The sequence below is a fragment of the Pseudoxanthomonas japonensis genome (genome assembly GCF_043632995.1).
Classification (GTDB): Bacteria; Pseudomonadota; Gammaproteobacteria; order Xanthomonadales; family Xanthomonadaceae; genus Pseudoxanthomonas_A; species Pseudoxanthomonas_A japonensis.
The window spans coordinates 3,310,869-3,366,376 of sequence record NZ_CP171632.1 but is presented as its reverse complement, the minus strand read 5'-3'; the positions used below and the strand labels follow the sequence as shown (position 1 = coordinate 3,366,376).

Genomic DNA, 55,508 nt, shown 5'->3' with positions numbered 1-55,508 from the left:
CGTGGACGGTGCACGCCCGTGCGCGACGAGCCGGTCGCGCAGGCCCTCCAGTCCGGCCACGCCCATGTAGACGGCCAGCGTCTGCCGCTCCTGCGCGAGCGACTGCCAGTCGAGCGTATCGAACGAATCCTTGCAGTGCGCCGTCACCAGCTTGACCGACTGCGCATGATCGCGGTGGGTCAGCGGGATGCCGGCGTAGGCGGCGCATGCGATGGCGGCGGTGATGCCGGGCACGACCTCATAGGGAATCCCGTGCGAGCGCAGGAACTCGAGTTCCTCGCCGCCGCGCCCGAACACGAACGGATCGCCGCCCTTCAGCCGCACGACACGCTTGCCGGTGCGCGCGTGTTCCAGCATCAGCGCGTGGATGTCGTCCTGGCGCGTGCTGTGGCCGGTGGCGGACTTGCCGACTTCGATGTACGTCGCATCGCGGCGGCCGAGTCGCAGCACGTCCTCGCTGACCAGGCGATCGTGCAGGATCACATCGGCCTCGTTCATCGCGCGCAACGCGTTGAGCGTCAGCAGCCCGGCGTCGCCGGGGCCGGCTCCGACCACCGCGACCGAGCCGCGTGCCGTGGCGGCATGCTCGTCCAGCATCGCGAGGAAGTGCTGTTCGGCCTGCGCGTGCAGCCGCTGCCGGTACAGGCGCGGCAGCGGTCCGGCCAGCAGCTTTTCGAAGAAGCGGCGCCGCTCGGCGGTCTGCGGGAAGCGTTGGCGGATGCGCCGGCGCTGGCGGGTGAACAGCTCGGCCAGCGAGGCCCAGGAATCGTCGAGCAGGGTTTCGAGCTGGCGGCGCAGGTGCCGCGCCAGCATCGGCGCGCCGCCGCCGCTGGAGATGGCGACCTGCAACGGACCGCGCTCGACGATGGCGGGGACCTGGAACGTGGAGAGCTCGCGGTCGTCGACGACGTTGGCGAAGACATGGCGCGCGTCGGCAGCGGCGGCGACCGCGCGGTTGACGTCGGCGTCGTCGGTGGCGGCGACCACCAGCCACACGCCCGAGAGCCAGTGCGGATCGAAGCGCCCGTCGATCCACTCGATGCGGCCTGCCTCGTACCACGCCAGCAGGCGCGGCGTCAGATCGGGGGCGCCGACACTTGGCAGCGCGCCGGCATGCAGCAGGGCCTCGGTCTTGCGCTCCGCCACCGGCCCGCCGCCGACGACCAAGACCCGGCGGCCTTGCAGGTCGGCGAACAGGGGAAACAGCGGAGCGCTCACGGGCGTTGGGAGATGGCGGTTGGGCTGGTGACCGTACCGGCCGCTCATGGCGGTCGGAAATGACATACGACCAACACCATATAGCTTGCGGTTATAAGCGGTGCCGGCTACGGTCCCGGCAAATCCTCTACAGTCCAAGGCCCCTCCCGGTGGGCCGCTGCGCCCTTCCCGCCGATGACGCTGACCCAACTCCGCTATCTGGTGGCCATCGCCGATGCCGACCTGAACATCACGCTGGCGGCGGCGCGCGTGCACGCCACCCAGCCGGGCCTGTCCAAGCAGCTCAAGCAGCTGGAAGACGAGCTCGGCTTCCTGCTGTTCGTGCGCAAGGGCCGCAGCCTGGAGAGCGTGACCCCGGCCGGGCAGGAAGTGATCGACCGCGCGCGGCTCGTGCTGGCCGAGGCGAACAACATCCGCACCTACGCGGCCAACCAGCGCCGCGAGAGCCAGGGCCAGCTGGTTCTGGTCACCACCCACACGCAGGCGCGCTTCGTGCTGCCGCCGGCCATCGCGCAGATCAAGCGGGATTTCCCGCAGGTCAGCGTCCATCTGCAGCAGGCGCCGGAAAGCCAGGCGCTGGACCTGCTGACGCAGGGCGATGCCGACATGGCGGTGGTCAGCACCGCCGGCGACCAGCCGCAGGCCGGCATCGCCGTGCCGCTGTACCGCTGGCGCCGTCTGGTGCTGGTGCCGCGCGGCCATGCGCTGGAACAGCTCGGCCGCGTGCCGGGCATGGCCGACCTGGCCGACCAGCCGCTGATCAGCTACGAGTCTTCGACGCGACCGGGCTCGTCGCTGCAGCGCGCCTTCGCCAAGGTGGGGCTGGAACCGAACATCGCGCTGACCGCGCTCGATGCCGACCTGATCAAGACCTATGTCCGCGCCGGCCTCGGTGTGGGCCTGCTCGCCGAGATGGCCGTGAATGCCTCCGACACCGACCTGCGGGCCTGGCCGGCGCCGCCGGAAGTGAAGGAATGCATCGCCTGGGCGGTACTGCCGCGCGAACGCGTCCTGCGCGACTACGCGCTGGACCTGGTACGCGCGCTGGCGCCGCAGATCGACCGCCGCGACCTGCGCCGGGTGATCGACGGCAACCAGGATCCGGACTGGCCCGAACCGCCGACCTGGCAGTCGCTGACCCAGACGATCACCAGCTGAAGGCTCCCTCGGTCGCGTGATTGACGCAACAGGCTTGGGCGCGCGAGTCTGCACGCATCGTCCTCATCCCCGTTTCCCATGAACCGCATCTCCCGGATGGTCGCCCGCATGTACGCCCCGGCCGTGGTGATCGCGGTCGGTGGCTTCGCCACAGCGGAGGCGGTGACACGCACCGAACGCGCGTTCGGCGAGATCACACCGCAACGCCTGGCATCGCTGTCGTTCCTGCTGGCGATCCTGCTGGGCACGGCGTGGGCCCTGCATTCCAGCTGGCGGCTCTACCGCTGGGCACGAGGACGCGAACTGCGGTGCGCCTGTGGCGGCATGATGTCGCGCATCCGCTACAACCGGCAGCGGCAGAAGTACCGCAAGTGCCTGGCCTGCGGCAGCAAGAGCCTCGAGGGTGCGCATTGCGGCAGCGCGTGAGGTGGCGGTTCGACCCTGCCGCGGCGGGGTGGGCGCTCGGTCTGTTCGTGTTGCTCGTCCTGCTGGCGACCATCGGCGCGGGACTGGGCTGGATACGCAGTTTCGTCGGCGACGTGCTTGCCGTGGTCTGGGTGCATTGCCTGCTGGCCAGCGTCGTGTGGCTGCGCCCACCGGCGCGTCCGCTGATCGCGCTCTCCGTCGGGTTGGCCGTCGAAGCGGCGCAGTACATCAGCCAGCAGATCGGCTGGCAGGTCGCATCGCCCGTATTGCGCATCGTGCTGGGCAGCACGCCGGACTGGCTGGACGTGGTCGCCTACCTGATCGGCTTCGGGCTGGCCTGCGTGGTCGAACGTCGTTCCATGGCCAACCCTGCACAGTGATGGGGGCGGATGCGGCGGCGCTACCGCTCGTCACATGCGCCCCAAAGACATCGAGTCCGCATCAGGTATCACTGCTTGCAGAATCCGCGAGTGATACTGTAGTGTCACTTCATGCGCACCGAGCTCGTCACCACCCTCAAGCGTCAGGCCACTGACCTGTTGGCCGATATCGAACGCGATCGGCAGCCCATCCTCATCACCCAGCATGGGTTGCCCAGCGCGTATCTCGTCGATGTGGAAACCTATGAGACGCTGCTGTCGCGCATGGCGATGCTGGAAGGCATTGCGCGTGGCGAGCAGGCCGTTGCCGAAGGCCGCACGGTCACCCACGATCAAGCCAAGGATCGGCTTGCCAGATGGTTGAGATAGTCTGGTCCGAACCGGCGCTGGCGGATCTGGACGCTGTTGCCGACTACATTGCGCTGGACAATCCGAACGCGGCCGCCGAACTGGTGCGCCGTGTATTCGCGCATGTCGAGCATCTCGCCGCGCATCCGGACAGCGGCAGCCGTCCTGTCGAACTGAAGCGCGGGCGTTACCGCCAGATCGTCGAGCCGCCATGCCGAGTGATCTATCGTCACGAGCCGGGGCGCGTGCTGATCCTCCACGTCATCCGCAGCGAGCGCCTGCTGCGCCCTGGCATGCTGAAGCCGCGCACCTCTGGTAAAGCCCGCTGATGCCTCGCTTGAGCGCTGGGCACGAATGGCGTGGCCGGTCGCACCAGGCACGATCGCAGCGACAGCCGCACGATCACGGTTCTTCCCGCCGTGGCGGGGAGGCGAGGGTACGCAGTGCATAGGTCGAATCGCGCCGCTCGCTACGGTCGCGGCCGTGGAGCACGACGTGTCCGGGCCGTGCCGGTCACGCCGATCTCCTGGAGCGATCCGCTTAGGGAGGACATCCGGACCCATGAAACATCTGCTGTTCATCCGCCACGGTGAGAGCGTCGCAAATGCCGGCGGCGTCACCCTCCCGCATGCGGATATCCCGCTGTCGGAGCGTGGACGACGCGAAGCATCCATCGTTGCCGGTCTTCTGCCTGCTTCGCCCTCCCGGATCTATTGCTCGCCGTTCCTGCGCGCGATGAGCACGGCAGAGCCGTACAGCCAGCGCACCGGCGTGCCGCTGACCGTGCTGGACGGGCTCCAGGAATTCTCGGCCATCGACCCTGCGCTGCTGGAAGGCATGAGCGGGGCACAACGGAGACCCATTGCGGATGCGTACTGGGCGGACGCCGATCCCGGGCGACGGATGGGAGCGAATGCCGAGACCTTCGCCGAGTTCCACGCCAAGGTCCGCCTTGGCATCGACACGCTGCGCATGATCGAGGACGGAAGTGTCGTGTTCGGTCATGGCATCTGGCTTGGACTCGCCTACTGGATGACGGAGAGGAACATGGCCTCCACGCCGGACGACATGCGTGCCTTCCGCGTCTATCAGTCGGGCATTCCGCTACCGAACTGCGGCTGCCACAGGGTGAGCCTGGACGAAGGGGGCGCCGTCCGTATCCGTTTCGATGCCGACACTCACCGCAGGACGCTCGAGGCCCTGTAGTTCCGGATGGCCTGTCAGGGCAGCGGCAGCGAGGCGCCGCCGGGGGAACGTGCGTTGTACCGCTCAAGTGCAGTCGTTGACGCCTTGCTGGCTCACGCATTCGCGGTAACCGTCCGGCAGCCCGCGGATCTCATGCGTCTTGCCGGGCGCCAGCACGAAGTCCTCCAGCGTGGTGCGCGCGCAAGCGGCCGGGTTCTCGCCGGGTGCCGGCGTGGGGCAGCGCTCGGTGTAGACGCGGTAGTGGCACTGGCCGGTTTCGCTGGCGAAGCACTCGAACCTGGCCACGCCTTCCTTCAGCGTGCTCTTGCTGAAGAGCGTGTCCACGCCGTTCGCGCTGCTGTGGTGGATGGTCGTGACGCTGGGCTTGTCGTCGCATCCTGCCAGGGCGAGCAGGCAGGAGATCAGGGAGGTGACGATGCGCATGGCGGTTTCCTCGGGTGTTCCGTTGGGCAAAGGCATGCCCTCCACGACGCGCGTGCGTCGTGCCGGCGATGCCACGTTGGATGCCGCGCGGGGCGGTCGGGTTTAGAGCGGCGCTACATGGTGCGGAACAGCGTCATGAAGGGCTGGCTGACCGTCAGCACCTCAGGTCGGCTCTTCAGCTTCAACCGTCCCCGGCCGGCGTCGTCGCGGCTGACCGAGGCGACCTGCTTCATGTTGACGATGGTGGAGCGGTGGATCTGCTTGAACGTGTTCGTGTCCAGCGCATCGAGCAGTTCGCGCAGGGGCGTGCGCAGCAGCGATTCGCCATCCGCCGTCATCACGGTGGTGTACTTGTTGTCGGCCTGGAAGTAGGCGACGTCGTCCACCATGATCAGCTTCGTATCCTTGCCGGCGCTGGCGGTGATCCATGCCAGCGGCGGCTTGTCAGGCGCGCCCTGGCGCGCCGACAGGTGGCGCAGCAGCGCATCGAGCGTCGCGCCGTCCGGGTGTCCGGCGGCGACGCGCGCCTGGATGCGCTGCACGGTGGCCAGCAACCGTTCGCGTGTGATCGGCTTCAGCAGGTAGTCGATGGCGCCCTGCTCGAACGCGTCGATGGCGTACTGGTCGTAGGCGGTGACGAACACCACCTGCGTGCGCGGGCTGGCCTCGGCCATGGCGCGGGCGACTTCGATGCCGGTCAGGCCCGGCATGCGGATGTCGAGGAAGGCCACGTCCGGCTGCAGTTCGGCGATGGAGTCCAGCGCGCTGGCACCGTCCTCGCACTCGGCCACGATCTCCATCTGCGGCCAGGTCTCTTTCAGCAACGAAGAAAGCGCGGTACGCAGCAGTTCCTCGTCTTCGGCGATCACGCCACGGAAGTTCATGCCCGGGTCTCCTCGTGCGTGAGCGGCAGGGTCAGCGTGGCGGCCACGCCACTGGGGAAGTTCGAGACGATGGCGAACGAGGCCGCGCTGCCGAAGGTCAGGCGCAGGCGTTCGCGCAGGTTCTTCAGGCCGATGCCGGTGCCGCTGCTCTGGCCGCCGAAACCCTGGCCGTCGTCGGCGACGGTCAGCGTCGCGTGGTCGTCGTGCCGGCGCGCCAGGATCCAGATGGTCCCGCCGCCCGTCTTGGGTTCCAGGCCGTGCTTGATCGCGTTCTCGACCAGCGTCTGCAGCATCATCGATGGCATCGGCACCGACTTCAGCGCTTCGGGCACCTCGATCTGCAGCGACAGGCGGCTGCCCATGCGGATCTTCAGGATCTCGAGATAGGCCAGCGTGCGTTCCAGTTCCTCGCCCAGCGTGGACAGCGTGTCGTCGGTGCGCGGCAGCGAGCCGCGCAGATACTGGATGAGGTGGCCGAGCATCACGTCGGCGCGCGGCGGATCGGTGCGCGTCAGCACCTGCGCGCTCGCCAGCGTGTTGTAGAGGAAGTGTGGCTCCACCTGCGCATTGAGCAGGTTCAGGCGTGCGACGGTCAGTTCCTTCTCGCTGACGGTCTTCACCACTTCGGCCTGCTCCTGCCGGCGCTGGTCGGAGACGCGGCGGGTGATGGCGCGGGTGACGGCTTCGGCGTTCTCGACGTTGACGCCGTCGTCGAGCACGAACAGGTCCAGCCATGCGCTCGCATCCGGACCGACCATCAGGGTGATGCTGCTGGTGCCGTTGCCCGGCGTGACCGTTGCCTGCACCAGGTCGCGCTTCACCGCGAAGCGCGCCATGATGTTGAAGCGCGAGGGCTGGCTGGGCCCGTCGAAACTGTCCACCCGGCGCACCTTGACCCGCACCTGCAGGCTGTCGGGTGCGCTTTCCGCGTCCTCGGCGCGTGGCAGTTCGCGCAGCGCGCCTTCGATCAGCTCGAACGCCGCCGCGGTGTCCAGCGGCACTTCGATCTGGCGCCGCTGGCGGCTCGACAGGGCGGCGCTGTCCAGTCGGCCGGTGATCAGCCAGATCCGACGCAGGTGGCTGATCAGGCCGATCAGTACCGAGATCATCACCAGCGTCGCGGCCAGGTTGAACAGCCAGCTCGCGCCGCCGGACAGGAACGTCCGCTCGAAGAGACCGTTCCAGACCAGGCCGGCCATCAGGATCGCGAGGAACCAGGCGATGAGGATGCGGATGATCAGGAGCAGGCTGGGGAACACGTCGGACACCACGGCTTCGGGAGTGCCGTGGAGCATAGCCCGCTCGTCCTCGGAGGGAAGAGGGAGCGCGACGGATCCTGCGATGCGGCGACGAAACCGGGGTGCCTGGGTGCGAACGGAATCAGTCCGGTGGCCGCCCCGCGTGGCTCAGACGTCGATGTGGATGCCGCACTCGCGCTTGAGGCCGTTGAAGCGGGTGTCTTCCTCGCGCATGCCGGGCTCCCAGCGGCGCGTGGTGTGGAAGTCGCCGATCGACACGTAGCCCTGTTCCCACAGCGGGTGATAGGGCAGGTCGTGCTGCTTCATGTACTGCCACACGTCGCGGTCGGTCCAGTCGACGATCGGGTTGATCTTCCAGCGGTCCTCGCGCTGCTGCAAGACCGGCGCATTGGCGCGGCTGGTGGCCTGCACGCGGCGCAGGCCGGTGAACCACGTGCCCACGCCCAGCTCCTTGAGCGCGCGCTTCATCGGCTCGACCTTGCGCAGGCTGTTGTACTGCTCGATGCCGACCAGGCCCTGTTCCCACAGGCGGCCATGGCGCGCCTCCATCCAGGCGCGACTGACCAGTGGGCGGAACACCTGCAGGTTGAGCTGCAGGCGCTCGGTGAGCTCATCGGCGAAGCGATAGGTCTCGGGAAACAGGTAGCCGGTGTCGATCAGCACCACGGGGACGTCCGGCTTTTGCTGCGTGACCATATGCAGCAGCACGGCCGCCTGCGCGCCGAAACTGGACGACATCGCCGCTTCCGCCGGCCCATGCTTGAGCGCCCACGCGACGCGCTGCTCGGCGGTCTGGGTTTCCAGCCACGCGTTATGCTCCGCGATCCGGTCGGTGTCCAGGCAGTGGGCGAGAGCGCTCATGCGTACAGTTCCAGTGCGATCTGTCGATGGGTGGGGTAGGGCGGCAGGGCGACGACGCCGCTGCGATGCAGGAAGTCGCCGAAGCCTTCGTCGTCGCTGCGTTCGGCGGCGTAACGGGCGAACAGGCCGTCGAGCGTGTCGAGGATGGCGGCCTCGTCGATGTTCTCGCGGTACAACGTGTTGAGCCGCTGGCCGCGCGCGTCGCCGCCGAGCATCAGGTTGTAGCGGCCGGGGGCCTTGCCGACCAGGGCGATCTCCGCCAGGTACGGCCGCGAGCAGCCGTTCGGGCAGCCGGAGATGCGCAGCACGATGGGAGCATCGCGCAGGCCGTGCTTTTCGAGCAGCGGCTGCAGCCTGACGGTGAAGTCGGGCAGGTAGCGCTCGGCCTCGGCCATCGCCAGGCCGCAGGTGGGGAGTGACACGCAAGCCACCGCCGCGCGTTGCAGGGCCGTACCCAGCCGCTGGCCGGCATCCAGACCATGCGTCTTCGCCAGCGCGTCGATGCGCTCGCGCTCGCCCGCGGGCACGCCGGCGATCACCAGGTTCTGGTTCGCCGTCATGCGGAACTCGCCGCGATGGATGTTGGCGATCTCGCGCAGGCCGGTCAGATGCGTTGCGTGCGCGGTGTCGGCGATGCGGCCGGCGTAGAGATGCAGGGTCAGGTGCCAGCGGCCATCCTCGCCTTCCACCCAGCCGTAGCGGTCGCCGTTGTGCTCGAAACCGAACGGGCGCACCGGCTGCAACGTCACGCCGCTGCGACGCTCGATCTCGCCGACCACCTTCTCCAGCCCGTGGTCATCGATGGTGTACTTGAACCGCGCACGCTTGCGCAGCAGGCGGTTGCCGAGGTCGCGCTGGGTGGTTACCACCGCCGTTCCGACGTCCAGCACCTGGTCCGGCGTGAGGAAGCCGACCACGTTGCCGACGCGCGGATAGGTTTCGGCATCGCCGTGGGTGGCGCCCATGCCGCCGCCGATGACAAGGTTGAAGCCGGCCAGCGCACCGTCCTCCAGCACGGCGATGAAGCCGAGGTCGTTGGCGAACACGTCCACGTCGTTGACCGGCGGCACCGCGAAGCCGACCTTGAACTTGCGCGGCAGGTAGGTGGCGCCGTAGATCGGCTCCTCTTCTTCGCCACTGCCGGCGACGCGCTCCTCGTCCAGCCAGATCTCGTAGTAGGCGCGGGTGTTGGGCAGCAGGTGCTCGGACAGTTTCGCCGCCCACGCCTGCACGTCCGCATGCGCGCGCGACTCCAGCGGATTGGCCGCGACCAGCACGTTGCGGTTGACGTCGCCGCAGGCGGCCAGCGTGTCGATCAGCGCGGCGTTGATGGCCTGCATGGTCGCCTTCAGTTCGCGCTTGATCACGCCGTGGAACTGGAAGGCCTGCCGCGTGGTGATACGCAGCGAGTGGTTGGCGTACTGCGTGGCGATGGCGTCGAGCTTCAGCCACTGGCCCGGCGTGACCACGCCGCCGGGCGTACGCGTGCGGATCATGAACTGGTAGGCGGGCTCCAGCTTCTGCCGGCGGCGCTCGTCGCGCAGGTCGCGGTCGTCCTGCTGGTAGCTGCCATGATACTTGATCAAGGTCTGGTCCGATTCGCGCAGCGCGCCGGTGACCGGGTCGGCCAGGCTGTCGAGCAGGCTGCCGCGCAGGCGGTTGCTCTCGGATTTGACGTCTTCGACGGAGTGGTTGGACATGGGTGTTCCTGGCTGTGGGAGCGACGTGAGTCGCGATGGCGCTGTCCGGAATCCTGGGTTCGCGACTCAGGTCGCTCCCACATCGGATCTAGCGTCAGTACACGTCGCGCCCGTAGCGCCCCTCCGTCTGCAGCTGCACCAGATACTCGCGGGCCGCCTCCTCATCCAAGCCGCCGTGTTCGACCACGATGGCCTGCAGCGCCGCATGCACGTCCTTGCCCATCGCGATGGCGCCGCAGACGTAGAGGTGCGCGCCGTTCTGCAGCCAGTCGTAGACGTCGCGGCCGCGCTCGCGCAGGCGGTCCTGCACATAGATTTTGCGGGCCTGGTCGCGCGAGAACGCCAGGTCCAGCCGGTGCAGTTCGCCGCTGCGCAGCGCGTCCTGCCATTCGCTCTGGTAGAAGAAGCCGTGGTTGAAGTGCTGGGCGCCGAAGAACAGCCAGTTGCGTCCGCGCGCACCGGTTTCCGCGCGCTCCTGCACGAAGCCGCGGAACGGCGCCACGCCGGTACCGGGACCGATCATCAGAATGTCGCGACTGCTGTCGGCCGGCACGCGGAAGCGCTCGTTGGCTTCGATGTAGACCGGGACCTGGTCGCCTTCCTCGCGCGCGGCGAGGAAACCGCTGGCGGCGCCGCCGTGCGCATGGCCGAAGGCGTCGTAGCCGAGGACGTCGACGGCGAGGTGCGCTTCCTCACCCACGCGCTTGCGGCTGGAGGCGATGGAGTAGAGGCGCGGCGCCAGCGGACGCAGCGCGGCGACCAGTTCCTGCGCGGACCAGCCCGCCGGCCAGCGACGCAGCACGTCGACCAGCTGGTGGGTGTTGAACAGCTGCGCCAGGGTGGCGTTCTGCGCGGGCGCCAGCAGCGCGTTGAGGTCGTCGGCCTGCGCATGCGCGGCATGCGTGGCGAGGAACGGACGCGAGAGGCGGGTCAGTTCGCGGCGTGCGGCCAGCCATTCGCGCAGCGGCAGCGTATCGCAGCCGTCGCTGACGGCGGTGTCGCCCTCGAGCTTCAGCGCCTCCAGCACGCCGTCGACCAGCGCGGCGGGATTGCGGTGGCGCAGTCCCAGCGCGTCGCCGGGTTCGTAGTGCAGACCGCTGCCGTCCAGCGACAGTTCGATGTGCCGCACGTCCTTGTCGGCCACGCCGTGCTGGCCGAAGCGGGGGCCCTTGAAGTCGCGTCCGCTGATGCGCTGGTTGAGCAGCAGTTCGGCGGGGAAGGGATGTTCGTGCGACCACACGGCGGCCTGGCCGGGACGCAGCGGCGTGACCGTCGCCAGCGGCGCGGCGCCGACTGCGGGCGCCTTCAGCAGCTCGCGGGCCTGCGCCAGTGCCTGTTCGCGCCACGGGGCGGCGACGGTATCGATGTCGAGGTCCGCCGCACCGGCCGGTAGCAGGCGGGTCGCCCCCAGATCGGCCAGGCGGGCATCCAGGCGCTGGGAGATGCCGCAGAAGTCCGCATAGCTGGAGTCGCCCAGGCCGAGCACGGCGTACTTCAGTTCGGGCAGCTTGGGCGCGCGCTTGCCGGCGATGAACTCGACCAGGCCGATGCTGTCGTCGGGCGGATCGCCTTCGCCCTGGGTGCTGATGACGATATAGAGGAGGCGTTCGCTGGCCAGTTCGCGCTGCGGGTAGGCATCGGCGCGCAGCAGGCGGACCGACAGGCCGGCGGCTTCGGCCTGCTGCGCCAGCGCCTCGGCGGCGCGGCGGGCGTTGCCGGTCTGGCTGCCGTAGACGATGGTCAGGCGCTGCGCGGTCTGGGTGCCGGGGGCGGGTGCAATCGCCTTGGGCGACGCGGTCGTCGATGCGGTCTGCGGCGCGAGCTGGGCCTGGGCCAGCCCGGCGGCGTAGCCGGAGACCCACCACAGGCTGGCCCCATCCAGTCCGGCCACGGCCTGGGCCAGCAGTGCCCGCCGTTCCTCCGCGAGGGGGATGGGGGCGAGGACAGGCTGGGTGGCGGACATCGGCATGGCCCGTGGGCGCGACTGGGACGGCCGATGTTAGGGAGACGCCAATGCGGCCTGAAAGGACGCATGGTTATGGGCTTATGTCGCCCGCTTATTTCGCCGGCATGAGCCGCCGGCCGAATACTGGCCTGCCTCCCGGACCCCGTGGCGACGCCTGCTAGGCTAGCGCGTCCGGATCCACCGTCCCTGCTGCCCGCCTCGATGACCGCCGTACCCCCCCTGTCCCACCTCGACCGCCTGGAAGCGGAAAGCATCCACATCCTGCGGGAGGTCGCCGCCGAGTTCCGCAATCCCGTGCTGCTGTATTCGGTGGGCAAGGACAGCTCGGTGCTGCTGCACCTGCTGCTGAAGGCATTCGCCCCGGCGCGTCCGCCGATCCCGCTGCTGCACGTGGACACGCGCTGGAAGTTCCGCGAGATGATCGCCTTCCGCGACCGGCGTGCCGCCGAGACCGGCGTGGACCTGCGCGTGCACATTAACCCGGACGGCATCGCCCGCGACATCGGCCCGATCAGCCACGGCGCCACCGTCCACACCGACGTGATGAAGACCCAGGGCCTGAAGCAGGCGCTGGACCACTACAGGTTCGATGCGGCCATCGGCGGTGCCCGCCGCGACGAGGAGAAGTCGCGCGCCAAGGAACGCGTGTTCTCCTTCCGCAACGACAGGCATCGGTGGGATCCGAAGAACCAGCGCCCCGAACTGTGGAACCTGTACAACGCCCGCATCAATGCCGGCGAGAGCGTGCGGGTGTTCCCGCTGTCGAACTGGACCGAGCTGGATATCTGGCTCTACATCTATCGGGAAAACATCCCGGTGGTGCCGCTGTACTTCGCCGCCGAACGACCCGTGGTCGAGCGCGACGGCGCCCTGCTGATGGTCGACGACGACCGCCTGCCGCTGCGCGACGGCGAAGTGCCGCAGCAGCGCCGCGTGCGCTTCCGCACCTTGGGCTGCTACCCGCTGACCGGTGCCATCGACTCCGACGCCGACTCGCTGGAGAAGATCATCGCCGAGATGCTGGTGACCACCAGTTCCGAACGCCAGGGCCGCGTGATCGACCACGACCCCGGCGCGTCGATGGAGAAGAAGAAGCTGGAGGGGTATTTCTGATGGGTACGCCTTCGCCGTCGTCCCAGCGAACGCTGGGACCCATGTTGATGTTCGCGCGATCCAAGTCTCTCGCGGAAGAGCAAGGCAACATCAAGATGGATCCCGGCGTTCGCCGGGATGACGATACGGGTTTGGGATTGACGCGCATGAAGACGATGCCGGTGGCCGCTGCATGAATACTGCCAGCGACATCTCGACGTACCTCAAGCAGCACGAATCCAAGCCCCTGCTGCGCTTCATCACCTGCGGCAGCGTGGACGACGGCAAGAGCACGCTGATCGGCCGCCTGCTGCACGACAGCAAGCGCCTGTTCGACGACCAACTGGCGGCGCTGGAGAAGGACAGCCGCAAGCACGGCACCCAGGGCGAGCGCATCGATTACGCGCTGCTGCTGGACGGCCTGGCCGCCGAGCGCGAGCAGGGCATCACCATCGACGTGGCCTACCGCTATTTCGATACTGACCAGCGCAAGTTCATCGTCGCCGACTGTCCGGGCCACGAGCAGTACACGCGCAACATGGCCACCGGCGCGTCGACGGCGGACCTCGCCGTCGTGCTGGTCGACGCGCGCAAGGGCCTGCTGACGCAGACCCACCGGCACAGCTACATCGTCTCGCTGCTCGGCATCCGCCATGTGGTGCTGGCGGTCAACAAGATGGATCTGATCGATTTCGACGCGGCCGTCTTCGAGCGCATCGCCGCCGACTACCGCGCGCTGGCGCAGCGGCTGGGCATCGCCGAGGTCACGTGCATCCCGCTGTCGGCGCTGGAAGGCGACAACCTGTCGTCGCGTTCGGTGCGCACGCCGTGGTACGCCGGTCCCGCGCTGCTGGAACACCTGGAGCAGGTGCAGGTCGAAACGCAGGATGGCGGCAGTAGCCTGCGCCTGCCGGTGCAGTGGGTGAACCGTCCGCACCAGAATTTCCGCGGTTATGCCGGCACCATCGCGGCGGGCGAGGTGAAGCCGGGCGACGACATCATCGTGCTGCCGTCGGCGCGCCGCTCGCGCGTGGCGCAGGTGCTCGGCGCCGATGGCGAAGTGGCCTCCGCTTCTGCGGGGCAGGCAGTGACGCTGACGCTGACCGACGAGATCGACATCAGCCGCGGCGACGTGATCGCCGCCGGCGGCGATCCGCCGGAAGTGGCGGACCAGTTCGCCGCGCACGTGCTGTGGATGTCCGATGCGCCGCTGCTGCCGGGCCGGCCCTACTGGCTGAAGATCGGCGCGCGTACCGTCGCCGCCACGGTCACCGAGATCAAGCACCGCATCGACGTGAACACGCAGGAGCACCTGGCCGCCAAGCGGCTGGAGCTCAACGAGGTCGGCTACTGCAATCTCAGCCTCGACGAGCCCATCGCGTTCGAAGCCTATGCGCGCAACCGTGCGCTGGGCGGCTTCATCCTCATCGACCGTTACGACAACGCCACGGCGGGCGCGGGCACGCTCGACTTCGCCCTGCGCCGCGCCGGCAACGTGCACTGGCAGCACGTCGATGTCGACCGCGCCGCGCGTGCGCGCCAGAAGGGCCAGGCGCCGAAGGTGCTGTGGTTCACCGGCCTGTCCGGCGCGGGCAAGTCGACGATCGCTAACCTGGTGGACAAGCGCCTGCATGCGCTGGGATACCACAGCTTCCTGCTCGATGGCGACAACGTGCGTCACGGCCTCAACCGCGACCTCGGCTTCACCGACGAGGACCGCGTGGAGAACATCCGCCGTGTCGCCGAAGTGGCGAAGCTGATGACCGATGCCGGCCTGATCGTGCTGGTCAGCTTCATCTCGCCGTTCCGCGCCGAGCGGCAGATGGCACGCGAGCGCTTCGGCGACGGCGAATTCATCGAGGTCTTCGTCGACGTGCCGCTGGCGCTGGCCGAAGCGCGCGACGTGAAGGGCCTCTACCGGAAGGCGCGTGCCGGCCTGATCCCGAACTTCACCGGCATCGACTCGCCCTACGAAGTGCCCGAGCATCCCGACGTGCACCTGCATGCGGGCGAGCACGATCCCGAAGCGCTGGCCCTGCAGGTGCTTGCGAAACTGGGACTCGAGTAGTCGCCCGGCCGGCCCGCCGCGGCTGGCAAGGGTCATTGGTCATGGTCGGGCGTGTGCACCACATGCCCTTTGGCGCGTTTCCCGCACGAACCGCCGCATCCGCTGCAGCGTGTTTCACGTACGGCCGGTAGACTGCCTGAATAACGAAGATTACGGGACGCTCCATGCTCAACCGATTCGCCCTCCGCGCGTTGCTGGTCGCGCTGCCCCTGCTGCTGCTCGCCGCCTGCGGCGACGACAAGGGCGCACAGGCGAAGCCCAACGGCAACGCGGCCGAGCGGCCGATCCCGGTGACCACCCAGGTTGTCCAGGCCAGCGCCTGGAACGACACCCTGCAGGCGTTGGGCACGGCGAAGGCCCGCGAGTCGGTGACCCTGACCGCCAAGGTCAGCGAGATCGTGCAGGACGTGCATTTCGAAAGCGGCCAGCAGGTCGCCGCCGGCCAGAAACTCATCACCCTGAAAGGCGACGCGGCGCAGGCATCGCTGGTGCAGGCCGAAGCCACCTATGCGGAAGCCGAGCGCCTCTACCGCCGGCAGAAGGAACTGGCCGACCAGCAGCTGATCGCGCGCTCGCAGCTCGACACCCAGCTGGCCCTGCGCGATGCCGCCGCCGCCCGCGTGCGCCAGGCGCGCGCCGACATCGGCGATCGCAGCGTGCGTGCGCCGTTCGCCGGCGTGCTCGGCATCCGTCAGGTCAGCCCCGGTTCGCTGATCACGGCCAACAGCAGCATCGCCACGCTGGACGACATCTCGCGCATGTACGTGGACTTCCAGGTGCCGGAGGCGGCGCTGGCCTCGGTCGCCACCGGGCATGCGGTCACCGCGGCCACGACCGCGTACCCGGGCGAGACCTTCCAGGGCACGGTCGAAACCGTCGATGCGCGCATCGATCCGACCACGCGCGCGGTGACGGTGCGCGCGGTGTTCCCGAACCCCGACCGCAAGCTGCGCCCCGGCATGCTGCTGGACGTGCGCCTGTTCCGACCCGAGCGGCAGGCGCTGGTGATCCCCGAGATCGCGGTGGTGCAGGTGGGGCGTGATTCCTTCGTCTACCGCGTGAAGGCGGACGGCAGCGTCGAGCAGGCGCCGATCACCGCCGGCGTGCGTCGCGACGGCCGGGTCGAAATCGTCGAGGGCCTCGCGGCGGGTGAGCGCATCGTCATCGACGGCACCGGCAAACTGCGGCCCGGCGTGAAGGTGGCCGACGCGGCGCCGGCGGCTCCGGCGAAGCAGGACGCGCCCGCCGCCGACAGCCAGGGCTGAGCGCCATGAAGCTTTCCGACCTGTCGATCAAGCGCCCCGTCTTCGCGGTGGTGGTCAGCCTGCTGCTGGTCGTGCTGGGCGTGATGTCGTTCCTGCGCCTGACCCTGCGCGAACTGCCCAACATCGATCCGCCCATCGTGTCGGTGGAAGTGAACTATCCCGGCGCCTCGGCGGCAGTGGTCGAGACCCGCATCACCCAGATCCTCGAGGACGGCCTGTCCGGCATCGAAGGCATCAAGACCATCCAGTCGAGCAGCCGCAACGGCCGCGCCGACGTCACCATCGAGTTCAACCTGAGCCGCGACATCGAGGCTGCTGCCAACGACGTGCGCGACCGCGTCAGTCGCGTCATGAACCGCCTGCCGGACGAGGCCGATCCGCCGCAGATCTCCAAGGTCGAGGCCGACGCCGACGTCATCATCTGGTTGAACATGCGTTCCACCGTGATGGACACGATGGAACTGACCGACTACGCCGACCGCTACGTGCTGGACCGCCTGTCCGCGCTGGACGGCGTCGCCCGCGTGCAGCTGGGCGGCGGCCAGCGCTACGCCATGCGCATCTGGCTGGACCGCGAGGCGATGGCGGCGCGTGGCGTGACCACGGGCGATGTCGAGACCGCGCTGCGCGCGCAGAACATCGAGCTGCCGGCCGGCCGTATCGAGTCGCAGACGCGCGACTTCACCCTGCGCGTCGAGCGCGGCTACCAGCGGCCCGAGCAGTTCGCGCAGCTGCCCCTGCGCAAGGGCGCGGACGGCTACGTGGTGCGCCTGGGCGACGTGGCGAAAGTCGAGCTGGGTGCGGAAGAACGCCGTTCCTACCTGCGCAGCAACGCGGTGCCCAATGTCGGCCTGGGCATCGTGCGCACCTCGACCGCCAACGCGCTGGACGTCGCGCGCGCCGCCCGTGCCGAAGCCGAGGTGATCCAGCAGACGCTGCCGGAAGGCACCGACATCTTCATCGCCTACGACAGCACGACCTTCATCGATGCGTCGATCCAGCGTGTCTACTGGACGCTCGGCGAGGCGATGGTGCTGGTGTTCCTGGTCATCTGGCTGTTCCTCGGCAGCCTGCGTGCCGCGCTCATCCCGGCCGTGACGGTGCCGGTGTGCCTGATCTCCGCGTTCATCGCGCTGTACGCGTTCGGCTTCTCGATCAACCTGTTGACCCTGCTCGCGCTGGTGTTGTGCATCGGCCTGGTGGTGGACGACGCCATCGTGGTGCTGGAGAACGTGCAGCGCCGCGCCGACCTGGGCGAACCGGCACTGGTGGCGGCGCGGCGAGGCACCGCGCAGGTGGCCTTCGCGGTGGTCGCGACCACCGCGGTGCTGGTGGCGGTGTTCCTGCCGGTCGGTTTCATGGAGGGCAATACCGGCCGCCTGTTCCGCGAACTGTCCGTCGCGCTGGCGGCGGCGGTCGCGATCTCGGCCTTCGTTGCGCTGACGCTGACGCCGATGATGTCATCGAAGCTGGTGCGGCCGCACACCGCGCCGCGTGGCCTGAACAAATGGACCAACCGCACGCTGACCCGCATCAGCGATGGCTATGCGCGTCACGTGGAGCGCCTGGTCGCGCTGCCCGGCAAGCGCATCCTTGGCCTGGTGCTGGTGGCGATGGCGTTGTGCGGCGTGGCGATCGTCGCGCTCGGCCTGCGCGTGCCCAGCGAACTGGCGCCGGCGGAAGACCGCGGCCGCTTCTTCGTCATGGTCGATGGTCCGGAAGGCGCCGGCTTCGACTACATGGTCGGCCAGATGCAGCAGGTCGAGAAGATCGTCATGGCGCAGGTGGGCCAGGACAAGCCCATCGACCGTGCGAACTCGCGGACGCCGCGTGGCTTCGGCGGCAGCGAGGACATGCATACGGGTCAGGTGATCGTGTTCCTGCACGACTGGCATGAGCGCGATGTGGCGACCGACCAGGTGGTCGCGCAGTTGCGCGGCGAGCTGGCGAAGCTCCCCGGCGTGCAGGCGCGTGCCAACGTGCCGGGTGGACTGGTGGGCAGCCGCGGGCAGCGCTACCAGCTGGTGCTGGGCGGGCCGGACTACGCCGAACTGGCGCAGTGGCGCGACCGCATCCTGCAGCGGATGGAAGGCAACCCCGGCATCCAGGATCCGGATTCGGACTACAAGGAAACGCGCCCGCAGATGCGCGTGAACATCGATCGCGACCGCGCCGCCGACCTGGGCGTGTCGGTGCAGGAGATCGGGCGAACGCTGGAAACGATGATGGGCTCGCGCCAGGTGACCACGTACGTGGACAACGGCGAAGAGTACGACGTCATGCTGCAGGCCGGCCGCGAGAAGCGCGCCAACACCGAGGACCTGGCGAACACCTATGTGCGCGGCAGCGACGGCGCGCTGGTGCCCCTGTCCAACCTGGTGACGCTGAGCGAAATCGCCGAGCCGGGCACGTTCAACCGCTTCAACCGCCTGCGCGCGATCACCATCAGCGCGGGCCTGGCGCCCGGCTACACCATGGGCGACGCGCTGGAGTGGACACGGCAGACCGTGGCCGAGGAATTGCCTGACTACGCGCAGATCGACTGGAAGGGCGAGTCGCGCGAGTACCAGGAAGCCGGCGGTGCGATCCTGCTGACCTTCACCCTGGCGCTGCTGATCGTCTACCTGGTGCTTGCGGCGCAGTTCGAGAGCTTCATCCACCCGCTGGTCATCATGCTGACCGTGCCGCTGGCCGTGCTGGGCGCGCTGATCGGGCTGTGGGTCACCGGTGGCACGCTCAACCTCTTCAGCCAGATCGGCATCGTGATGCTGATCGGCCTGGCGGCGAAGAACGGCATCCTGATCGTGGAGTTCGCCAACCAGCTGCGCGACGACGGCGCCAGCGTGGCGCAGGCCATCGCCGAGTCCGCGCGCGTGCGCCTGCGCCCGATCCTGATGACCTCCGTGGCCACCGTCATGGGCGCGGTGCCGCTGGTGCTGGCGGGCGGACCGGGTTCGGCCAGCCGCGCGACCATCGGCGTGGTCGTGATCTTCGGCGTGACGTTCTCCACGCTGTTGTCGCTGTACGTGGTGCCGGCGTTCTACGCGCTGCTCGCGCCCTTCACGCGATCGCCGGAAGCGGTGGCGCACGAGCTGAGCAAGCTCGAGGCGGAAACGCCCTCCGTGGGTGGCCATGGCTGATCCCGGTGCGCGTCCGTATGCGGATGTGCGCATCGAAGGCGAGGGCTTCCTGCTGCGTGCCTGGCGGCAGGATGACCTGCGAGCGCTCCTGCGCCATGCCGACGATCCGCAGGTGCCACGCGGCCTGAGCGACCGCTTCCCGCATCCCTACACGCGTGCGGACGGCGAAGCTTTCCTCGCCGGGCGCGTGGTCGACCTGGCGCATCCGGTGTTCGCCATCGAGATCGAGGGCGAGGCCTGCGGCGGCATTGCGGTGCGCCCGCATGGCGGCGAAAAGGCGCATGGTGCGGAACTGGGATACTGGCTCGGCCGCGCGCATTGGGGCCAAGGCCACATGACGCGCGTGGTCGCCGCCTACCTGGCCTGGGTCGTCCCGGCGCTCGCGCTGCGCCGGGTCGAGGCCAACGTGCTCGACACCAACCCGGCCTCCGCGCGGGTGCTGGAAAAGAACGGGTTCGTCGAGGAGGGCTGCCGCCGCAGCGCGATCCGCAAGCCGGACGGCCTGCACGACCTGAGGCTGTTCGGGCGGGTCTGGCCGGGCTGAAACGCCCGCGGGGACTGCGCAGCGGCGTGTGTTGCGGGTATCTTGCAGGGACCCGGCGGCGCCTTGCGCCGCCTTCCCGTATCCCAGCGCACGCACGAACGAACGGAGACGCATCCCCGTGGAAGCCTTTTTCAACTGGTTGAACGGCATCATCTGGAGCAACGCGCTGATCGCGCTGTGCCTGGGCGCCGGCCTGTGGTTCACCCTCCGCACCCGCGTCATGCAGGTGCGCGGCTTCGCCGAGATGTGCCGGCTGACGGTGACGGGGCAGAAGTCGGACGCGGGCGTGTCCTCGTTCCAGGCGCTGGCCATCTCGATGGCCGGCCGCATGGGCATCGGCAACATCGCCGGCGTCGCCACGGCGATCGCCTACGGTGGTCCCGGTGCGGTGTTCTGGATGTGGGTCATGGGTTTCCTTGGCGCATCCACCTCGTACATCGAGTGCACGCTGGCGCAGATCTACAAGGAAAAGGACGGCGAAGGCCGTTACCGCGGTGGTCCGGCCTACTACATCGAAAAGGCGATGGGCCTGAAGTGGTACGCGGTGGCGTTCGCACTGGCCACCGTCGTCGCCACCGGCCTGCTCCTGCCGGGCGTACAGGCCAATGCCATCGCCGACAGTGCCACCAACGTGCTGTGCGGGACTGGCAGTTGCGAGGCGGTCGGCGGTGCCGGTGCGCTGAAGCTGTGGATCGGCCTGGGCGTGGCGGCATTGCTGGCGACCATCATCTTCGGTGGCATCAAGCGCATCGCCACGTTCGCCGAAGTCGTGGTGCCGTTCATGGCGCTCGCCTTCATCCTGATGGCGGTGATCGTGATGATCGCCAACGCCGGCAAGGTGCCGGCCATGTTCGCCGATATCTTCTCCAGCGCGTTCGGCGCGCATGCCGCGTTCGGCGCGATCATCGGCCAGGCGATCGCCTGGGGCGTGAAGCGCGGCATCTACGCCAACGAGGCCGGCCAGGGCACCGGCCCGCACGCCGCCGCAGCGGCCGAGGTCTCGCACCCCGCCAAGCAGGGCTACGTGCAGGCGTTCGCCATCTACTTCGACACCATGCTGGTGTGCACCTCGACGGCGTTCCTGCTGCTGTCCACCGGCATGTACAACACCTTCAGGACGGTCACCGAGAACGGCAAGGACACGCTGGTCGAGATCTTCTCCGGCGTGCCGGGCGTGCAGCCGTCGGAAGGCGCGCAGTTCACCCAGGCCGCGGTGGAGTCGGTGCTGCCGGGCTGGGGCGCGGGCTTCGTGGCGCTGGCGCTGTTCTTCTTCGCCTTCACCACGATCATGGCCTATTACTACATGGCCGAAACCAACCTGACCTACCTGGCCGGCACGAAGAAGACGCATCCGCTGGCGACGCTGCTGCTGCGCCTGGGCATCGTGGGCATGGTGGTGTTCGGTGCGTACCACAACGCGGCGATGGCGTGGACGCTGGGCGACATCGGCGTGGGCCTGATGGCGTGGTTGAACGTCGTCGCCATCCTGATCCTGCAGAAGCCGGCGCTGATCGCGCTGCGCGATTACGAGCGGCAGAAGAAGCTGGGCGTGGACCCGACCTTCGATCCGGAGGCGCTGGGCATCCGCAACGCCGATTTCTGGAAGACCAGGGCCTGACGTGAGCAATCCCTGGAACAATCGTCCGCGGGGCGGTCCGGGCGGTCCGGGCGGTCCGGGCGGTCCGGGCGGTCCGGGCGGTCCGGGCGGTCCGCCGGACCGGCGCCGTCCACCCCGCACGCCGCACGAGCGAGCACCACGCAGCGAGACGCCGCGCGAAGAGCGATCCGCCGTAGGCGCATCGCGCAGCGAACTCCGGCTGTACGGGCTCAATGCGGTCCACGCGGTGTTTGCGCGCCGGCCCGAAGGCATCCGCAAGGTCTATCTGACCGAGTCGCGCATCCCCGCGCTGAAGCCGTTGCTGGCCTGGTGCGTGAAGCAGCGCGTCGGCTACCGCGTGGTGGAGGAGGGCGACCTCGATCGCCTCGCCGCCAGCACCCACCACGAAGGCGTGGTGGCTGACGTACTGAAGGTGGAGCCGATGCCGATGGGCGACTGGCTGCGTGCGCTGCCGGAAGACAGGCCTTTGGCGGCGCTGTGGCTGGATGGCGTGGGCAATCCGCACAATTTCGGTGCCATCCTGCGGTCGGCGGCGCATTTCGGCGTGGCCGGCATCCTGCTGCCGCGCGATTCGACGTTGGCGATTTCCGGCGCGGCTGCGCGCGTTGCCGAAGGCGGTGCCGAACAGGTGACGCTGGTGCGCATGGGACAGACTGGAAATGCGGCTGCCCAGTTGCGCAACGCAGGATTCTCGCTGGCGGCCACCGTCGTGCGCGGTGGCGACGACCTGTTCGCCGCGACGCTGCCGAAGCGGCTGGTCTACGTGATGGGCGCCGAAGGCGAAGGCATGGACGCGCAGCTCGCCGCGGCCTGCGATACGCGTCTGTCGATTCCCGGCAGCGGCGCCGTCGAAAGCCTCAACGTCGCCGCGGCGACCGCGGTGTTCCTCGCGCAGTGGAAACAGCGCAGCCGCTGAGTAGCTGAAGCGATGCGCAGATCACAGGTGGGAGCGACGTGAGTCGCGAAGATCGAAGCCGGCGTCTGTGCCGGCCGATCATGGCTGAGGGGAGCGGGTAGCCATGCGGCGGTAGCGACAACCCGTCGCGACTCACGTCGCTCCCACGACCGGCGCTATTCCTTCAGTTGGCTGCCGAAATCACCCTCGGCCTCTGCCGCCAGATACGCAAACACCGTGTACGCCGCCACGTTCTGCGCCAGCGCGCCTGGATCGATCTTGTCCAGCGTGTCGTCGGCGTTGTGGTGCAGATGGAAATAGTCGCTGCCATCCTGCGCCAGCCACGCCCAGGCCATGCCTTTCGCAGCGAACGGGCTGATGTCGGGTCCCGCGCTGCCCTTGTCCGGCGCGTACTCGATGCCCAGCGGCGCCAGCGCCTGCGCGATCTGCTCGGTCGCCTTGCGCGCATGCGCCGGCGCGCCGGTGTTGAACGCGTAGATGCGGCCCGCGCCGAAATCGCTCTCGGCGGCGAGCTGGTGGCGGGTGATGTCGGCCAGGTGCTTCTCTGCGTAGGCCTTGCCGCCATAGAGCCCCTGTTCCTCGTTGGCGAAGGCGATCACGCGGATCGTGCGCTTCGGCGCCTGCTTCAGCTGCCCGATCAGGTGGCCCGCGGCCATGGTGATGCCGATGCCGGCGCCATCGTCGATCGCGCCGGTGCCCAGGTCCCACGAATCCAGGTGGCCGCCGATCACCACGACCTCCTTCGGCAGGCTGCGCCCGGTGATCTCGCCGATGACGTTGTGCGAGGTGTATTCGCCGTCCCAGCCGCAATCCAGCGCAAGCGACACGCGCACCGGGCCGCGCTGCAGCAGGCGCGCCAGCTGATCGGCATCGGGGATCGTCAACGAGGCCGACGGCACCGGCGTCAGGCCGTCGTCGAAGCGGGTGATGCCGGTGTGCGCGACGCGGTGGTTGTCGGTCCCGGCCGAACGCATCAGGAACGCGACCGCACCCTTGCGGATCGCCGCCGACGGCCCCTTCGAGCGGATCGCGCCGCCGTTGCGGTAATCGCTGCCATCGCGCGCGGCCTTCATCTGGTAGTCGACGAAGGCGATCTTGCCCGCCAGCGACCCTTCCGGCGCCGCCTCCAGCGCGGCGAGGTCGGCGAAGCGGACGATCTCGGCATCCACCTTGCCGGCGGGACTACCGCCCAGCGCGGTGACGGTCAACGGCTGCGCGTGCTCGCCCAGCACAACGGCGTGTTCGCTGCGGCGCACCCATTTCGGGAAGGTCACCGGCTCGAGCCACACCTTGTCGAAACCGAGCGCCTTGAACTTCGCTTCGGCCCACGCCACCGCCTTCGCATCGGCCTCGCTGCCCGCCAGGCGCGGGCCGATCTCGGTGGTCAGCGATTCGACGACCTTCCATCCGGTGTCGTCGGCCAGCGCCTGTTCGCGCAGCTGGGTGGCGGTGACCAGGGCGGCATCGGGAATGCGGGTCTCGCGCTGGGCGGCGAGTGCGGGAACGGCGAACGTCAGGGCGAGCAGCAGCGGAGCGAGGCGCATGGCATATCCCGGAAAAACGAAGGCCATGAGCTTAGCAGCCCGTGGCCTCGTGGTTCCTTTGCCGGTGTTGCCGGTTCGGAATGCAGCGTCCGCTTACTTCTTCAGGGCATCGCGGATCTCGCGCAGCAGCAGGACGTCTTCGGGCGGCGCAGCCGGTGCGGCCTCGGGCTTGCGGTGCAGGCGGTTGACGGCCTTCACCAGCAGGAAGATCGCGAACGCCACGATGACGAACTGGATCACCGTGTTGAGGAACTCGCCGATGCCGATCACCACGGCGGGGACTTCCTTGCCGGCCGCGTCCACCGTGGCTTCCTTCAAGGTCCACGCCCACTTCGAGAAGTCGACACCACCGACCAGCAGCCCGATCGGCGGCATGATGATCTTGTCGACCAGCGTGGTGACGATCTTGCCGAACGCGGCGCCGATCACCACGCCGACCGCCAGGTCGACCACGTTGCCGCGCGCGATGAATTCCTTGAACTCGCTGACCATGCCCATGCTGTTGTCCTGTCTGTCGGCGTCGTCGCGCCATCGGCGGGGACTATAGCGCGCATGACGCCCGCCGTTGCACCGCTCAGGCGGTGATGCGGCCCTGCAGCGTCACCACGTCGTCCAGCGAGGCGATGAACCGGTCGCCCGGCACGAGCGCGGCGACGCCCGCCGGCGTGCCCATGAAGACCAGATCGCCGGCCTTCAGTGCGTAGAGCTTCGACAGTTCGTGCAGGATGTCGGGCACGTCCCAGATCAGGTCTCGCAGCGATCCGTGCTGGCGCGTGCCGCCGTTCACGCGCAGGGTCAGCGTGAGGTCGTCCAGCGCGCCGACATCGGCCGCCGGCACCAGTTCGCTGACCGGTGCCGAGTGGTCGAAGCCCTTGCCGGTGTCCCACGGTAGGCCCTTTGCCTTGGCCGCGGCCTGGAGGTCGCGACGCGTGAGGTCCAGGCCGACGCCGTAGGCGATCACCAGCGCCTGCGCGTCATCGCGCGCGAGCGTGCCGGCAGGCGCGTCCGCACCCAGCGCGACGACCAGTTCGACCTCGTGGTGCAGATCCTGGGTGCCGGGCGGGTAGGGAACGTCGGCATTGCCCGTAACGATGGCATCGGCGGGCTTGTGGAAAAAGACGGGCGTTCCACGCTCCGCCTTCGAGGCCGGGGCGGCCGCGCCCATTTCACGCGCATGGTCCGCGAAATTGCGTCCGACGCAGAAGATTCGACGCACGGGGAACGTGGCGCCTCCGCGCACGGGTACGCGCGGGAGGGGCGGGGCAGGAATCAGGTCGGTCATGGCGGCCGTGGAGGAAGAAGAGCGGCCGGAGAGTGTAGGCGGGAACCGGGTTCCCGCGGGCGTCGTCAGCGCGGCAGCGGCAGCACCGGCTTGCGCACCACGTGGTACTCGGCGTCGACCACGCGCACATCGCGGGCCTGTGGCTTCCCGCGCTGGCGGACCAGCTTGTAGACCAGGCCGCCGGCGATCATCGCGGCGCCCACGAACACGCTGAAGAACACCAGCACGCCCAGCAGCGCGACGCCCAGCAGGCCCAGGCCGACCCGCAGCAGCGGATGGCGCGGCTTGCGCGGTGCGAAGACGTTACGGAAGGCGTTGAACTGGAAGTGGCGTGCGTACATGGCGTTGCGTCGTGACAGAATGCGGCGGGGGCCGGTGCGGCAGTATCGGATGACCGTTGTGTGACCGTGTGAGGACTTCGTTAAACGATATGCGACTGAGTGCACTGAACGACATCGTCGATGGCGGTTTTGCCGAGGTTGAGGTCACGATCGGCGACGATGCCGAGTCGTTGATCCTCTTCCGGGACGGCGACGACGTGCGCGCGTGGCTGAACGTCTGCCCGCATGCAGGCCGCCGCCTCGACTGGGCGCCGGGCCAGTTCCTCAAGAGCAAGGACGGCCATCTGGTCTGCGCCGCGCACGGCGCGTCGTTCGAACTGGTGCGCGGCGACTGCGTGGCCGGCCCCTGTCGCGGCGATTCGCTGCGTGCCGTCGCCGTGCAGGTGCGCGACGACGGTGTGTGGCTGGCCTGACCGGCAGGCCTCAGTCGACGCCTTGCGCGATCACGCAATGCCAGCAGGTGCGGTAGGTCTCGTAGCCCGGCGAGGCGGCCTGCGCGATGCAGTGCGTGCGTCCATCCATGATCAGGTCGACGGCCGCGCGCGACTGGGCGAACAAAGCGGCGCGCCCGGGAAAGTCCAGTCGCGGTGACGCCGCGTCGCTCCCTGCGGTATCGGCCAGCACGTGCCCTTGCTCATCGACGATGCAGACGCGGCTGCGACGCCACTCCGCCTCCGACAGCGGCGTGCGTTCGACGATGGTCTGAGCCAGGGCGTCCCAGCGGAACACGATGCCGAGCACGCCGAGCGGCCGGCCCGTCACGCGGCCGCCCTCGCGCACGGTGCAGGCGTAGACCAGCACGCGCTCGCCGCCCGCCAGCGGGCTGGCGTGCATGGACTGGAAGCCGAATTCCTCGCCGCTGGCGGTGGCCATGGCCGACTGGAACCACGCGCGCTGCGCCACCGATTGTCCGACCGAACGGTACTGGCGCGGCCGTCCGTTGGCGATGACGTTGCCCTGAAGATCGGCGAGGACCAGGTCGAAGTAGACGGTGTAGGAGTCCAGGATCTGGCCGAGCCGCTGGCTGGCGTGCGCCAGCGTGGCGGGCTGCGGATCCTGCACGGCCGCCACCATCGCGGCATCGGTCGCCCACCAGCGCACGTCGCAACTGCGCTCGTACAGGTTGCGGTCGATCAGGTCGATGTTGGCCAGCGCCAGATCGGTGAGCCGTGTGCGACGGACATTGGTCTGCAGCTCGTCCAGCCGTTCGCGCAAGTCGGTGCTGGTGCGGCCGGCCATCTGGTCGATCTCGCGTGCCGTATCGCTGACCCGCCGCGACAGCGTATCCATCTCTTCCGCTATCACCCCGAAGCTACGCCCGGCCGTGCCGATGCGGACGGCCTCGATGCGGGCGTTCATCGAGATGATGCGGGTGACGCGGTTGATCTCATCGATCTTCTGCAGCGACTGGCGCAACTGCTTCAGCAGCGAATCCGACAGTCCGGAGACGGACTGGATATGGTCGTCGATGCCGGCCTCGGATACGGAAGCGGCGGGGCATGCGTTCATGGAACTCCTTGCGCGAAAAGGCAGGACGACAGACCGTGACTCCGATGGCCGCCTGTCGATCCCGTGATTGAAGCGCTATCGGCGTGCGGCCGAGGTGCTTTAATCGGCACCGTTGCGGTGCGGACTTTCCCCGCGATGGGGCGCTGCAGCGCAGCCGCGCGCATTGGCGCGCGCCGGTCGTGCGACCATGGCGCATCCCCTGACGGCGCCTGCGTGACCGGCATGATGATCCCCTCGCTGCTCGACACCGACCTCTACAAGCTCACGATGATGCAGGCGGTGCTGCACCAGCATCCCGGTGCACAGGTGCTGTACCGCTTCAAATGCCGCACGCCGGGTGTGGATCTGGTGCAACACCTGGACGCGATCTGGGCGGAGATCGACCGGCTCTGCGATCTGCGTTTCAGCGACGAGGAACTGCGGTTTCTCGCCTCGCTGCGCTACATCAAGCCGGATTTCGTCGACTTCCTCGAGCAGTTCCAGCTGCGCCGGCGCCATGTGCACATCGCGCCCTCCACGCAGGTGCCGGGTGAGCTCGACCTGACCATCGATGGTCCGTGGCTGCAGACGATCCTGTTCGAAGTGCCGGTGCTGGCGATCATCAGCGAGACCTGGATGCGCGCGCAGCCGGGCGGCGACGTGCAGGAGGGCGAGCATCGCCTGCGCACCAAGCTGGAGCGCCTGCGCGACGCCGCGCCGGACTGCACGATCACCGACTTCGGTACGCGCCGACGCTATTCGCACGACTGGCATGCGCGGCTGCTGCCGATCTGCCGGCAGGTACTGGGCAGTCAGTTCGTCGGCACCAGCAACATCCATTTCGCGCGCCTGTACGGCATGACGCCGCACGGCACGATGGCGCACGAGTGGCTGCAGGCGTTCCAGCAACTGGGGCCGCGCCTGCGCGACTCGCAGCGGGCTGCCTTCGAGGCATGGGCGCAGGAGTACCGTGGCGATCTCGGTATCGCGCTGTCGGACGTCGTGGGACTGGACGCCTTCCTGCGCGATTTCGATCTCTACTTCAGCAAGCTGTTCGACGGTATGCGCCACGACTCGGGCGATCCGCTGGCGTGGGGCGACCGCGTCATCGCGCACCTGGAGTCGCAGCGGATCGATCCGCAGGGCAAGACGCTGGTCTTCAGTGATGGCCTGGACATCGACGCGGTACTGCGCATCCACGCGCATTTCCGCGGGCGCTGCAAGGTGGGCTTCGGCATCGGCACCAACCTGACCAACGACGTCGGACCCAGGCCGCTGCAACTGGTGTTGAAGATGGTGCGCTGCCAGGGCCAGCCGGTCGCCAAGGTCAGCGACACACCCGGCAAGGGCATGAGCGACGATCCCGATTTCGTGGCCTACCTGCGCAAGGTGTTCGGACTGCCGATGGAATGAGGGCGGCCGTCGCTTTCCCAAACGCAGGGGCTCCGCTCTAGAATGCGACGCTTTCCAGCCATGGGGATGGCGATGTCGGACGTGGGGAAGTGCGCCAACTACGCGCGCGTGACGGATGGTCCCGAACAGAAGTTTTGTCCTGCATGCGGCCAGCCGACGCCGACGCATCGCATCGACTGGCATTTCCTGGGGCACGAGTTGGAGCACAGCGTGCTGCACATGGATCGCGGCGTCCTCTACACCTTGAAACGGCTGATGCTGCGGCCGGGGCTTCTCATCCGTGATTACATCGAAGGGCGACGCGCAGGGATCGTCAAGCCATTGCTGCTGATCATGATGACGGGCGCTGCGGCTACGGTGATGGCGCACTACGCACTGGATGGCGATGCGCTTGGGGCGTCGCTCACGGCGGGCATGGAGGCAGGAGCAGGACATCAAAGCGACATGAATGCCAAGCAGGCCGAAGCCATGGCCCGGATGGGAAAAGTATTCGGGGTGGTCAAGGACTGGATGAATCGCCACCTGACCTTGATTACCTTGTTGTTGCTGCCGGTGCAGGCGGCTGCATTCAAGCTGACGTTCCGACGTTTCAAGCAGATCAACTACCCCGAATGGCTCGTGATCACTTCGTTCCTGATGGCGCAGTTGTTCGTCGTATGGACGGTTTTCATGCCGCTTCAGCGCTGGTGGTCGGACGCGCAGGCAGTGATGGTGCTGGTGGCGGTGCTTCTCAACGTGTTTTCGCTGACTCAGGTCTTCCCGGGATATTCGCGATGGAAGGCCTTTCTGCGCGGCGCGGCAGGCTGGGCTATCGTCCAGGTGGTGCTGATGGTAGCCACGCTCATCGGTGCGATCGTGCTTGGTGTCCTGGTTGGCAGTGGAAGGATCCAGTTGCCGGGTTGAGGGTGGTGTCCCTCCGCTGCGCGGCCTGAAGCCTGGACGTCGCACTGACGCGTCCGCACCCAGGAAAAGAAAAGCCCGCTTCATCGCGGGCTTTTCCGTCGAGACAGATTGCTCGATGCAGTGACAGGGATGCTGGATCCCGAATCTACTTCAGCGCCTTGAACCGCAGGCGGTGCGGGCGCGCGCCTTCTTCGCCCAGGCGACGCTTCTTGTCTTCCTCGTATTCGCGGTAGTTGCCCTGGAAGAACTCCACGTGCGAATCGCCTTCGAAGGCGAGGATGTGCGTGGCGATGCGGTCGAGGAACCAGCGGTCATGCGAAATGACGAAGGTGTTGCCGGGGAACTCCAGCAGCGCGTCTTCCAGCGCGCGCAGGGTTTCGATGTCCAGGTCGTTCGACGGTTCGTCGAGCAGCAGGACGTTGCCGCCCTGCAGCAGCGTCTTGGCCATGTGCAGGCGACCACGTTCACCGCCGGACAGCGAGCCGACCATCTTCTGCTGGTCCTGGCCCTTGAAGTTGAAGCGACCGATGTAGGCGCGCGACTGGATCTCCACACCGTTGATGTTGAGGATGTCCAGGCCGCCCGAGATTTCCTGGAAGACGTTGTGGTTGCCTTCCAGCTTGTCGCGGCTCTGGTCGACGTAAGCCAACTGGACGGTCGGGCCCTTGACGATCTCGCCGGAGTCCGGCTTCTCCTGCCCGGTGATCATCTTGAACAGCGTCGACTTGCCGGCGCCGTTCGGGCCGATGATGCCGACGATCGCGCCGCCGGGCACCAGGAAGCTGAGGTTATCGATCAGCAGGCGGTCACCGAACTTCTTGGAGACGTTCTTGAACTCGATCACCGAGTTGCCCAGGCGCTCGCCCGGCGGGATGAAGATCTCGTTGGTCTCGTTGCGGCGCTGGTAGTCGACCGACTGCAGCTCTTCCAGGCGCGCCAGGCGAGCCTTGCCCTTGGAGCGGCCGCCCTTGGCGTTCTGGCGCGACCACTCCAGTTCCTTCTGGATCGCCTTCTGGCGGGCCTTTTCCTGGTTGTCTTCCTGCTTCAGGCGTTCGTCCTTCTGCACCAGCCAGTCGGTGTAGTTGCCCTTCCACGGGATGCCGCGGCCACGGTCGAGTTCGAGGATCCACTCGGCCGCGTTGTCGAGGAAGTAGCGGTCGTGGGTCACCGCCACCACGGTGCCGGTGTAGCGGGCGAGGAACTGTTCCAGCCATTCGACGGACTCGGCGTCCAGATGGTTGGTCGGCTCGTCGAGCAGCAGCATGTCCGGCTTCTGCAGCAGCAGGCGGCACAGCGCCACGCGGCGCTTCTCGCCGCCGGACAGCTTGCCGACGATGGCGTCCCACGGCGGCAGGCGCAGCGCGTCGGCGGCCACGTCCAGCTGATTTTCCAGCGTATGTGCGTCACCGGCGGCGAGGATGGCTTCGAGGCGCTCCTGCTCCTTGGCCAGCGCGTCGAAGTCCGCGCCTTCCTCGGCGTAGGCGGCATACACCGCCTCTAGCGCGGCTTGGGCCTGCAGCACGTCGCCCACGCCTTCCTCGACGGCCTGGCGGACGGTGTGCTCGGGATTGAGTTCCGGTTCCTGCGCGAGATAGCCGACCTTGATGCCGGGCTGCGGACGGGCCTCGCCTTCGAAGTCGGTGTCCACGCCGGCCATGATCTTCAGGACCGTGGACTTGCCCGCGCCGTTCAGGCCCAGCAGGCCGATCTTCGCGCCCGGGAAGAACGACAGCGAGATGTCCTTGATGATCTGCCGCTTGGGCGGGACCACCTTGCTGACCCGGTTCATGGTGTAGATGTATTGCGAGGACATGCAGGCTCCGGTACGCAGGCCCCGGCGCCCGGCCGGGCAGCGGCGGGCGATGGGGTAAAGGGGAAGGCAGCGATTATAGCCATTCGGGCAGGGCCGACCGGCGGCTGAATACATTTCGCCGACGCGGTTTTGACATCGCCGTAACCGTTTTCCAGCCGGAATCGGTTCAGATGTGATCGGCATGATGGGCTCACGTGCCACACAGAGGGCTTCCACATGAACACCAAGCGTCTTTTCCAGAGCATGGCCTGCGCCGTCCTGGCCTTCGCCGTCACCGCCCCCGCGCTGGCGCGCGACGACCGCGGACATGATCGCGGCCGTTCCCATCACCATGACCGCCGCGACGACCGTCGGGATGATCGCCGCGACTGGCGCGAGGATCGCCGTGACGACCGCCGCGATCACCGCGACCAGCGCCAGGCCTACCGGCATGGCTACCACGACGGCCGCCGGGATGATCGACGCTACGACGACCGCCGCTACTACGCCCCGCCGCGCGTCGTCTACCGTCCGGCTCCCAGTTACCACCGGTGGGCCAAGGGACAGCGGTACCGTGACTACTACCGGGGCCCGGTCTACGTGGTGAACGACTACAACCGCTACCACGTGCGTCATCCGCCCCGTGGCTACCACTGGGTACGCGACGACCGCGGCAACCTGCTGATGGTCGCCATCGCCACCGGTATCATCGCCGACCTGCTGCTGCATCATTGAGCCAGGCGGCCCGATGCCCCGAAAAGCGCGCTCCGGCGCGCTTTTCCTTTTCCGGGGCGGGGTGGGCGGGGGCCGGGCGGGATACAATCGGCCATCCCGCCCGCCCTTGCCCCCGGAGACCCGATGTTCCCGCGCGACGCCCGCATCGAAACCTACGATCCCGAACTGGCCCAGGCCATCGCCCACGAGGCGCGCCGGCAGGAGGATCACGTCGAGCTGATCGCCAGCGAGAACTACGCCAGTCCCCGCGTCCTGGAAGCCCAAGGCAGCGTGCTGACCAACAAATACGCCGAGGGCTATCCGCACAAGCGCTACTACGGCGGCTGCGAGTACGTCGACATCGCCGAGCAGCTGGCCATCGACCGCGTGAAGCAGCTCTTCGGCGCGGACTACGCCAACGTGCAGCCGCATTCCGGCTCGCAGGCCAACCAGGCGGTGTATTTCGCCCTGTTGAATCCGGGCGACACCATTCTGGGCATGAGCCTGGCCCATGGCGGTCACCTGACCCACGGCGCCAAGGTCAACGCCTCTGGCAAGCTGTTTAACGCCATCCAGTACGGCGTGAACGACAAGGGCCTGATCGATTACGACGACGTCGAGAAGCTGGCGCTGGAGCACAAGCCGAAGATGGTCGTGGCGGGCTTCTCCGCCTATTCGCAGATCGTCGACTGGGCGCGCTTCCGCGCCATCGCCGACAAGGTCGGCGCCTACCTGTTCGTGGACATGGCGCACGTGGCCGGCCTGGTCGCCGCTGGCGTGTATCCGAACCCGCTGCCGCACGCCCACGTCGTCACCTCGACCACCCACAAGACGCTGCGCGGTCCGCGTGGCGGCATCATCGTCGCCAAGGGTGCCGGTGAGGAGATCGAGAAGAAGCTGCAGAGCATCGTCTTCCCGGGCATCCAGGGCGGTCCGCTGATGCATGTCATCGCGGCCAAGGCCGTGGCCTTCAAGGAAGCGCTGGAGCCGGAGTTCAAGACCTACCAGGCGCAGGTGGTGAAGAACGCCCAGGCGATGGCGAAGACGATCATCGCGCGCGGCTACAAGATCGTGTCCGGCGGTACCGAAAACCACCTGATGCTGGTCGACATGATCGGCAAGGACGTCAGCGGCAAGGACGCGGAAGAGGCGCTGGGCAAGGCACACATCACCGTCAACAAGAACTCGGTGCCGAACGACCCGCGCAAGCCCTTCGTGACGTCCGGCCTGCGCATCGGCACGCCCGCCGTCACCACGCGCGGCTACGGCGAGCAGGACTGCATCGACCTGGCCAACTGGATCTGCGACGTGCTGGATGCGCCGAGCGACGAGGCCGTACTGGCGAAGGTGCGCGAGAACGTCACTGCGCAGTGCCGGAAGTATCCGGTTTACGGCTGATCTACGACGATGCACTGCCCCTTCTGCCAGCACACCGATACCCGCGTCATCGACTCGCGCGTGTCCGAAGACGGGGCGACGATCCGTCGCCGCCGCGAGTGCGAGGCGTGCGGGGAGCGGTTCTCCACGCTGGAGAACATCGAGATCAAGCTGCCGGCGGTCATCAAGGGCGATGGTCGCCGCGACACCTTCGACGCGCGCAAGCTGCGCGCAGGGTTCGACCGCGCACTGCAGAAGCGGCCGGTGTCCGAAGAGCAGATCGAAGCGGCAGTGCGTGCGGTGATCCACGCGATCCGCATGAGCGGCGAGCGCGAGATCGCCTCGCGCAAGATCGGCGAATTCGTCATGGGCGAGCTGCGCAAGCTGGATCACGTGGGCTACGTGCGCTTCGCGTCGGTGTACCGCAGCTTCGAGGACGTGGCCGACTTCCGCGACGAGATCGAGAAGCTGGAACGCGACCTGCCCGCCGCCGGCCAGCTGTCGCTGCTGGGTGGCGACGTGGTCCCGTTCGACAAGCACGCGGACAAGAACAAGAAGCGCTAAGCCGTGCGCATCGAGGCGATCGGGCGGCACCCGGCGTGCATCGGATCGCTCGCACGCTGGCACCACCAGGAATGGGGTGCGCTCTACGACGACTGGACGCTGGACGCCGCCACGGCCGAACTGGCCGACCACGCGACGCGTACGTCGGTGCCGACCACGCTGCTGCTGATGGACGGCGAGGACCTGCTGGGCTCGGTCAGCCTGCTGGTCGAGGACGCTCCGGCGCTGCAGGATCGCGGCAGCCCGTGGCTGGGCAGCCTGTTCGTGGTGCCGGAAGCGCGCGGCCGTGGCGGCGGACGTGTTCTCGTCGAGGCGGCGGTCGCGCATGCCGCGCGCGAAGGCGTGGCGATGCTGCGCCTGTTCACGCTCTGGCACGAGGACTTCTATGCGTCGCTCGGCTGGCAGGTGGAAGAGCGGACGTCGCTGCACGGGACGCCGGTGGTGATCATGTCGATCAGGCCAGCGCAGCGTCTGGCGCATACTGGCGCCCCTCCCGATACCGCGTGGACGACGCATGACTGACGCCTCCTTCTCCGCCTTCGATCACCTGCACATGGCGCGCGCGCTGCGGCTGGCCGAGCGCGGCGCGTACACGACGCGGCCGAACCCGATGGTCGGCTGCGTGATCGTGCAGGGGGAACAGATCGTCGGCGAAGGCTGGCACCAGAAGGCCGGTGGTCCGCATGCGGAAGTTTTCGCGCTGCAGGCGGCGGGTGATCGCGCAAAGGGCGCGACCGCCTACGTCACGCTCGAGCCCTGCGCGCATACCGGGCGGACCGGCCCCTGCGCGGAGGCATTGGTCGCTGCTGGCGTGACGCGCGTGGTCGCCGCGATACGCGATCCATTCCCGCAGGTGGACGGCGCCGGTTTCGACCGGCTGCGCGCGGCCGGCATCGCCGTGCAGTCCGGACTGATGGAAGCGCAGGCGCGCCGGTTGAACCGCGGCTTTCTCTCGCGTGTCGAGCGCGGTCGGCCGTGGATGCGGGTGAAGCTGGCGACCAGCCTGGATGGTCGTACCGCCATGGCGAACGGCGATTCCAAGTGGATCAGCGGCGAGGCCTCGCGCCGCGACGTGATGCGCTGGCGCGCGCGCGCCGGGACCATCCTCACCGGCGCCGGCACGGTGTTGGCCGACGATCCCTCGCTGACGGTGCGCTTCGGCGACGACACCGTGTTCGACCCGCCGCTGCGCGTGGTGCTCGATCCCGGCCTGGCGACCGTGGCGCGCGGCAACGTGCGCCAGGGCGGAGCGCCGACGCTTTACGTACACACCGCGGAGGCGAAGCCGCCACGCGACGTCGACGTCCAGCGCGTGGTCGCACCGGCGACCGGCAGCAACTTCGATCTGAAGGCGGTGCTGGAACTGCTGGCCGCGCGCGGCATCAACGAAGTCCATGCCGAAGCCGGCGCGACCCTGGCCGGCGCGTTCCTGGCCGCCGGCCTGGCCGACGAAGTGCTGCTGTACGTGGCGCCGGTGTTGCTGGGCGACCTGGCCCGTCCGCTGTTCGGCGGCCTGGGCATCCAGGCGATGGCGGACCGGCTGAAGCTGGAGATTGTCGACAGCCGCATGATTGGCGAAGATCACCGCCTCCTGCTGCAACCTGCCCGCTAGAACGCACGTCATGGTGGCCTTCAAGGATCATTTCTCCGGCGTCGCCGACGTCTATCTCGCCTCGCGCCCGACCTATCCGGACGCGCTGTACGACGTGATCGCGTCGGCGGTGCCGGCCAGCGCGCAGGTCTGGGAGCCCGGCTGCGGCAGCGGCCAGGCCACGCGCGGACTGGCCGCGCGCTTCGCCCTCGTGCATGCCACCGATCCCAGTGCCGCGCAGATCGAGCGCCACTGGGCGAACAGGCAGCCGGACGCCAACGTCAGCCTGGCGATCGAGCCGGCCGAAACCACCGCACTCGCCGACGGCAGCGTCGATCTGATCGCGGTGGCGCAGGCGCTGCACTGGTTCGACCGTTACCGTTTCTTCGCCACCTGCGAGCGCGTGCTGCGCCCGGGCGGCGTGCTGGCGGCATGGACCTACCAGGACATCATCTTCGAGGACGACCTGGCCGAGGTGGCCGAGAAGGTCCGCGACGATATCGATCCGTACTGGCCGCCCGAGCGGGCCGACGTGGACATGGGCTACGGCGACTACGTGTGGCCGTTCGAGACGATCCCCACGCCGCGCCTGTGGCTGACGGCCGAATGGAACCTGCCCACGCTGCTGGGCTATTTCGGCAGCCTCTCGGCCACCGGCAGCTACCGCGCCGCCACCGGCGAGGACCCGGTCTACGCGCATACGCCGGCCCTGGCCGAGATCTGGGGCGATCCGCAGCGGGTGCGCACCATGCGCTGGCCGCTGATCCTGCATTTGCGCCGCAAGGTCCTGTAGGAGGGGCTTCAGCCCCGACGCTTCTGGCGCGACGCTGACAAAGCACTGATGGCCGGGGCTGAAGCCCCTCCTACAGGGGCGCGGAACGCTCCGTTCAGAGCCATCGCCGGACCCGGCGTGTAAACTGCGCGGGCCGGTCCGCCGGCACACCACCAACGACGTCTTCAGGGCGGGGTGCGATTCCCCACCGGCGGTAGGTCGCCCAGCGACGAGCCCGCGAGCGCCTCGGTGACATGCGAGTCCCTCGCAGAGCCCGCACATGCTTGTGCGGACTTTCCAATGTCGCCGAAGGGTCAGCAGATCCGGTCCGATGCCGGAGCCGACGGTCATAGTCCGGATGAAAGAAGACGGCACCGCCGAACCACGCGCGAGCGTGGCGTCGTGCGCCTGCCTTCGCGCCCGGAGGCGTCTCCGCCCGTTCCTGCGAGAGACGTTCCATGCCTTCCACGAGTTCCCGCGTTGTTCCCATCCTCCTTTCGGAGGCGTGCTGATGTTCACCGGCATCATCGAGGGCGTCGGCCGCATCGCTGCGCTGGAATCCGTCGGCGGTGACGTCCGCCTGAGCGTGGCCGTGGGCTCGCTGCCGTTCGACGCCGTGCAGCTGGGCGAAAGCATCGCGGTGAACGGGGTGTGCCTGACCGTGATCGCGTTCGATGCGTCCAGCTTCCAGGCCGACGCGTCCACCGAGACGCTGTCGCTGACCACGCTGGGTGGTCTGAAGGAAGGCGCGGTCGTGAACCTGGAGCGCGCGATGCGTCCGACCGATCGCCTTGGCGGGCATCTGGTCAGCGGTCACGTCGACGGCGTCGGCCGCGTGCTGTCCGTGCACGACGATGCGCGCGCCCAGCGTTGGCGCTTCGCCGCGCCGGCAGCGCTGCTGAAGTACATCGCCAAGAAGGGCTCGATCTGCGTGGACGGCGTCAGCCTGACCGTCAACGAGGTGGACGGCGAAGGCTTCGAGGTCGCGCTGATCCCGCACACCGTCTCGCACACCGCATTCGCGGAGACCGTCGTCGGCGACGCGGTGAACCTGGAGATCGACCTGGTGGCGCGCTATGTCGAGCGCCTGCTGGGCAAGAGGAGTGGCGCATGAACTTCGCCCCGATTCCCGAGCTGCTGGAAGAGATCCGCAACGGCCGCATGGTCGTCATCGTCGACGACGAGGACCGCGAGAACGAAGGCGACCTGATCATGGCCGCCGAGCTGGTCAAGCCGTCGGACATCAACTTCATGGTCACCCATGCGCGCGGCCTGGTCTGCCTGTCGCTGACGCGCGAGCGCTGTGCGCAGCTGGGACTGGCCCCGATGGTGCAGACCAACACCGCGCAGTTCCACACCAACTTCACCGTCAGCATCGAGGCCGCCGAGGGCGTCACCACCGGCATTTCCGCGTACGACCGCGCGCATACCGTGCGCACGGCGGTGCGGCCGGACGCCAAGCCCAGCGACCTCAGCCAGCCGGGCCACATCTTCCCGTTGATCGCCCAGCCGGGTGGCGTGCTGACGCGCGCCGGCCATACCGAAGCGGCCAGCGACCTGCCGCTGCTGGCCGGGCTGGAGCCGGCGGGCGTGCTGGTGGAAGTGCTGAATCCCGACGGCAGCATGGCGCGGCGCCCGCAGTTGGAAGTGTTCGCGCGCGAGCACGGGCTGAAGATGGGGTCCATCGCCGACCTGATCGCGTACCGGCTGGCCACCGAACACACCGTCGAGCGCATCGATGCGCGCGACATCGAGACGGAGTTTGGCCCGTTCCAGCTGGTCACCTACCGCGACCGCATCGCCCACGACCTGCATTTCGCCCTGGTCCGCGGCACGCCCGACAAGGCCACGCCCACCCTGGTGCGCGTGCAGGTGGAGAACCCGCTGAGCGACCTGCTGCACTGGCGGCGCGACGATTTCGGCGTGCACGCCACCGACGCGTTGCGCGCGATCGCGGCCGAAGGGCAGGGCGTGATGGTCGTGCTGTCCGAGCCGCGCAGCGCCGACGCGTTGCTGGCGCGCCTGCGCAAGCAGCCCGAGGTGCAGGCCAACGCCAAGGACGTGGGCCAGTGGCGCCGCAACGGCGCGGGCGCGCAGATCCTGGCCGACCTGGGCCTGGGCCGGTTGCGGGTACTGGGCACGCCGCGGCGGCAGGTCGGCCTGGCCGGGTTCGGCCTCGACGTGGTCGAGTACGTCCAGCCCTGACCGGCCCCGGCAGACCGGCCGGTCGCCCCGGCTGGTAGACTTCCCCACCCCCAAGGAACCCGCCATGTCCCACTACGAAGGCGATCTGCGCGCGCCCGATGGCGCCCGCTTCGCGATCATCGCCAGCCGCTGGAATCCGCGCATCACTGATGTGCTGGTCGCTGGTGCGCGGCAGAGCCTGGCCGGCAACGGCGTGGGCGAGGACGCGATCGACGTGGTGCGCGTGCCGGGCGCCTGGGAAATCCCCCTGGTGGCTGCGCGCCTGGCTGCCTCGGGCGACCACGCGGCGATCATCACGCTGGGCTGCGTGATCCGTGGCGATACCCGCCACTATGAACATGTCGCCGACCGCTGCGCCGAGGGCCTGATGCGCGTGCAGCTCGACACCGGCGTGCCGGTGCTGAATGGCGTGCTGGCGGTGGAGCGCATCGAGGATGCGGAAGCCCGTGCCGGTGGCAGCCACGGCAACAAGGGCGAGGAAGCCGCGCTGGCCGCCATCGAGATGGCGCAGCTGCTGGAACAGTTGCCGTAACCCCAGAATCGCAGGAGCCGACGTGAGCCGACAACAACATCCCCACCGCAAGGACGGCGTCGATCCGGTCACGCGCGCACGTGCGCGCCGCCGTGCGCTGCAGGCCGTCTACGCATGGCAGATGTCGGGCGGTGAAGTCGGCCAGGTGATCGCGCAGTTCGCGCACGAGCAGGCGCACGAGATCGCCGACCTCGAATATTTCGAAGACCTGGTGCGCGGCGTGGTCCGCCATCGCGCCTCGCTGGACGAGGCCCTGCTGCCGTTCCTCGACCGCACGGTGGAGGAAGTCGATCCGATCGAGCGTGCGGTGCTGCGCATCGCCGCCTACGAACTGATCCACCGCCTTGATGTGCCGTACCGCGTGGTGCTGAACGAGGCGATCGAAACCGCCAAGCGCTTCGGTTCCGAGCACGGGCACACCTATATCAACGGCGTGCTCGACCATGCCGCAATCGAATGGCGCCCCGCCGAGGCGCAGGCGCGCCGCTGACGTGCCGGCCGACAACGCGCGCTTTCCAAGCGACGAACGCGATGCGCTGCTCGCGCTGAAGGGCGTCGGCCCCACGGTCGTGCAGCGGTTGGAACAGATGGGCATCGCCTCGCTGCGGCAACTGGCGGCGGCCGAGCCGTCCGAGATCGTCGCCAGCGCGGCCGGCCTCACCGGGTCCACCTGCTGGAAGAACAGCCCACAGGCGTGGGCGGCGATCCAGTCGGCCGTCGACTTCGCGCGATCGCGCGCCTGACACCGCCATGGGCGCCGGCGAATTCGACCTGATCGCCCGCATCCGCGCACGCGCGGGCACGCGCGACGACGTCGTGCTCGGCATCGGCGACGACGCCGCGCTGCTGGCGCCACCGCCGGGCCGCCAGCTCGTCGTCACCGCCGATACGTTGAACGACGGCGTCCATTTCCCGCATGGCACGTTGCCGGCCGACCTCGGCTGGAAGGCGCTGGCGGTGAACCTGTCCGATCTCGCGTCGATGGGTGCGGAGCCTGCGTGGTGCACGCTGTCGCTGTCGTTGCCGCAGTCCGATGCGGTTTGGATCGACGGCTTCCTCGATGGCTTCCTTGCGCTGGCCCGTGAGCATGGCGTCGTGCTGGTGGGCGGTGATACGACGCGCGGCCCGCTGTCGGTGTCGGTGACCGCGATGGGATTCGTCGATGCCGGTCGCGCGCTGCGTCGTGACGGCGCGCGCGTCGGCGATGACGTCTGGGTGACCGGGACGCTGGGCGACGCGGCCGGCGCGCTGGCGCTGCTGGAGCGTGATCCGGTCGGTGTGCTGCGTTTGCGGCTGGACCGGCCCACGCCGCGCGTGGAGGCAGGTCGCGCGCTGGTCGGGATTGCCACCGCCTGCGTCGATGTCTCCGACGGCCTGTTGGCCGACCTCGGCCACATCGTGTCGCGCAGCGGCGTGGCGGCACAGGTCGATGTCGGTGCCCTGCCAGCGTCGGAGGCCTTGCGCGCGGCGTTCGATGACGCGACACGCCTCGTGATGCAGGCCGGTGGCGGCGACGACTACGAGCTCTGCTTTACCGCGCCGCCCGAAGCGCGTGCAGGCATCGATGCTGTGTCATTGCAGCTCGGCCTGCGGATCACGCGCATCGGCCGGATCATGGCAGGCGAGGGCGTACATCCGCTGGACGCCGATGGACGGACATGGTCACCGCCACGACGCGGTTACGACCACTTCGCGGAGCTTTGAGCCTGTTGTAGGAGCGACGTGAGTCGCGACCGTAGGTCGTCGGTGCGCGTCGAACATCAGCAGGCCGGCGAGCGAGAGGCAACATGCTGTCGGTGGTCTTCTGGTCGGGCACGGTACGCGGTCGCGACTGACGTCGCTCCTACAGGGCTTCCCGCGGCGGCAATACCTTGCCCGGATTGAGAATGCCGTCGGGATCGAGCGCCGCCTTCACGGCATGCATCGCGTCGAGCGTCGCCGCGCTGAACGCATCGGCCATGTAATCGCGCTTGCTCAGGCCGATACCGTGTTCGCCCGACAGCGTGCCGCCGAGGGTGAGCACCTGCGCAAACACCTTCGGCAGTGCGGCGTATGCGCGCGCGGTTTCGTCCGCGTCGCCGTCGTCGTACATGATGTTCACGTGCAGGTTGCCGTTGCCGGCGTGGCCGAACACCACGATCGGCAGCGCAGCGTCGACCGACAGCGCTTCCATCGCCGCCACGAGGTCGGGGATGCGCGAGACCGGTACCACCACGTCCTCGTTGATCTTGCCGGGCTTGATCGTGCGCAGCGCCGGCGACAGCGCGCGCCGAGCCGCCCATAGCCGGTCGCGCGCGCTGCCATCGGCGGCGACATCCAGTGCCATCATGCCGTCGCCTTCCGCGGCGTCGGCGAGCGCCTGCAACGCGTACGGCAAGGTGTCCTCGTCGCCATCGGCTTCGACCAGCAGCATGGCACCGGCCTCAGGCACGTCGCTGCCGTTGCGGCGGATCAGCGCGATGGCGCTGCGGTCCATGAATTCCAGCATCGCCGGTGTCGCCGGCCGCGCCATGATGCGCGATACCGCCGCCGCCGCGGTGGCGGCGTCCCGGTAGAGCACGCGCAGGCCGGCCTGCGCACGCGGTCGCGGTGTGAGTTTCAGGGTCGCTTCGACGATGATCGCGAGCGTGCCTTCGCTGCCGACGATCAGATGGGTGAGGTCGTAGCCGGTCGCATCCTTGGTGTACGCGCCGCCGCAGCGGATCAACTCGCCCGCACCGGTCACTGCGACCAGTCCGAGCACGTTGTCGCGCGCTGTGCCGTACTTCACCGCGCGTGGGCCACCCGCATTGGTGGCGAGATTGCCGCCCACGCTGCAGGCATCCGCGCTCGATGGGTCCGGCGGCCAGAACAGGCCGTGCGGCGCGAGTGCCAGCTGCAGTTCGCCATTCAGAACGCCCGGCTGCACCACCACGCAGCGATCCGCGGCGCGGATGTCGACGACGCGGTCCATGCGCGCGAACGAGACCACCACGCCGCCCTGCGTCGGCACGGCGGCACCGGTCGTTCCGGTGCCCGCGCCTCGCGCAACGATCGGCACGCGATGCGAGCGACAGGCGCGCACCAGCGCGACGACATCGTCTGTTGTACGTGGCAACGCGACCGCTGCCGGCATCGCCCATCGCCGCGAATCGTCGCCACCGAACGGACGGCAGGCCTCGCCGGTCAGCCAGCCATCGCCGAGGCGGGTCGACATCGCGTCGTGCAGTGCAGGGGGCAGTGTTCCATCCATGCGGGCATTGTACGGATCGGTTGCTCGCTGTCCTGCCCTGATACTGCGCCGGCATGTGCTGATACCGGATCGCCATGTCCGTTCGCGACGTCGCGTCAGTGCCGGTAAATCAACGTCTTCGCGTGCAGCGCTATCGTTCGGCATCCGTTGTATGTGCCGCGCTAACAGATTCCTTACATCCGTCCGCAACGCGGCTGCTAGAAATCCGCCGGCCCAACCGACCGGAGACATACATGCGCATCACCATCGTGGGAGCAGGTTTCAGCGGCAGCGTGCTGGCGACACAACTGGCTTCGGCAGAAGAAGGCGCGCCGGAGATCTGCCTGGTCGGCGTGGGCGATACCTTCGCGCGCGGTGTGGCGTACGGACAAGCGCGGCCGGAGCATCTGCTCAACGTGCGTGCCGGCCTGCTGGGGACGCATCCGGACAGACCGGATGATTTCGCGAAATGGCTGAGTCTTGGGTTGAGCGGTCGCGACGAGTTCCTGCCACGCGTCGCATACGGCGACTATCTGGCCGAACGCCTGCACGAGGCGCATGAGGCCGCCGGCAATCTGTCGCTGATACGGCAGGAAGCCATCGCGATCACGCGCGTCGGCGAGGGCTATCGCGTGCACCTGGACGATGGCGGCTATTTCGCCAGCGACCGCGTGGTGCTGGCGCTGGGCGCGTTGCCGCCGCAACGCCTGGCGGGCATCGGGCCGCGGCTCGCGCAGAGTCCGCGCTACATCGGTTGGCCCTGGCAGGACGACGCGCTGGAACGCATCGAGGCGGACGCACGCGTGCTGATCGTCGGTACCGGGCTGACCATGGCCGACGTGGTGGCGACGCTGGCCGCACGCGGGCATCGAGGCGGACTGACGGCGATCTCGCGCCATGGCTTGTTGCCGCGTGCGCATGCCGCCGTGCCGGGGCCGGCCATCGAATTGCCGCCGAGCATCCGCCAGGCGCTGAGCGGGCGCGACCTGCGCGCATTGCTCGCCGCCGTCCGTTCGCTCGTCCATGTCGCACCCGACTGGTGCAGCGTGGTGGATGCCCTGCGGCCGCATACCCAGGCATTCTGGCGCAGCCTGCCCGACGCGCAGCGCGCGCGATTCCTGCGCCACCTGCGATCGCACTGGGAAGTGGCGCGGCACCGCATCGCGCCGCGTGTCGCCGAGGTGATGGAGGGGCTGCAGGCGACTGGGCAGCTGCAGGTGCGTGCCGCGCGCCTGCTGCGCGCCGGCCTGCGCGCGCAAAGTGCTGAAGTGCTGTTGCGCGGGCGTGGCGAGGAGCAAGCGGACGTGGCGCAGTACGACTACGTCATCCGGGCCACCGGGCTGGACACCGACATCGTGCGCACGACGCATCCGCTGGTGTCGCACCTGGTCGACGCGGGCCTGCTGGTGGCCGATCCGCATGGCCTGGGCGCCGAGGTCGGCGACGACCTGCAGGTGCTCGATCGTCACCGTGCACCGGTGCGTGGGCTCTACTGCCTCGGGCCGCTGCTGCGTGGGCATCTGTGGGAAATCACCGCCGTCCCCGAACTGCGCACCGCCGCTGCCGCGTTGGCAACCACGCTGCGGGCGCGGTCGACCTCGTCGGTGCGGCGTAACGGGCTGGCGCGCGAACTGCTGCTGTCGGCCGGGCTGTAGCGGTCAGATCTCGTCTGCCCTGAAGGCGTCACGGATCCAGTCGAGCTGCGGCGAGGCGGGATCGCCCTGCGCGTCGACCACGTCGAACCGGCACGGCGCGTCGGCCAGCGGGGGATGGTCCTGCAGGAAGCGTTGCGCGGCGTGCACCAGGCGGCGTCGCTTGCCGGCATCGATCGAGGCGGTGCCGCCGCCGAAGGCCTGCGACCGGCGGTAGCGCACTTCGACGAACACCACCGCCGGCGCACCGGGCCGGCTGGCGTCCTGCATCACCAGGTCGAGTTCGCCACCGCGGTAGTTCGCGTTGGTGGCGAGCTCGGTCAGTCCTGCGCGGAGCAGCAGTGCGCGCGCGGCGACTTCGACGGCGTGCCCGCGGGCGCGCCGGTCAACCGCCATCCGCGATCGGAGCAGGACGGCCGCCAGCGAACGTCGACCACGACGGCGTGCGCACGACGTTGCCGAAGCCATCGAGCTGCAGGCGACCGGTGGCGCCGCGCAGCTCGGTGTTGGCGCCGAGTGCCAGCTTCTCGAGATAGGCGGTGAGCAGCCATGCGTCGTAGCCGAACGCGAACAGGCGCGCGGCCGGACCGCGGGCGGTCGGCACGCGCTCGCCGGTGACGCTGGCGGCGGGCAGGGCCGGCACGCCACGCGACGTCCAGGCTTCGGTCGGGAACGCGATGCCATCCAGGGCCATGTCTTCTTCCGGCTTGCCGGTGCCCGAGGTCAGCTGCGAGGTGCCCACGCGTGTCTTGCCGCCCAGGCCGGCCAGCGCCAGTTGCGGCGTCAGCGCGCGCGCGGTGCCGCCACGCACGGCCAGGAACACCGCATCGGCGCCCTCCTGTGCGGCGGTGGCCAGCGCAGCCGACAGGTCGCCCGGCGCATCCTGCACGCGGATCACGCGCGTGACCTTGCCGCCCCGCTCGGCGAAGCGTGCCGCGAACGCCTGCGAGGCGCGGCGGCCGTTGTCGTCGCTGCCTTCGATGACCAGCGCCGCACGACGCTCGCGCGCGAACAGGTATTCCGCCGCGGCCAGGCCGTCGTCTTCGGGTGCCAGCGAGAATCCGGCATTGCCTTCCGGCACGGCCACCGTGCCGCGGTTGAGCACCAGCAGCGGCGTGGTCAGCTGCGGCTGCTGGAACAGCGCGCTCACTTCATCGCGGCCAAGCGGGCCGATCACGAAATCGGCGCCCTCGGCGGTAGCACGCGCATAGGCGGCGGTCGCGCCGGCGGCGGTGCCGGTGGTGTCGTAGAACTGGATATCGGGACGGCGACGGCGTTCGCCGTAATAGCCCGCCAGCAGGCCGTCGCGAACGGGCGCGGCGGCGGTGGCGAGGTTGCCTGACAGCGGCAGCAGCACGGCCAGCTTCATCGGCGGACGGTAACCATCGGATTCGGCGGGCGGACGATTGCCGGCGTCGAAGCGCCACTGCGTGCCGCGGTCGAACGGGCGCGGCAGCGGCAGGCCGCGGCGCTGCAGCGCGCGACCTGCGAAGTTGTACAGCGGGTCTCCGGAGGGCAGCGCGGCGGCATCCCGGGTCAGGGTGGCGTCGTCGAGCGTTGCCAGCAGGCGGTCGATCTCGCGGGCGTTGTCGCTGCGGGCCTGGCCACTGAGGGCGGCATCCTGGCGGGCCAAGGTGGCGGCATTGGCGAACGCAGGCGCGAAACGCGTCGCCGACGTGGCGGGGCCTGCGCCCGGCGTGGTCGCGCAGCTGGCCAGCAGGGCCACCAGCAGCAGGGCCACGAGGGTCCGTGCGGGACGGAAGCGTGCGGAAAGCGTGCGTGCGACAGGCAGGTCCAAGGGCATCGTCGATGTTCAGGCAGGGGAACCGGCTACGATTCTACCCCCAGCCACCGAGCCCCACTGGAATGCCAGCCGGAACCCTGTTCATCGTCGCCACCCCGATCGGCAACCTGGGCGACCTGACGCCACGTGCGCTGGAGACCCTGCGTGGCGTAGCGGCGATCTGCGCGGAGGACACCCGCCGCAGCGGCCAGCTGATGGCGCACTTCGGCGTGTCCACACCGTTGATCGCCCTGCACGAGCACAACGAGGACGCGCTGGCCCAGCGTGTGGTCGAGCGCCTGCTGGCCGGCGACTCGCTGGCGCTGGTCAGCGACGCCGGCACGCCACTGGTCAGCGACCCCGGCTTCCGCCTGGTCCGCGCCGCGCGCGCGGCGGGCATCAAGGTCAGTCCTCTGCCGGGCGCGTGTGCCGCCATCGCCGCACTGAGCGTGGCCGGGCTGCCCAGTGATCGCTTCACCTTCGAAGGCTTCCTGCCCGCCAAGGCCTCGGCGCGGCGTGAACAGTTGCAGCGGCTGGCGGGCGAGACGCGCACGCTGGTGTTCTACGAATCCTCGCACCGCATCACCGAATCGCTGGCCGACATGCGCACCGCGTTCGGCGACGACCGTCCCGCGGTGCTGGCGCGCGAGCTGACCAAGCTGTTCGAGACCGTCATGGACGGCGCCCTGGCCGAGTTGCAGGCGCGCGTCGAGGCCGACGACAACCAGCGCAAGGGCGAGTTCGTCGTGATGGTGCAGGGGGCCGGCGACGACCTGGACGCACGCCTGGTCGAAGGCCGCCGCGTCTACGCGCTGCTCAACGAGCACCTGCCGCCGTCGGCCGCCGCCAAATTGGCCGCCGAGATCACCGGTGCGCCCAGGAAGGCGTTGTACGGCAGCTGATGACGGCCTCACCGTGCGAGAATACGCACGGCGGAGCCGGCCAGACAGTCGCGTCATTGGAAACAATGCCGAGGAAAGTCCGGGCTCCACAGGGCACGGTGCCAGGTAACGCCTGGGCGGCGCGAGCCGACGGAAAGTGCAACAGAAAGATACCGCCTAAGACTGCTTCGGCAGGACGGCAAGGGTGAAATGGTGCGGTAAGAGCGCACCGCGAGTCCGGCAACGGACCGGCACGGCAAACCCCACCGGGAGCAAGACCAAATAGGGAGGCTATGCTGCGGCCCGCAGTGTCTCCGGGTAGGTTGCTTGAGCGTAACGGTGACGTTGCGCCTAGAGGAATGACTGTCCACGACAGAACCCGGCTTACCGGCCGGCTCCGCCGCTTTCCAAAGCGCCACCGGCGCTTTGGAAAGCCCCAAGGTTTGCGGCGCAAACCTTGGGCCCCAGGCCGTTGGCCTCCATACCCCCGCTCGTGCTTCGCGCTCGCCGCCCCCTGACTCAGGGGGCGGGTAGAGCAGCGCATGGACACGTCTCTTGTGGGAGCGAAGTGAGTCGCGATCGCGGCGTTTCAGCTGTCGGGCGCTCGTTACGCACCAGCCCCGATCCTCAGCGTCGTCTCGCCCTCGAACACGCCCTCCGGCCCGAACCTGCGCTCGCTGATCCAGCCGTGGCCGGCGTGGTCGATCGCAATCAGGGTGCTGGCGCGGGTGCCATAGCGCTCGCCGCGGATGAAGGCGGGGGACAGCATGCGCTCGAGGTCGATGCCGACGCCCGTGTCGGGCAGGTGCTCATCCGGCGCAGGGGTCTCGTCCGCCAGCGCGGCCCACAACGGCCCCACATCGTCCCTCTCCGATGCCACCCAGTCGGCCAGCCGTTCCTTCAGCGCCATCGTCTTCGGCCAGGGCTCGTCGAGGTCGCCGTTGGACAGGGCATGCACTCCGGGCGCGAGCGTGATCCGGCGCGGCGTCGGGTAGTTGCTGAGGTATTCGCAGTCCGTCTCGTCGGCCAGCAGCAGGTTGAAGGGGGCGAACACTTCCGCGGCCACCAGCAGGCCGGTCGCCCGGTGGTCCACGCTGTCCGGTGATTGCAGGAACCCCGCCGGCAACTGGCCGCGGGAGGGAGCGCCCGGCACCTGGATGGCCGGGTCGCGCACGTTGGTCACCACCGCCACCCGGCCACCGGCCTCGACGCCTGCCCAGGTGCCACCCGATTGCAGATCCTGCCCCGCCATCAGGTGCGGCGACATCGCCCAGTGGGCGAGCGGGGCGGTGGGGCGGGCATGGAACTCGTCGCGGTTGCCGGCCAGCAGCAGGCGCCAGCGCGGGTGGACCTTCCAGGCGAGGGCAACGAGGCACATGGGCCGATTCTGGCCCCCCGGTTTGCGCAGTTCCACTCCTGCCGACGGGTCGGCATCGGCCTTCATGTGAAACGAAGGTCACCTCACTGAATCGTTCCTCAATCTCAAAATTTGAGACGAAACAGCAACTTGTGGATAAGGCTTGAACAAGTCTCTGAAGTTTGCCGCAAGCCATTGATCCGCCAAGTGATTTCAGGTCGTTCTTCCTGTTGACAACCCTGCGGGCGCTGCTAAGGTGGGCAACAGAGGGAAAACCGGGTTTTCAGTGGTTTTTCGTGGTTCAATTGATCGCTCAATGAGTGTCGGGAAGGGCAGGGGCTGTGTTTCAGGGTGAGACCGCCATCACAGTGGACGACAAGGGACGGCTCGCGGTGCCCACCGCGTACCGCGACCTCGTCGCGCGCGAGTGCGGCAACCGCCTGGTGATCACCTACAACCCCTTCGAAGGCGGCAGCCTGTACCTGTACCCCGAGAAGGTCTGGCAGCGCGTCCGCGACGACGTCAGCAAGCTGCCCAGCACCCAGAAGGCGCACCGCAGCCTGCAGTTGAAGCTGATCGGTGCTGCCTCGCCGGTCGAACTGGACGGCAACGGTCGTATCAGCATCCCGGCCAGCCATCGCAGCGCGGTCGGCATCGAGAAGAAGGCGGTGCTGCTCGGCATGGGCGAGAAGTTCGAACTCTGGAGCGAACAGGCGCACCACGCGCAGATCCGTCAGACCCTCACTGACGACGATCTGAGCGCACACATGCTCGAGCTGCGCTTGTGACCCGGGGTGACGGCAAGCGGCAGTCCGCGCCGGCCGGTCACCTCCCAGCGCTGCACTTGCCGGTGTTGTACACGCAGGTCATGGAAGGGCTGCAGGTGAAAGAGGACGGTACCTATCTGGACGGCACCTTCGGGCGTGGAGGCCACGCGCGCGGCGTGCTGCAACACCTCGGCCCGGGAGGCCGGCTGCTGGTGATGGACAAGGATCCCGACGCGATCGCACATGCCGAACAGACGTTCGCCGGCGATGCGCGCGTGTCGATCTTCCGTGGAAGCTTCGCCTCGCTCGCGCAGTGGAACGAAACCGCCGCCGGCCTCGACGGCGTGCTGCTCGACCTGGGCGTGTCGTCGCCGCAGCTGGACGTGGCCGAGCGCGGCTTCAGCTTCGGCAAGGACGGTCCGCTCGACATGCGCATGGATCCTGACTCCGGCGAGAGCGCGGCACAGTGGATCAATCGCGCCGACGAGCGCGACATCGCCGACGTGCTGTGGACCTACGGCGAGGAGAAGCAGAGCCGCCGCATCGCGCGCGCCATCGTCGCCCGCCGCTCCACCCAGCCGTTCACCCGCACCGCCGACCTGGCCGCCGTGATCGCCTCGGTGATGCCGCGCGGCGAGAAGATCCATCCGGCCACGCGCAGCTTCCAGGCCATCCGCATCCACATCAACCGCGAACTGGCGGACCTGGAAGCCGGGCTGGACGCGGCGCTGGCGCGGCTCAAGGTCGGCGGCCGGCTGGCGGTGATCAGCTTCCACTCTCTCGAAGACCGCATCGTCAAGCAGTTCATCAACCGGCACGCCAAGGCGCCGCCGGCCAACCGCCGCCTGCCCGTGGCGATCGACTTCACCCCGACCCTGCGCGCCATCGGCAGCGGGCAGAAGGGCGAAGCCGACGAGGTGTCCTCCAACCCGCGCGCCCGCAGCGCCGTGCTGCGGGTGGCCGAGAAGCTGGGAATGGGGAATGGGGAGTCGGGAGTGGTAACGGCGGGCAGCGGTATCGGCGCCGGTTCCGCCCCCGCTGCGGCTTCTGCTTCCCCACTCCCCATTCCCCCCTCCCCCCTCCCGGCCTCCAAGGGAGGCGCCGCATGAGCCGCTTCCTGATCCTCGTGCTGGTGCTGGCCAACATCGCCTCGGCGATCGGCGTGGTCTATGCGCGCCACCGCCACCGCGTGCTGTTCGACGAAGTGACGCGCCTCGAGCGCGCACGCGACGAACTGAACGTCGAGTTCGGCCGTCTGCAGCTCGAACAGGCCACGGTCGCCGAGGCTACGCGCATCGACCAGGTCGCGCGCGTGCGCCTGGGCATGAAGTTTCCGGAAGCGACCGACATCGTGGTGATCCGCCCATGAATGCCGCGCCCACCAAGAACCGCAACCGCGCGCGCTTCAACCTGCGCGGCCGCCTGGCGCTGGTGCTCGGTGCGATGGGTCTGTGCTCGGTCAGCCTGGTCGGGCGCGCGGCGTACGTGCAGCTGATCAACCACGATTTCTACCAGCGCCAGGGCGATGCGCGCTTCCTGCGCGAGATCCCCATCCCGACCTCGCGCGGCATGATCACCGACCGCAACGGCGAGCCGGTGGCGGTGTCGTCGCCGGTGGAATCGGTGTGGGGGAATCCGCAGGAACTGCTGAAGACGCCCGACCGCCTGCCGGAACTGGCGCAGGCGCTGGGCGTGCCGCTCGATCACCTGACCAACCGCCTGTCGCAGAAGGCCGACAAGGAATTCCTGTACCTCAAGCGCCGGATCAATCCGGACGAGGCGCAGAAGATCCTCGCGCACAAGATTCCCGGCGTGTTCTCGCAGCGCGAGTTCCGTCGCTTCTACCCGCAGGGGCCGGCGATGGCCCACGTGCTGGGCTTCACCAATATCGACGACCGCGGCCAGGAAGGGCTGGAACTGGCGTTCGACGAATGGCTCAGCGGGACGCCGGGCGCGCAGAAGGTGATCCGCGACAACCGTGGCCGCATCGTCGAGAACGTGGACCTGATCCGCTCCGCGCAGCCGGGGAAGGACCTGACGCTCAGCATCGACCGCCGCATCCAGTACCTGGCGCACCGCGAGCTGCGCAATGCGTTGCTCGCGCACCAGGCCAGCAGCGGCTCCATCGTCATCATGGACGTGGCCACCGGCGAAGTACTGGCGATGGCCAACCTGCCGACCTACAACCCCAACGCGATCGACCGGGTGAAGCCGGATGCGCGCCGCAACCGCGCGCTGACCGACATGATCGAGCCGGGCTCGACCATGAAGCCGCTGACCGTGTCCACGGCATTGAAGGCCGGCGTAGTCACCCCGTCGACGCTGATCAATACCAATCCGGGCTACCTGGCGTTGAACAGCCGCTACACGATCCGCGACGTGCCGCGGAACAACGGCGTGCTGACGGTCACCGGCGTGATCACCAAGAGCTCGAACATCGGCTCGATCAAGATCGCCGAGAAGCTGCCGAACGCCTATTTCTACGAAAGCATCCACAGCTTCGGCTACGGCCAGAAGCCGGGCAGCGGTTTCCCGGGCGAGTCCGCCGGCATGCTGGCGCCGCCGGACCGCTGGAACGGCCTGCAGAAGGCGACGATGTCGTACGGCTACGGCCTGGCGGTCACACCGCTGCAGATCGCGCGTGCGTACTCGGCGCTGGGCAACGGCGGCAAGCTGGTGACGCCGACGTTCGTGAAGGGCCAGCGCGGCGAAGCGCCGCAGGTGCTGGACCCGGCCATCGCGCACGAAGTCGTCGGCATGATGGAAACCGTGGTGACTCAGGGCGGCGCCAAGCGCGCCGGCGTGCTCGGTTACCGCGTGGCCGGCAAGACCGGTACCGCACGCATCGCCTCGGGCGGCGGCTACGCGAAGGGCCGCTACGCGTCGTTCTTCGCCGGCCTGGTGCCGGCCAGCAACCCCCGTTTCGCCGCCGTCGTGGTGATCAACGATTCGCAGGAAGGCGGCTACTACGGCGGTCTGGTCGCGGCCCCCGTGTTCCATGACGTGATGGACGGGACGTTGCGCCTGATGGACGTGCCGCCGGACGATATCGAGTCCTGGCTCGCCGCACAGGCCAAGAACACGCACAAGCCCGGGGCGGCTGCGCCGGCTGCCGCGCCGACCCCCATCGCCGATGACGTCATCGACACGACGGACCCGTCCGCGTTCGATGCGCCGCAGGCCGCCTTGCCGGCGACGGGGGCGACGCGATGAGGCGGATGATGGCCCTGGCCGAACTGCTGGCCGACGTCGACGTGCCGCGCGACATCGTCGTGCGCGGGTTGACGCTGGACAGCCGCAGCGTGCAGTCGGGCGATGCCTTCGTCGCCATCGCCGGCTTCGGCGCGCACGGCCTGAATTTCGCCGCGCAGGCGAAGGAGAACGGCGCCAGCGCGATCCTGTTCGAACCGCCGGTGCCGGACGGGCTGGAAGCGCCGCGCGATGCGATCGCCGTACCCGGCCTGCGCGCGCGCATGGGCACGATGGCGGACCGCTTCCATGCCGCGCCGTCGCACGACATGAAGATGGTCGGCGTCACCGGCACCAACGGCAAGACCTCGACCGTGCAGCTGCTGGCGCAGGCCTGGCACCTGCGCGGCGTGCGCTGCGCGACCGTCGGCACGCTCGGCGCCGGCATGTACGGCGAAGTGGTGCCGACCGGCTTCACCACGCCGCTGGTGCTGCAGATGCACGCGCTGCTGGCGCAGTTCCGCGATGCGGGCGCCAAGGCCGTCGCGATGGAAGTCAGTTCGCACGCGCTCGACCAGGGGCGCGTGGACGCGGTGCATTTCGATGTCGGCGTGTTCACCAACCTCACCCGTGACCACCTGGACTATCACGGCGACATGGAGCGCTACGGCGCCGCCAAGTCGCTGCTGTTCTCGCGCGAGGGCCTGAAGGCCGGCGTGGTCAATCTCGACGATGCTTACGGTCGCGAACTGTTCGCGCGCCTGCCGCATGGGCTGCAGCGCATCGGCGTGACTTCACGCGGGCAGGGCGACGCCGTCGTGCGCGCGGACGCGCTGCGTCTGGACGGCAACGGCATCGCCTTCGATCTGGCCATCGGCGACGACCTGCAGCCGGTGCAGTCGCGCCTGCTGGGCCGCTTCAACGTGGACAACCTGCTCGCCGTGGCTGGCGTGCTGCATGCGCTGGGCGACACGACGGCCGAGATCGCACGCACGCTGTCGCGGCTGGCGCCGATCCATGGCCGCATGAACCGGCTCGGCGGCGACAGCGATGCGGCGGGCAACCGTCGCCCGCTGGTCGTCATCGACTACGCGCATACGCCGGACGCGCTGGAACAGGCACTGGCCAGCCTGCGCGACCACGTGCAGGGCCGGCTGATCTGCGTGTTCGGCTGCGGTGGCGACCGCGATACCGGCAAGCGCCCGCAGATGGCCGCCATCGCCGAGCGCCTGGCGGACGTGGTGCTCGTCACCGACGACAATCCGCGCACCGAGGACGGCGACCGCATCGTCGCCGACATCATGGCCGGCTTCGCGACGCCGGATGCGGTCCTCGTGCAGCGCGACCGCGCGCAGGCGATCGCGCAGGCGGTCGCGCAGGCCGGACCCGACGACATCGTGCTGGTGGCGGGCAAGGGTCACGAGCCCTACCAGGACATCCACGGCGTGAAGCATCCGTTCGACGACACCGCCGTCGCGCGGCAGGCCCTGGAGGACGGTCGATGAAGCGGCTTCCCCTTTCCTTGCTGGCGCACTGGGCGGGCGGCGAACTGCTCGGCGACGACCTGGTGATCGGCTCGCTGACCCACGACACCCGCGCGCTGGTGCCGGGCAGCCTGTACGTGGCGCTGCGCGGCGAGCGCTTCGACGGCCACGACTTCGCCTACGACGCCTCGATGCGCGGCGCCGCCGCGGTGCTGGTCGACCACGAAGTGAAGGTCGACGTACCCCAGGTGGTGGTGCCGGATACGTTGCTGGCGCTGGCGCGCATCGCCGCCGGCCTCCAGCGCGACCGCGTGGAAAAAACGGTCGCCATCACCGGCAGCAACGGCAAAACCTCGGTGAAGACGCTCGTGGTGTCCATCCTGCAGCGCGCCGGCGTCACCTACTTCAATCCTGGCAACCGCAACAACGAGATCGGCCTGCCGATGGCCGTCATCGACGGGCCGGACGACGCCGACTTCTCGGTCTACGAGATGGGCGCGGGCAAGCCGGGCGACATCGCCTACCTGACCGACATCGTCACGCCGGAAGTGGCGCTGGTGAACAACATCGCCGCCGCGCACCTGGAGCGCATGGGCACGCTGATGGGCGTGGCCGAGACCAAGGGTGCGATCTACGACGCACTGCCGGCCGACGGCACGGCGGTGATCAACGCCGACGACGCCTTCGCCGAGTACTTCGCCAGCCGCGTGCCCGACCGCCGCATCCTGCGTTTCGGCCTGGAGGCGACCGCCGACCTGACCGCGCGCGACATCCGCGCGACCGCGGACGGCTCCGACTTCGTGCTGGTGGCGCCGCACGGCGAGGTCGCGGTCGAACTGCACCTGCCGGGCCGCCACAACGTGCTCAACGCACTCGCCGCCGCCGGCATCGCAATGGCGTGCGGCGTGTCGCTCGCCATCATCGCCGAGGGGCTGTCGGCCGCGCAGCCGGTCGCCGGTCGCCAGATCGCGCACACGCTGCCGAACGGCGCGGTGGTGATCGACGACAGCTACAACGCCAATCCCGGTTCGCTGGTCGCGGCCATCGACACGCTCGCGGCCGCCAGCAAGCAGGCGGGCGGCGAGGGCTGGCTGGTGCTGGGCGACATGCGCGAGCTGGGCGCCGACGAAGAAGCGCTGCACGCCGACATGGGCATGCGCGCGAAGAACGCCGGCCTGCGTCGCCTCTACACGCTGGGCCCGCTCAGCGCCGCCGCCGCCGCCGCCTTCGGCGAAGGCGCGCATTCATTCCAAGACCACGCCTCGCTGGCCGACGCCCTGCGCGCCGACCTGCGGGCCGGCGTGCGCTGTCTGGTCAAGGGGTCGCGCGGCAGCGCGATGGACCGGATCGTCGCCGCCCTGCTGTCCACCGGGGAGGACGCATCGCATGCTGCTTGAACTGGCTCGCTGGCTGCAGAGCCTGGAAAACTTCTTCGGCCTGTTCGGCTACCTGACGTTCCGCGGCATCCTGGCCGCGCTGACGTCGCTGGCGCTGTCGCTGTGGCTGGGTCCGGCGGTGATCCGCAAGCTCGGCCAGCTGAAGGGTGGCCAGCCGATCCGCAAGGACGGCCCGCAGTCGCACTTCTCCAAGGCGGGCACGCCGACGATGGGGGGCGCGCTGATCCTGATGACGGTGGCCGCCTCGGTGCTGCTGTGGGGCGATCTGCGCAACAAGTACGTGTGGGTGGTGCTGCTGGTGATGCTGACCTTCGGCGCCATCGGCTGGTACGACGACTGGATCAAGATCGTCAAGCGCGACCCGAACGGCCTGAAGTCGCGCTGGAAGTACCTGCTGCAGTCGATCTTCGGCCTGGCCGCCGGCCTGTACCTGTACCTGTACGCGGACGTGCCGGCGGCAACGACCTTCTATGTGCCGTTCTTCAAGTCGATCGCGCTGCCGCTGGCAGGTGTCGGCTTCGTCGCCATCGCCTACTTCTGGATCGTCGGTTTCTCCAACGCGGTCAACCTGACCGATGGCCTGGATGGCTTGGCGATCATGCCGACCGTGCTGGTCGCGTGCGCGCTGGGCGTGTTCGCCTACGCGTCGGGCAATGCGGTGTTCTCCAACTACCTGCAGATCCCGCCGGTGCCGGGCGCGGGCGAACTGACCATCATCTGCGCGGCGATCGCCGGCGCGGGCCTCGGCTTCCTGTGGTTCAACACCTACCCGGCCATGGTGTTCATGGGCGACATCG

Annotated in this window: 54 protein-coding genes, 1 other RNA gene, 1 pseudogene and 1 riboswitch (2 of these 57 cut by a window edge); of the genes and pseudogenes, 39 read left to right on the top strand and 17 right to left on the bottom strand. The window is 68.7% G+C overall.

Translation table 11 applies throughout. The features are described from left to right. On the bottom strand, window positions 1-1,218 hold the 5' portion of the coding sequence (gene cysG / locus ACGHX3_RS15765; RefSeq protein WP_394695572.1) for a siroheme synthase CysG. It extends 234 nt beyond the left edge of the window; 1,218 of the gene's 1,452 nt are visible here — the first part of the coding sequence; it begins with the start codon at window positions 1,216-1,218; the stop codon falls past the left edge of the window. Window positions 1,219-1,392: 174 nt separating this feature from the next. Between cysG and ACGHX3_RS15760 the strand changes: the two genes are divergently transcribed. The 6 genes from ACGHX3_RS15760 to ACGHX3_RS15735 all read left to right on the top strand — a co-directional run bounded on the left by ACGHX3_RS15760 (window position 1,393) and on the right by ACGHX3_RS15735 (window position 4,736). After that, window positions 1,393-2,376, top strand: coding sequence for a LysR family transcriptional regulator (locus ACGHX3_RS15760; protein ID WP_394695571.1), 984 nt, complete (start codon window positions 1,393-1,395; stop codon window positions 2,374-2,376). A 78-nt stretch (window positions 2,377-2,454) separates the two neighbouring features. After that, complete coding sequence (locus ACGHX3_RS15755) at window positions 2,455-2,802, top strand: hypothetical protein (protein WP_394695570.1); 348 nt, start codon at window positions 2,455-2,457, stop codon at window positions 2,800-2,802. After that, on the top strand, window positions 2,799-3,182 hold the full coding sequence (locus ACGHX3_RS15750; protein WP_394695569.1) for a DUF2809 domain-containing protein: 384 nt from the start codon (window positions 2,799-2,801) through the stop codon (window positions 3,180-3,182). Before ACGHX3_RS15755 ends, ACGHX3_RS15750 begins: the two co-directional genes overlap by 4 nt. Window positions 3,183-3,293: 111 nt before the next feature. After that, on the top strand, window positions 3,294-3,551 hold the full coding sequence (locus tag ACGHX3_RS15745; protein ID WP_162336801.1) for a type II toxin-antitoxin system Phd/YefM family antitoxin: 258 nt from the start codon (window positions 3,294-3,296) through the stop codon (window positions 3,549-3,551). After that, the gene (locus ACGHX3_RS15740) at window positions 3,539-3,859 is read left to right on the top strand and encodes a type II toxin-antitoxin system RelE/ParE family toxin (protein WP_162336802.1); all 321 of its coding nucleotides are present in this window, start codon (window positions 3,539-3,541) and stop codon (window positions 3,857-3,859) included. Before ACGHX3_RS15745 ends, ACGHX3_RS15740 begins: the two co-directional genes overlap by 13 nt. 232 nt (window positions 3,860-4,091) lie before the next feature. After that, on the top strand, window positions 4,092-4,736 hold the full coding sequence (locus ACGHX3_RS15735) for a histidine phosphatase family protein (RefSeq protein WP_394695568.1): 645 nt from the start codon (window positions 4,092-4,094) through the stop codon (window positions 4,734-4,736). Between the two features lie 63 nt (window positions 4,737-4,799). Here the strand turns inward: ACGHX3_RS15735 and ACGHX3_RS15730 are convergent, their stop codons facing one another. The 6 genes from ACGHX3_RS15730 to ACGHX3_RS15705 form a co-directional block, all read right to left on the bottom strand. After that, on the bottom strand, window positions 4,800-5,159 hold the full coding sequence (locus tag ACGHX3_RS15730; RefSeq protein ID WP_394695567.1) for a hypothetical protein: 360 nt from the start codon (window positions 5,157-5,159) through the stop codon (window positions 4,800-4,802). 113 nt (window positions 5,160-5,272) lie between these two features. Beyond that, on the bottom strand, window positions 5,273-6,043 hold the full coding sequence (locus ACGHX3_RS15725) for a LytR/AlgR family response regulator transcription factor (protein WP_394695566.1): 771 nt from the start codon (window positions 6,041-6,043) through the stop codon (window positions 5,273-5,275). Further along, entirely contained in the window at window positions 6,040-7,302 is a 1,263-nt protein-coding gene (locus tag ACGHX3_RS15720) for a sensor histidine kinase (RefSeq protein ID WP_394697310.1), read from the bottom strand. Before ACGHX3_RS15720 ends, ACGHX3_RS15725 begins: the two co-directional genes overlap by 4 nt. A 147-nt stretch (window positions 7,303-7,449) precedes the next feature. Continuing rightward, window positions 7,450-8,163 carry a phosphoadenylyl-sulfate reductase gene (locus tag ACGHX3_RS15715; protein WP_394695565.1) on the bottom strand — a complete coding sequence of 238 codons (714 nt, stop codon included), beginning with the start codon at window positions 8,161-8,163 and terminating at the stop codon, window positions 7,450-7,452. Continuing rightward, entirely contained in the window at window positions 8,160-9,863 is a 1,704-nt protein-coding gene (gene cysI, locus ACGHX3_RS15710) for an assimilatory sulfite reductase (NADPH) hemoprotein subunit (RefSeq protein ID WP_394695564.1), read from the bottom strand. The genes ACGHX3_RS15715 and cysI overlap by 4 nt, the downstream gene beginning before the upstream one ends. Before the next feature lie 94 nt (window positions 9,864-9,957). After that, entirely contained in the window at window positions 9,958-11,826 is a 1,869-nt protein-coding gene (locus ACGHX3_RS15705) for an assimilatory sulfite reductase (NADPH) flavoprotein subunit (protein WP_394695563.1), read from the bottom strand. Between the two features lie 204 nt (window positions 11,827-12,030). On the opposite strand from ACGHX3_RS15705, the gene cysD reads away from it, so the two are divergent. From cysD to ACGHX3_RS15665, 8 genes are all read left to right on the top strand, one after another. After that, window positions 12,031-12,942 (top strand): sulfate adenylyltransferase subunit CysD, encoded by a 912-nt coding sequence (gene cysD / locus ACGHX3_RS15700; RefSeq protein WP_394695562.1) that lies wholly within the window; start codon window positions 12,031-12,033, stop codon window positions 12,940-12,942. A 41-nt stretch (window positions 12,943-12,983) separates the two neighbouring features. Continuing rightward, a complete protein-coding gene (locus ACGHX3_RS15695; RefSeq protein ID WP_394695561.1) occupies window positions 12,984-13,118 on the top strand; it encodes a hypothetical protein in 135 nt (44 codons plus the stop codon). Next, on the top strand, window positions 13,115-14,989 hold the full coding sequence (gene cysN / locus ACGHX3_RS15690; protein ID WP_394695560.1) for a sulfate adenylyltransferase subunit CysN: 1,875 nt from the start codon (window positions 13,115-13,117) through the stop codon (window positions 14,987-14,989). Before ACGHX3_RS15695 ends, cysN begins: the two co-directional genes overlap by 4 nt. A gap of 164 nt (window positions 14,990-15,153) precedes the next feature. After that, window positions 15,154-16,254, top strand: coding sequence for an efflux RND transporter periplasmic adaptor subunit (locus tag ACGHX3_RS15685; protein WP_313929044.1), 1,101 nt, complete (start codon window positions 15,154-15,156; stop codon window positions 16,252-16,254). Window positions 16,255-16,259: 5 nt separating this feature from the next. Then, window positions 16,260-19,394, top strand: coding sequence for an efflux RND transporter permease subunit (locus ACGHX3_RS15680; RefSeq protein WP_394695559.1), 3,135 nt, complete (start codon window positions 16,260-16,262; stop codon window positions 19,392-19,394). Further along, window positions 19,387-19,938 carry a GNAT family N-acetyltransferase gene (locus ACGHX3_RS15675; RefSeq protein WP_394695558.1) on the top strand — a complete coding sequence of 184 codons (552 nt, stop codon included), beginning with the start codon at window positions 19,387-19,389 and terminating at the stop codon, window positions 19,936-19,938. Before ACGHX3_RS15680 ends, ACGHX3_RS15675 begins: the two co-directional genes overlap by 8 nt. A gap of 118 nt (window positions 19,939-20,056) precedes the next feature. Then, entirely contained in the window at window positions 20,057-21,556 is a 1,500-nt protein-coding gene (locus ACGHX3_RS15670) for an alanine/glycine:cation symporter family protein (protein ID WP_394695557.1), read from the top strand. A gap of 1 nt (window position 21,557) precedes the next feature. Next, window positions 21,558-22,472 (top strand): TrmH family RNA methyltransferase, encoded by a 915-nt coding sequence (locus ACGHX3_RS15665; RefSeq protein WP_394695556.1) that lies wholly within the window; start codon window positions 21,558-21,560, stop codon window positions 22,470-22,472. Between the two features lie 155 nt (window positions 22,473-22,627). Here ACGHX3_RS15665 and ACGHX3_RS15660 read toward each other — a convergent pair whose 3' ends face one another. The 4 genes from ACGHX3_RS15660 to ACGHX3_RS15645 all read right to left on the bottom strand — a co-directional run bounded on the left by ACGHX3_RS15660 (window position 22,628) and on the right by ACGHX3_RS15645 (window position 25,639). Then, window positions 22,628-24,016, bottom strand: coding sequence for a M28 family peptidase (locus ACGHX3_RS15660; protein WP_394695555.1), 1,389 nt, complete (start codon window positions 24,014-24,016; stop codon window positions 22,628-22,630). Window positions 24,017-24,109: 93 nt separating this feature from the next. Then, on the bottom strand, window positions 24,110-24,514 hold the full coding sequence (gene mscL / locus ACGHX3_RS15655; protein WP_313929049.1) for a large-conductance mechanosensitive channel protein MscL: 405 nt from the start codon (window positions 24,512-24,514) through the stop codon (window positions 24,110-24,112). A gap of 76 nt (window positions 24,515-24,590) precedes the next feature. Beyond that, window positions 24,591-25,298: a fumarylacetoacetate hydrolase family protein gene (locus ACGHX3_RS15650; RefSeq protein WP_394695554.1), complete on the bottom strand. Its 708-nt coding sequence runs from the start codon at window positions 25,296-25,298 to the stop codon at window positions 24,591-24,593. 65 nt (window positions 25,299-25,363) lie between these two features. Beyond that, window positions 25,364-25,639, bottom strand: coding sequence for a hypothetical protein (locus ACGHX3_RS15645; protein ID WP_394695553.1), 276 nt, complete (start codon window positions 25,637-25,639; stop codon window positions 25,364-25,366). Between the two features lie 89 nt (window positions 25,640-25,728). On the opposite strand from ACGHX3_RS15645, the gene ACGHX3_RS15640 reads away from it, so the two are divergent. Beyond that, on the top strand, window positions 25,729-26,052 hold the full coding sequence (locus ACGHX3_RS15640; RefSeq protein ID WP_394695552.1) for a Rieske (2Fe-2S) protein: 324 nt from the start codon (window positions 25,729-25,731) through the stop codon (window positions 26,050-26,052). Window positions 26,053-26,062: 10 nt separating this feature from the next. On the opposite strand, the gene ACGHX3_RS15635 is transcribed toward ACGHX3_RS15640, so the two are convergent. Beyond that, window positions 26,063-27,148 (bottom strand): methyl-accepting chemotaxis protein, encoded by a 1,086-nt coding sequence (locus ACGHX3_RS15635; RefSeq protein WP_394695551.1) that lies wholly within the window; start codon window positions 27,146-27,148, stop codon window positions 26,063-26,065. A 222-nt stretch (window positions 27,149-27,370) separates the two neighbouring features. Between ACGHX3_RS15635 and pncB the strand changes: the two genes are divergently transcribed. Together pncB and ACGHX3_RS15625 are read left to right on the top strand one after the other, a co-directional pair. Next, window positions 27,371-28,540: a nicotinate phosphoribosyltransferase gene (gene pncB, locus ACGHX3_RS15630; RefSeq protein WP_394695550.1), complete on the top strand. Its 1,170-nt coding sequence runs from the start codon at window positions 27,371-27,373 to the stop codon at window positions 28,538-28,540. Between the two features lie 60 nt (window positions 28,541-28,600). Next, window positions 28,601-29,443, top strand: coding sequence for a DUF3667 domain-containing protein (locus tag ACGHX3_RS15625; protein WP_394695549.1), 843 nt, complete (start codon window positions 28,601-28,603; stop codon window positions 29,441-29,443). Window positions 29,444-29,588: 145 nt separating this feature from the next. Here ACGHX3_RS15625 and ettA read toward each other — a convergent pair whose 3' ends face one another. Continuing rightward, a complete protein-coding gene (gene ettA / locus ACGHX3_RS15620) occupies window positions 29,589-31,256 on the bottom strand; it encodes an energy-dependent translational throttle protein EttA (protein WP_192272905.1) in 1,668 nt (555 codons plus the stop codon). 216 nt (window positions 31,257-31,472) lie between these two features. Between ettA and ACGHX3_RS15615 the strand changes: the two genes are divergently transcribed. From ACGHX3_RS15615 to thiL, 12 genes are all read left to right on the top strand, one after another. Continuing rightward, window positions 31,473-31,970 (top strand): RcnB family protein, encoded by a 498-nt coding sequence (locus tag ACGHX3_RS15615; protein ID WP_162336824.1) that lies wholly within the window; start codon window positions 31,473-31,475, stop codon window positions 31,968-31,970. Window positions 31,971-32,093: 123 nt separating this feature from the next. Beyond that, window positions 32,094-33,347, top strand: a complete 1,254-nt coding sequence (glyA, locus tag ACGHX3_RS15610; RefSeq protein ID WP_394695548.1) for a serine hydroxymethyltransferase — start codon at window positions 32,094-32,096, stop codon at window positions 33,345-33,347. Between the two features lie 9 nt (window positions 33,348-33,356). After that, entirely contained in the window at window positions 33,357-33,890 is a 534-nt protein-coding gene (gene nrdR / locus ACGHX3_RS15605) for a transcriptional regulator NrdR (protein WP_162336826.1), read from the top strand. Between the two features lie 3 nt (window positions 33,891-33,893). Further along, complete coding sequence (locus ACGHX3_RS15600; RefSeq protein ID WP_394695547.1) at window positions 33,894-34,412, top strand: GNAT family N-acetyltransferase; 519 nt, start codon at window positions 33,894-33,896, stop codon at window positions 34,410-34,412. Then, the gene (ribD, locus tag ACGHX3_RS15595; RefSeq protein ID WP_162336828.1) at window positions 34,405-35,502 is read left to right on the top strand and encodes a bifunctional diaminohydroxyphosphoribosylaminopyrimidine deaminase/5-amino-6-(5-phosphoribosylamino)uracil reductase RibD; all 1,098 of its coding nucleotides are present in this window, start codon (window positions 34,405-34,407) and stop codon (window positions 35,500-35,502) included. Before ACGHX3_RS15600 ends, ribD begins: the two co-directional genes overlap by 8 nt. 10 nt (window positions 35,503-35,512) lie before the next feature. Then, window positions 35,513-36,274, top strand: a complete 762-nt coding sequence (locus ACGHX3_RS15590) for a methyltransferase domain-containing protein (protein ID WP_394695546.1) — start codon at window positions 35,513-35,515, stop codon at window positions 36,272-36,274. Window positions 36,275-36,430: 156 nt separating this feature from the next. Further along, window positions 36,431-36,627: riboswitch (FMN riboswitch) on the top strand. A 137-nt stretch (window positions 36,628-36,764) separates the two neighbouring features. Next, window positions 36,765-37,367 carry a riboflavin synthase gene (locus tag ACGHX3_RS15585; RefSeq protein WP_394695545.1) on the top strand — a complete coding sequence of 201 codons (603 nt, stop codon included), beginning with the start codon at window positions 36,765-36,767 and terminating at the stop codon, window positions 37,365-37,367. Next, on the top strand, window positions 37,364-38,458 hold the full coding sequence (ribB, locus tag ACGHX3_RS15580; RefSeq protein WP_213604571.1) for a 3,4-dihydroxy-2-butanone-4-phosphate synthase: 1,095 nt from the start codon (window positions 37,364-37,366) through the stop codon (window positions 38,456-38,458). The genes ACGHX3_RS15585 and ribB overlap by 4 nt, the downstream gene beginning before the upstream one ends. A 64-nt stretch (window positions 38,459-38,522) precedes the next feature. Next, window positions 38,523-38,990 (top strand): 6,7-dimethyl-8-ribityllumazine synthase, encoded by a 468-nt coding sequence (ribH, locus tag ACGHX3_RS15575; protein ID WP_162336832.1) that lies wholly within the window; start codon window positions 38,523-38,525, stop codon window positions 38,988-38,990. 22 nt (window positions 38,991-39,012) lie between these two features. Next, the gene (gene nusB / locus ACGHX3_RS15570; protein ID WP_238391162.1) at window positions 39,013-39,480 is read left to right on the top strand and encodes a transcription antitermination factor NusB; all 468 of its coding nucleotides are present in this window, start codon (window positions 39,013-39,015) and stop codon (window positions 39,478-39,480) included. A gap of 1 nt (window position 39,481) precedes the next feature. Further along, window positions 39,482-39,733, top strand: coding sequence for a helix-hairpin-helix domain-containing protein (locus ACGHX3_RS15565; RefSeq protein WP_394695544.1), 252 nt, complete (start codon window positions 39,482-39,484; stop codon window positions 39,731-39,733). Window positions 39,734-39,740: 7 nt separating this feature from the next. Next, a complete protein-coding gene (thiL, locus tag ACGHX3_RS15560; RefSeq protein ID WP_394695543.1) occupies window positions 39,741-40,694 on the top strand; it encodes a thiamine-phosphate kinase in 954 nt (317 codons plus the stop codon). Window positions 40,695-40,833: 139 nt separating this feature from the next. Here the strand turns inward: thiL and ACGHX3_RS15555 are convergent, their stop codons facing one another. Then, complete coding sequence (locus ACGHX3_RS15555) at window positions 40,834-42,222, bottom strand: FAD-binding oxidoreductase (protein WP_394695542.1); 1,389 nt, start codon at window positions 42,220-42,222, stop codon at window positions 40,834-40,836. Window positions 42,223-42,455: 233 nt separating this feature from the next. Between ACGHX3_RS15555 and ACGHX3_RS15550 the strand changes: the two genes are divergently transcribed. Then, a complete protein-coding gene (locus ACGHX3_RS15550) occupies window positions 42,456-43,856 on the top strand; it encodes an FAD/NAD(P)-binding protein (protein ID WP_394695541.1) in 1,401 nt (466 codons plus the stop codon). A 3-nt stretch (window positions 43,857-43,859) separates the two neighbouring features. Here ACGHX3_RS15550 and ACGHX3_RS15545 read toward each other — a convergent pair whose 3' ends face one another. Both ACGHX3_RS15545 and ACGHX3_RS15540 read right to left on the bottom strand, forming a co-directional pair. Then, complete coding sequence (locus ACGHX3_RS15545; RefSeq protein WP_394695540.1) at window positions 43,860-44,249, bottom strand: YraN family protein; 390 nt, start codon at window positions 44,247-44,249, stop codon at window positions 43,860-43,862. Continuing rightward, window positions 44,239-45,504, bottom strand: a pseudogene (locus tag ACGHX3_RS15540) (penicillin-binding protein activator); the annotation flags it as partial. The pseudogene ACGHX3_RS15540 and the gene ACGHX3_RS15545, both read right to left, overlap by 11 nt. 215 nt (window positions 45,505-45,719) lie before the next feature. Between ACGHX3_RS15540 and rsmI the strand changes: the two are divergent. Both rsmI and rnpB read left to right on the top strand, forming a co-directional pair. Continuing rightward, window positions 45,720-46,538, top strand: coding sequence for a 16S rRNA (cytidine(1402)-2'-O)-methyltransferase (gene rsmI / locus ACGHX3_RS15535; RefSeq protein ID WP_394695539.1), 819 nt, complete (start codon window positions 45,720-45,722; stop codon window positions 46,536-46,538). A gap of 32 nt (window positions 46,539-46,570) precedes the next feature. Next, window positions 46,571-46,920: RNase P RNA component class A (gene rnpB, locus ACGHX3_RS15530), an RNA gene on the top strand. Window positions 46,921-47,124: 204 nt separating this feature from the next. On the opposite strand, the gene ACGHX3_RS15525 is transcribed toward rnpB, so the two are convergent. Beyond that, window positions 47,125-47,895: an NRDE family protein gene (locus ACGHX3_RS15525; RefSeq protein ID WP_394695538.1), complete on the bottom strand. Its 771-nt coding sequence runs from the start codon at window positions 47,893-47,895 to the stop codon at window positions 47,125-47,127. A gap of 320 nt (window positions 47,896-48,215) precedes the next feature. On the opposite strand from ACGHX3_RS15525, the gene mraZ reads away from it, so the two are divergent. From mraZ to mraY, 7 genes are all read left to right on the top strand, one after another. Then, window positions 48,216-48,662, top strand: coding sequence for a division/cell wall cluster transcriptional repressor MraZ (mraZ, locus tag ACGHX3_RS15520; protein ID WP_162336843.1), 447 nt, complete (start codon window positions 48,216-48,218; stop codon window positions 48,660-48,662). Between the two features lie 80 nt (window positions 48,663-48,742). After that, the gene (rsmH, locus tag ACGHX3_RS15515; protein ID WP_394697309.1) at window positions 48,743-49,750 is read left to right on the top strand and encodes a 16S rRNA (cytosine(1402)-N(4))-methyltransferase RsmH; all 1,008 of its coding nucleotides are present in this window, start codon (window positions 48,743-48,745) and stop codon (window positions 49,748-49,750) included. Then, window positions 49,747-50,010, top strand: a complete 264-nt coding sequence (gene ftsL / locus ACGHX3_RS15510) for a cell division protein FtsL (protein ID WP_162336844.1) — start codon at window positions 49,747-49,749, stop codon at window positions 50,008-50,010. Before rsmH ends, ftsL begins: the two co-directional genes overlap by 4 nt. Continuing rightward, window positions 50,007-51,854, top strand: a complete 1,848-nt coding sequence (locus ACGHX3_RS15505) for a penicillin-binding protein 2 (RefSeq protein ID WP_394695537.1) — start codon at window positions 50,007-50,009, stop codon at window positions 51,852-51,854. The genes ftsL and ACGHX3_RS15505 overlap by 4 nt, the downstream gene beginning before the upstream one ends. Further along, window positions 51,851-53,335 carry a UDP-N-acetylmuramoyl-L-alanyl-D-glutamate--2,6-diaminopimelate ligase gene (locus tag ACGHX3_RS15500; protein ID WP_394695536.1) on the top strand — a complete coding sequence of 495 codons (1,485 nt, stop codon included), beginning with the start codon at window positions 51,851-51,853 and terminating at the stop codon, window positions 53,333-53,335. The genes ACGHX3_RS15505 and ACGHX3_RS15500 overlap by 4 nt, the downstream gene beginning before the upstream one ends. Beyond that, complete coding sequence (gene murF / locus ACGHX3_RS15495; protein WP_394695535.1) at window positions 53,332-54,711, top strand: UDP-N-acetylmuramoyl-tripeptide--D-alanyl-D-alanine ligase; 1,380 nt, start codon at window positions 53,332-53,334, stop codon at window positions 54,709-54,711. The genes ACGHX3_RS15500 and murF overlap by 4 nt, the downstream gene beginning before the upstream one ends. Beyond that, window positions 54,701-55,508: the 5' portion of a phospho-N-acetylmuramoyl-pentapeptide-transferase gene (gene mraY / locus ACGHX3_RS15490; RefSeq protein ID WP_162336848.1), read on the top strand. The gene runs 278 nt beyond the window's last position; the window shows 808 of its 1,086 coding nt (coding positions 1-808); its start codon is at window positions 54,701-54,703; its stop codon lies off the right edge, out of view. Before murF ends, mraY begins: the two co-directional genes overlap by 11 nt.

Coding starts and splice junctions, on each gene's coding strand:
- ACGHX3_RS15760 (WP_394695571.1), top strand. CDS start 1,393: ATGACGCTGACCCAACTCCGCTATCTGGTGGCCATCGCCGATGCCGAC.
- ACGHX3_RS15755 (WP_394695570.1), top strand. CDS start 2,455: ATGAACCGCATCTCCCGGATGGTCGCCCGCATGTACGCCCCGGCCGTG.
- ACGHX3_RS15745 (WP_162336801.1), top strand. CDS start 3,294: ATGCGCACCGAGCTCGTCACCACCCTCAAGCGTCAGGCCACTGACCTG.
- ACGHX3_RS15740 (WP_162336802.1), top strand. CDS start 3,539: ATGGTTGAGATAGTCTGGTCCGAACCGGCGCTGGCGGATCTGGACGCT.
- ACGHX3_RS15735 (WP_394695568.1), top strand. CDS start 4,092: ATGAAACATCTGCTGTTCATCCGCCACGGTGAGAGCGTCGCAAATGCC.
- ACGHX3_RS15730 (WP_394695567.1), bottom strand. CDS start 5,159: ATGCGCATCGTCACCTCCCTGATCTCCTGCCTGCTCGCCCTGGCAGGA.
- ACGHX3_RS15725 (WP_394695566.1), bottom strand. CDS start 6,043: ATGAACTTCCGTGGCGTGATCGCCGAAGACGAGGAACTGCTGCGTACC.
- ACGHX3_RS15715 (WP_394695565.1), bottom strand. CDS start 8,163: ATGAGCGCTCTCGCCCACTGCCTGGACACCGACCGGATCGCGGAGCAT.
- cysI (WP_394695564.1), bottom strand. CDS start 9,863: ATGTCCAACCACTCCGTCGAAGACGTCAAATCCGAGAGCAACCGCCTG.
- ACGHX3_RS15705 (WP_394695563.1), bottom strand. CDS start 11,826: ATGTCCGCCACCCAGCCTGTCCTCGCCCCCATCCCCCTCGCGGAGGAA.
- cysD (WP_394695562.1), top strand. CDS start 12,031: ATGACCGCCGTACCCCCCCTGTCCCACCTCGACCGCCTGGAAGCGGAA.
- ACGHX3_RS15695 (WP_394695561.1), top strand. CDS start 12,984: ATGTTGATGTTCGCGCGATCCAAGTCTCTCGCGGAAGAGCAAGGCAAC.
- cysN (WP_394695560.1), top strand. CDS start 13,115: ATGAATACTGCCAGCGACATCTCGACGTACCTCAAGCAGCACGAATCC.
- ACGHX3_RS15685 (WP_313929044.1), top strand. CDS start 15,154: ATGCTCAACCGATTCGCCCTCCGCGCGTTGCTGGTCGCGCTGCCCCTG.
- ACGHX3_RS15680 (WP_394695559.1), top strand. CDS start 16,260: ATGAAGCTTTCCGACCTGTCGATCAAGCGCCCCGTCTTCGCGGTGGTG.
- ACGHX3_RS15675 (WP_394695558.1), top strand. CDS start 19,387: ATGGCTGATCCCGGTGCGCGTCCGTATGCGGATGTGCGCATCGAAGGC.
- ACGHX3_RS15660 (WP_394695555.1), bottom strand. CDS start 24,016: ATGCGCCTCGCTCCGCTGCTGCTCGCCCTGACGTTCGCCGTTCCCGCA.
- mscL (WP_313929049.1), bottom strand. CDS start 24,514: ATGGGCATGGTCAGCGAGTTCAAGGAATTCATCGCGCGCGGCAACGTG.
- ACGHX3_RS15650 (WP_394695554.1), bottom strand. CDS start 25,298: ATGACCGACCTGATTCCTGCCCCGCCCCTCCCGCGCGTACCCGTGCGC.
- ACGHX3_RS15645 (WP_394695553.1), bottom strand. CDS start 25,639: ATGTACGCACGCCACTTCCAGTTCAACGCCTTCCGTAACGTCTTCGCA.
- ACGHX3_RS15640 (WP_394695552.1), top strand. CDS start 25,729: ATGCGACTGAGTGCACTGAACGACATCGTCGATGGCGGTTTTGCCGAG.
- ACGHX3_RS15635 (WP_394695551.1), bottom strand. CDS start 27,148: ATGAACGCATGCCCCGCCGCTTCCGTATCCGAGGCCGGCATCGACGAC.
- pncB (WP_394695550.1), top strand. CDS start 27,371: ATGATGATCCCCTCGCTGCTCGACACCGACCTCTACAAGCTCACGATG.
- ACGHX3_RS15625 (WP_394695549.1), top strand. CDS start 28,601: ATGGGGATGGCGATGTCGGACGTGGGGAAGTGCGCCAACTACGCGCGC.
- ettA (WP_192272905.1), bottom strand. CDS start 31,256: ATGTCCTCGCAATACATCTACACCATGAACCGGGTCAGCAAGGTGGTC.
- ACGHX3_RS15615 (WP_162336824.1), top strand. CDS start 31,473: ATGAACACCAAGCGTCTTTTCCAGAGCATGGCCTGCGCCGTCCTGGCC.
- glyA (WP_394695548.1), top strand. CDS start 32,094: ATGTTCCCGCGCGACGCCCGCATCGAAACCTACGATCCCGAACTGGCC.
- nrdR (WP_162336826.1), top strand. CDS start 33,357: ATGCACTGCCCCTTCTGCCAGCACACCGATACCCGCGTCATCGACTCG.
- ribD (WP_162336828.1), top strand. CDS start 34,405: ATGACTGACGCCTCCTTCTCCGCCTTCGATCACCTGCACATGGCGCGC.
- ACGHX3_RS15590 (WP_394695546.1), top strand. CDS start 35,513: ATGGTGGCCTTCAAGGATCATTTCTCCGGCGTCGCCGACGTCTATCTC.
- ACGHX3_RS15585 (WP_394695545.1), top strand. CDS start 36,765: ATGTTCACCGGCATCATCGAGGGCGTCGGCCGCATCGCTGCGCTGGAA.
- ribB (WP_213604571.1), top strand. CDS start 37,364: ATGAACTTCGCCCCGATTCCCGAGCTGCTGGAAGAGATCCGCAACGGC.
- ribH (WP_162336832.1), top strand. CDS start 38,523: ATGTCCCACTACGAAGGCGATCTGCGCGCGCCCGATGGCGCCCGCTTC.
- thiL (WP_394695543.1), top strand. CDS start 39,741: ATGGGCGCCGGCGAATTCGACCTGATCGCCCGCATCCGCGCACGCGCG.
- ACGHX3_RS15555 (WP_394695542.1), bottom strand. CDS start 42,222: ATGGATGGAACACTGCCCCCTGCACTGCACGACGCGATGTCGACCCGC.
- ACGHX3_RS15550 (WP_394695541.1), top strand. CDS start 42,456: ATGCGCATCACCATCGTGGGAGCAGGTTTCAGCGGCAGCGTGCTGGCG.
- ACGHX3_RS15545 (WP_394695540.1), bottom strand. CDS start 44,249: ATGGCGGTTGACCGGCGCGCCCGCGGGCACGCCGTCGAAGTCGCCGCG.
- rsmI (WP_394695539.1), top strand. CDS start 45,720: ATGCCAGCCGGAACCCTGTTCATCGTCGCCACCCCGATCGGCAACCTG.
- ACGHX3_RS15525 (WP_394695538.1), bottom strand. CDS start 47,895: ATGTGCCTCGTTGCCCTCGCCTGGAAGGTCCACCCGCGCTGGCGCCTG.
- rsmH (WP_394697309.1), top strand. CDS start 48,743: ATGGAAGGGCTGCAGGTGAAAGAGGACGGTACCTATCTGGACGGCACC.
- ftsL (WP_162336844.1), top strand. CDS start 49,747: ATGAGCCGCTTCCTGATCCTCGTGCTGGTGCTGGCCAACATCGCCTCG.
- ACGHX3_RS15505 (WP_394695537.1), top strand. CDS start 50,007: ATGAATGCCGCGCCCACCAAGAACCGCAACCGCGCGCGCTTCAACCTG.
- ACGHX3_RS15500 (WP_394695536.1), top strand. CDS start 51,851: ATGAGGCGGATGATGGCCCTGGCCGAACTGCTGGCCGACGTCGACGTG.
- murF (WP_394695535.1), top strand. CDS start 53,332: ATGAAGCGGCTTCCCCTTTCCTTGCTGGCGCACTGGGCGGGCGGCGAA.